The organism is Maritimibacter sp. UBA3975, assembly GCF_002384975.1.
Taxonomy (GTDB): Bacteria; Pseudomonadota; Alphaproteobacteria; order Rhodobacterales; family Rhodobacteraceae; genus Maritimibacter.
In genome coordinates, this window is sequence record NZ_DGCP01000011.1 from 278838 (window position 1) to 334835 (window position 55998).

Genomic DNA, 55998 nt, shown 5'->3' on the forward strand with positions numbered 1-55998 from the left:
GAGGGCAAGATCTACCAGCGCCCCTTCGGCGGCCACACCACCGAGTTTGGCGAAGGCCCGGCCGTGCAGCGCACCTGCGCCGCCGCCGACCGGACCGGCCACGCGATCCTGCACACGCTCTACGGCCAGTCGCTCAAGAACAACGCCGAGTTCTATATCGAATACTTCGCCATCGACCTGATCATGTCGGACGACGGCCAGTGTCAGGGTGTTGTCTGCTGGAAGCTCGACGACGGCACGATGCACGTCTTTTCCGCCAAGATGGTCGTTCTGGCCACCGGCGGCTATGGCCGTGCCTATTTCTCGGCCACCTCGGCCCACACCTGCACCGGCGACGGTGGCGGGATGGTGGCCCGCGCCGGTCTGCCGCTTCAGGACATGGAATTCGTGCAGTTCCACCCGACCGGCATCTATGGTTCCGGCTGCCTGATCACCGAGGGCGCGCGCGGCGAAGGTGGCTATCTCACCAACTCCGAAGGCGAACGGTTTATGGAGCGTTACGCGCCCCAATACAAAGACCTCGCCCCGCGCGACTACGTCTCGCGCTCGATGACGATGGAAATCCGCGAAGGGCGCGGTGTGGGGGCCGAGGGCGACCACATCCACCTGAACCTCAGCCACCTGCCCGCCGAGGCGCTGGCCGAGCGGCTTCCGGGGATCTCGGAGTCCGCCAAGATTTTCGCGGGCGTGGACGTCACGAAAGAGCCGATCCCGGTTCTGCCGACGGTCCACTACAACATGGGCGGCATCCCGACGAACTACTTCGGCGAAGTGCTCAACCCGACCTCGCGTTCGCCCAACCGCATCGTGCCCGGCCTGATGGCCGTGGGCGAGGCAGGCTGCGCATCGGTCCACGGCGCCAACCGCCTTGGCTCCAACTCGCTGATCGACCTCGTGGTCTTTGGCCGCGCCGCGGCGATCCGCGCGGGCGAAGTTGTGGACGCGAAATCGCCGGTGCCGACCCCGAACCAGAAATCCATCGACGCGGCCTTTGACCGGTTCGACGGCCTGCGCCACGCCGATGGTGCGACCCCGACCGCCGAGCTGCGCCTTGAGATGCAAAAGACGATGCAGGCCGACGCCGCCGTGTTCCGCACCGACAAGACGCTGAAGGAAGGCGTCGCCAAGATGGCCGAGATTTCGGGCAAGCTGGACGACATCAAGGTGACGGACCGTTCGCTCGTGTGGAACTCGGACCTGATGGAGACGCTGGAGCTGACCAACCTCATGCCCAACGCGCTCGCCACCATCAACGGTGCCGAGGCGCGCAAGGAAAGCCGTGGCGCCCACGCGATGGAAGACCACACCGAGCGCGACGACAAGACCTGGCGCAAGCACACCATCGCCAAGGTGAAAGGCAGCAAGGTCACGCTGTCCTATCGCCCCGTGATCCTCGATCCTCTCACGAAAGAGGATCAGGGCGGCATCGAACTCAAGAAAATCGCGCCCAAGGCGCGGACGTTCTAAGGAGAGAGACATGGTTGAATTCGCACTCCCCAAGAACTCCCGCATCCGCACCGGCAAGACCTGGCCGAAGCCGGAGGGCGCCAAGAACGTCCGCAAGTTCCTGATCTATCGCTGGTCGCCGGAAGATGGCGAGAACCCGCGCGTCGACACGTATTTCGTCGACATGGACACCTGCGGCCCGATGGTTCTGGACGCGCTCATCAAGATCAAGAACGAGATCGACCCGACGCTGACCTTCCGCCGGTCCTGCCGCGAGGGCATCTGTGGCTCCTGCGCGATGAACATCGACGGGGGCAATGAGCTTGCCTGTATCTTCGGGCTGGATGAGATCAAGGGCGACGTGAAGATCTATCCGCTGCCGCACATGCAGGTGGTCAAGGACCTGATCCCGGACCTCACGCAGTTCTATGCCCAGCACGCGTCGATCATGCCGTGGCTTGAGACCAAGACGAACCCGCCGCACAAGGAGTGGCGTCAGTCGATCGAGGACCGCAAGCAGCTCGACGGTCTGTATGAATGTGTCATGTGCGCCTGCTGCTCGGCCTCCTGCCCGAGCTACTGGTGGAACTCCGACCGCTACCTCGGCCCGGCGGCGCTCCTGCACGCCTACCGCTGGATCATCGACTCGCGCGACGAAGCGACGGGCGAGCGGCTGGACGATCTGGAAGATCCGTTCAAGCTCTATCGCTGCCACACGATCATGAACTGTGCGCAGACCTGCCCCAAGGGTCTGAACCCGGCGAAAGCCATCGCCGAGGTCAAGAAGTTGATGGTGCAGCGCACGGTCTGAGACTTTCGGTGCACCGATGTGACGAGGCCCCGCCGGACCCCCGGCGGGGCTTTTTCGTGGACGCTCTTCAAGCGCCGGGCGCTTTCATCGTGAAGAGCGGGCGGCAGTCCGGGATGAGCGGCGTTGCGCGGTGCGTGTTTCCGGCCCATGATCGCGCGAGTTGACAGGGAGGGTCGTCATGCGCCGTTCGCTCGGGTACCGGTTCATCATCGTGGGCGTTCTGACGCTGCTCATGGTCATCCCCTTGATCCTCGCCTCCGAGGTCATCAATTCGCGCAAGGACTACTCCCGCGACGCGATGCGCGAGGTGGGGCGCGAATGGGGCGGACCACAGATCATTTCCGGCCCCACGCTCGTCGTTCCGGTGCAGGAAACCGTCGACCGTGTGGTGCAGGAGCAGGTGACCGATCCGGCCACCGGCGAGGTGCGGACCGATGCGCAGGGCAACCCGGTGATGCGCAGCGTGACCCGACGCGAAACGGTCTGGCGCAACCCTATCTATGTGAATCCGGGCCGCTACGACGTGACCATCGACACCGAGACCGAGATGCGCCACCGGGGCATCTTCAACGTGCCGGTCTACCGCGCCGGGGTCGAGATGGCCTTCGACTTTCCGACCGACCAGATCGCCGAGCAGGCGCCGGGGAACGAGGTCGTCCGGTGGGACGCGTCCTATCTCACGCTCAACATTTCATCCAATGCGGCGCTGCGGGGCGAGGCGGTGCTGACCGTCGACGGGGAAGAGGTGGATATCGAGCCGCTTGCCTCGGCCGGGCGGCTCGCCGGCGTCACCGCCGATGTCGGCGACCCGCGCGAACTGGGTGACTACCGTTTCACGCTCGGCCTGAACGGGGCGCAGACGCTGAAGATCGCGCCGGTGGGGCGGCAGACAGCGGTGACGATCAACTCCGACTGGCCGCATCCCAGCTTCACCGGGGGCTTCCTGCCCGACGGCTCGACCATCACCGATGACGGGTTCGAGGCGCGCTGGACCATCCCGCACCTCGCGCGCACGCTGCCGCAGGTGTCGCGGTCGGACTACACCGAGACGATGCGCGACGACATGGCCTTTGGCGTGGAGTATTACGAGCCCAACGATTTCTATCAGAAAGCCTTTCGCGCGGCGAAATACGGCATCCTGTTCATCGCGCTCACCTTCCTGACCGTGCTGCTTATCGACCGGCATACGACGCGCCCGGCGCACCCGGTGCAATACATCCTGATCGGGTTGAGCCAGTCGATCTTCGTCCTCCTGATGGTGGCCTATGCCGAGCAGATCGGCTTCGGCCTCGCCTATGCGCTGTCGGCGGCCGCGACGATCCTGCTGATCTCCATGTTCGGCTGGTTCGGGCTGAAGCTCGGCGCGCGGACCATGGTGCTCTTCGTGATGCTCGTGGTGCTTTACGCCGTGCTCTACCTGATCCTGCAATCCACCGACTATGCGCTGATCGCCGGGTCCACGCTGGCCTTCATCGCGCTGGCGGCGACCATGTGGATGACGCGGGACGAGGATTGGTACGGGCCGGAGGAGGAGCGGCGCAAGGCCAAGCGCGACAAGGCCCCCCCGCCCGCGCCTACTCCCGCGCCCTGAGCACGCGCGCGGGGCGGGCCGACAACGGACGCCACGCGAAGGCGAGGCCCGCCAGCAGGGTGACGAGAACACCGCCCACGACGATCAGCAGGGCCGAGACCGGCTCGAACACGAAAGCCGTGTCCATGACGAAGGTGGACACGGCCCAGCCGGCCACGCCGCCCGCGAAGACCGCAACGATGCCAGCGGCCAGCCCGAGGATGGCGGAGCGCAGCGCGAATTCCGCAAGGATGCGGCGACGCGGCGCGCCCAGCGTTTTCAGAACCGCCGCCTCGTAGGTGCGCGCCCTCTCACCCGCCGCTGCCGCGCCGATCAGCACGACAGCGCCGGTGGCAAGCGTGACGAGCGCGCCGTAGGTGATCGCGGCGGCGATGGTGCCCAGAAGCTCGGTCGCCCGGCCGATGGCGTCGCGCACCGAGATCATGGTGATATTCGGGTAGCTCCGGGTGATGTCACGCATGAGCGCCGCCTCGGCCTCTTCCTCGGCATAGATCGTGGCGAGAAAGCTGTGCGGCGCGCCCGACAGCGCAGAAGGGTTCATCGTGATTGTGAAGTTCATCGCGGCGGTCGAGAAATCGACGTCGCGGAAGTTGGCCAGCGTCCCGGTGATCTCACGCCCGAGAATGTTGATGGTCATCGTGTCGCCGATCTCGAGCCCGATTTCCGCGGCCTCTTCGGCAACGAAGCTGATCAGGGGCTCGCCCGCGTAATCCTCGGCCCACCATTCGCCCGCCGTGATCCTGGTCCGCTCGGGTATGGGCGCGGAATAAGTGACGCCCCGGTCGCCTTCCACGATCCAGTGATCGCCCGCGACCTCCTTGGCCGGGCGGCCGTTGATTTGCGTGATCATGCCGCGCAGCATGGGGGCGCTGTCCATCCGTTCGATCGCCGGGTCGCTGTCGACCCGCGCGCGCACCGCGTCGATCTGGTCGGGCTGGATGTCGACCACGAAAAAGCTGGGCGCGATGTCGGGAAGCTCGCGCTGGATCGCGCCGCGCAGGTTGGTGTCCACCTGCCCCACCGCCGCCAGGACCGACAGGCCGAGGCCCAGCGACAGGACGACCGAAGCGGCCTCGTTCCCCGGTCCGCCGACAGATGAGAGCGCCATGCGCAGCATCGGGCGACCGCGCAGGGCCTTGGTGCGGGCCAGACGGCGCGACAGGCCGCGCACGAGCCGCCCCGCGCCGACCAGCAACATGAAGGCCGCGAAGATGCCGAAGGCGGACCAGAGCGCGATACGCTCCATCCCGGAGAACCATGTCGCCGCGCCAATCAGCAGGGCCAGCAGCACGGCGGTCGCGACGATGTAAAGCGGGCGGGGCCAGCCTTCGGGCGTACCGCCGTCGCGAAACAGCGCGGCGGCGCGCACGTTCTCGGTCTTGGCGAGCGGCCAGAGGGTGAAGAGCGCGGCGGCGAGGACGCCGTAAAGCGCGGCCTCCCCCAGCGGGCCCGGGCGCAGCGAAATGTCGGCCGGGATCGGCAGGGCCGCCGAGATGATCGGGCCGAAGACCACAGGGATGAGGCCGCCGAGGACAAGGCCCAGGACGATCCCGATACTCGCGAGGATGGCGATCTGGATCGCGTAGACGCCGAAGATCGTTGAGCGGCCCGCGCCCAGGGTCTTGAGCGTCGCGATTACCTCGGTCTTTTCGTCGAGGTAGCTGCGCACCGCCGCCGAGATGCCCACACCCCCGACCGCGAGCCCGGCGAGGCCCACGAGGACGAGGAACGACCCCAGCCGTTCGATGAATTCGCTCACGCCCGGAGCGCCGTTGCGGGCGTCCGACCAGCGCGGCGCGGACCCCTCCATCGCCGCCATCGTGCGCGTCTCCAGTGCGGCGAGGTCGGTGCCCGGCGGCAGGCGCAGGCGGTACTCGGAATTGAACAGCGTGCCTTCCGCGATGAGACCGGAGTTCTCGAGCGCAGCGATCCGGACGAGCGTGGGCGGGCCGAAATCGAACCCGCCGGAGCCGTCGTCAGGCGCGGAGTCCAGCGCGGCGGAAAGGCGGAATTCCTGTGCGCCGAGCATGAAGGTGTCGCCCGGTTCCAGTTGCAGACGTTCGATCAGCAGGGGTGCCATGACCGCCCCCGGCAGGCCGTCACGATCCCCCAGCGCCGCCTCCAGCGACATCGGGGGGTCGAGGACCGGCGCACCGTACAGCGGCCACGTCTCGTCCACCGCTTTCACTTGCGTGAGCGCGCTGTCCTCGACCGCAGGCAGGCGCGCCATCGAGCGGAAGTCGATGACCTCGCCCACCTCCTCGGCCACGCTGGCGAGGTAATCGAGGTCTTCGGGCGCGGCGCGGCGGTAGGTCAGTTCGACGGCGGCATCACCGCCGAGCAGAACCGCGCCCTGTTCCTCGATCCCCGCCTGAATGGCAGAGCGGACCGAGCCGACGGCGGCGATGGCCGCGACGCCAAGGGCGAGACAGGCGAGGAAGACGCGAAAGCCAGACAGGCCCCCGCGCAGCTCCCGCCGGGCGATCCGCCAGGCCACGCTCATGCGATCATCCCGTCGGCGAGGCTCACCACCCGGTCACAGCGTTCGGCCAGCTCCGGCGCATGGGTGACGAGCACCAGCGTCGCCCCATGCCGGTCACGCAGACCGAAAAGCAGGTCCATGATCGCCTGCCCGGTCGTGGTGTCGAGGTTGCCGGTGGGTTCGTCCGCAAGCAGGATCTCGGGCCGGGTCACGGCGGCGCGGGCCAATGCCACGCGCTGCTGCTCACCCCCCGACATCTGGGCCGGGTAATGACCCGTGCGATGTGCCAGCCCGACCGCCTCAAGCTCCGCCTCCGCCCGCTCGAACGCGTCGCGCACACCGGCAAGCTCAAGCGGGGTCGCGACATTTTCAATGGCCGTCATCGTCGGAATGAGGTGGAATGACTGGAAGACGACACCCATATGATCCCGACGAAACCGGGCGAGCGCGTCTTCGTCCATCGGCCCGAGGTCGCGCCCCAGTGCGGCGACCCGACCGCCGGTCGCGCGCTCAAGCCCGCCCATGAGCATGAGGAGCGACGATTTGCCCGATCCGCTAGGCCCCGTAAGCCCGATGGTTTCCCCGCGCGTCACCGACAGCGTGATGCCGCGCAGGATATCCACCGTTCCGGCATTGCCCATGAGAGACAGCCTCGCATCGTCGAGGTCGAGAACGGTATCGGTCATGAAAAGGGCCTTTTCCAAAGTGTCTTCATTCGCATATGGGCTGCGGCGTCGTATATCCAAGTCTTTGTTGATATTCCCTTTCCTTGGCCTGCCCGCCATGGCCGAACCGGTCACGATTCTGGCATTGGGCGACAGCCTGACGCAGGGTTACGGCCTGCCGGAGCAAGCGGGGCTGGTGCCGCAGCTCGAAGGATGGTTGCGGGCGCGCGGGGCGGACGTGGACGTGGTGAACGCGGGCGTGTCCGGCGATACGACCGCCGGGGGCCTCAGCCGGGTCGACTGGTCACTGACCGACGAGGTGGACGGGGTAATCGTGGCGCTTGGGGGCAACGACCTGTTGCGCGGGTTGCCGATCAACAACGTCGAGTCGAACCTTGAAAAGATCATCGCCAAGATCAAGGCGCAGAACCTGCCCATCCTGCTGGTGGGCTACCGGGCGACGGCGAATTATGGCCCCGAGTACAAGGCCGCCTTCGACGAGATGTATCCCCGGATCGCGGCCCGCCATGACCTTGTCTTCTTTCCCTATGTCTTCCGGGGCATGGCGCAGGCCGAGGCGGCCGGACAGGTCACGCGCGGTCAGGTGTTTCAACCGGACGGCATCCATCCGAACGCGACCGGCGTGAAGCTCAACGTCGCGGCGATGGGGCCTTCCGTTCTGGAACTGGTCGAGAAGGCGAAACCCTGACGTTCAGGGCATCCGGAAGGTGAGGTTCGCCCAGGCAGAATGCCAGGCCGGCCCGGCTTCGGGGTCATCGTTGCCCGTGTCCTCCATCACGACGGCATCCACCATGTATTCCGTGCCGGAGGCGACGGGGATCGTCGCCTCGCCCGCGTCGTCGGTGCGATAGAAGGACTGCGTCACTGTGCCCTCGGTATCGCGGGCGAAAACCTCAACCTGCGCGTCGATGCGCGGCGCGCCGTCGTAAAGCACACGCACGGGCAGCCCACCCGACAGGTCATCGGTGTAGGGGTTGGCGAGGGCCACGATCTCAGTCTTGAGCCCCACCGGCGCGTCCGCGCCTTCGCCGTTACCGACCGCGACGAGCGACTTGGCGTAGCGGGTGTAGGCCTCGCGAAAGTCCAGTTCGGGCAGACCCCGGTCCGCGTGACGCGCCAGAACGTCGCCCAGATCCTTGTGCGCCACGAAATCCTCGAACAGGTCGCGGGTCTTGTATTTCAGGCTGTCCCCCTTCGTCTCGTGCACGATGACGGCAAGCCCCTCGTCCGGGGCCGCGAAGGTCATCGCGGGCATGTCACCGAGCCGCCCCTCGACAGTCTGAACGGTTTCGCCCATCTTCACCTCGAACCGCGCGAAGCGGTCGGGAAAATAGGTCTGGCGCGAGCCCTCAAAGTCCTGTCCGACCCGCAGATCCGCGACGATGGGTTCGCCCGGCTCTACCTCGTAGGCCTGCGGTGAGATCCAGAATTCGTGGGCGACAGCCGCGCGGGCGAGGCAGAGGCAGGCGAGGAGGAGGGCAGTGAAGCGCATGGGATATCCGTTGATTTCGTGGACAGTCAGGGTGGCAGAGCACTTGGCCAAGTCAACCGCGCGGGCCTTGGTTGTCGCCATTGTGATGCTCACCACGACGCTTGCCGCCGCTGCCCATGAAATGTCGCCAGCGGTGGCCGATATCACGGTAAGCGAGACCCGTGTGGAACTGTCGATCATCCTTCAGGGCGAGGCGATCGTGGCGGGGATCGACCTGTCGTCCATCACGGACACCAACAACTCGCCCCGTGCCGATGCCTATGACGCCCTGCGCGACCTGCCGCCGGACGACTTTGCCGAGCGGTTCCGCGAAGACTGGCCGGAGCTGTCGGAGGGGGTTCGCCTGATGGCAGGCGATACCGCGCTCGACTCGACGCTGGACGAGGTGGGCACGGCGGAGGCGATGAGCGAGGATCTTCCCCGTGAGACGCGGATCGTGGTCTCAGCCGCCCTGCCCGATGACGGGAGCGATGTGACCTTCGGCTGGGCGTCGGACTACGGCCCCGTCATCCTGCGCCAGATCGCGCCGGACCTGCCCGAGGGCGAGGAGGCCTATTCCGCCTTTCTCGGCCCCGGTCAGACCTCGGCGCCGTTGCCGCGCGTCGGGAGCATGCAACTGGGGTGGGTCGAGAGCTTTGTCGATTACGTCGGGCTCGGCTTCACCCATATCCTGCCCAAGGGGCTGGACCATATCCTGTTCGTGCTGGGGCTTTTCTTCTTTTCGCTCCAGATGCGTCCCCTGCTCTATCAGGTCACGTCCTTCACGGTCGCCCACACGATCACGCTGGCGCTCGCGGCGCTCGGGATCGTGACGGTGCCGGTCGCCGTGGTCGAACCGCTCATCGCCCTCTCAATCGCCTATGTCGCCGTGGAGAACATCCTGCGGCCCAAACTGTCGCGCGTCCGGCTCGCCGTGGTCTTCGGCTTCGGCCTGCTGCACGGACTTGGCTTCGCGTCTGTGCTGGGGGAGATCGGGCTGAGCCCGGGTCACTTCATCTCCAGCCTGATCGCCTTCAACATCGGCGTCGAGCTGGGCCAGCTCACGGTCATCGCGGTCGCCTTCTTCGCCATCGCGTTCTGGTTCGGTCAGCGCCCGTGGTATCGGCAGCGCGTCGTCATTCCCGCCTCGCTCGCGATCGGCGCGATGGGGTTGTGGTGGACGGTCGAGCGAGTGATTCTCTGAAAAATATACTGCGGATAACCAGACGGTAAGGTTTCCCTTACCTTTTTCCATATTTGAATTGGCAAATAACTTTGCAATTTGGGAACGGTCCGAACCGAGGCAAAAAATCCGAAGTTTTTAAGGCCTTCCCACGCTGGCTGGTCGAGTATTTTTATCCTTATTGATAGGTTCCGGCCCCCTGCGTCTTGTGTAATTGCTCGTTTAATAGGGACGCGCCGTCTGATTACTTGGCGTGGCAAAAGGGGGCAGTTTGTGAAGGTTTTCGTCGCCAGTACTACGGCGAGCGTCCTGGACGCTGTTGCGGGAGCACGTTGTGGCGACGAGGTGATTTCCGTGGCCGGGGAGCCGGATCTGCACCGCGTCGAACGTCACATACGCTCCAATGGGCAGGATATCGACGCCATCCTGCTTCACGTTCCCGACACCGACTCTCCGGACTTCAAGACGGCCATGGCGATCATCGCGCGGCTTGACGCGGCGCCGGTGTGCGTCATCCTTCCGCGCCGCGCTTCGACCGGCCAGGTGCGCCGCTGCTATGTCATGGGTGCAGCGGCGACGCTGTGTGAAGAGGACCTTCCGGAGACAGTGGGGCATATCCTGTGCCTCATGACCACCGGGGCCCATGTGGCCGTGTTCGGCGACGGGCTGATCCAGCCTCCGCCGACCGATCTGGGAAAGCTCTCGGAGCGGGAGTTGCAGGTGCTGGAGGGCATCTGCCGTGGTCACCAGAACAAGGAAATCGCGCACGGCTTCGAGATCAAGGAAGTCACGGTGAAGATGCACGTCCGCGCCATCATCCGCAAACTCAACGCGAAGAACCGCACCCATGCTGCGATGATCGCGCGCGACCTCGGCCTTGTCGGCTGAGTCAGGTGCCGCGCGGCTGTGAAAGGCCCATACGGGTGGCGTGCCACGCGGCCTCGGCCCGCGATGAAATCCCCAGCTTTCGGTAGATCGTCTTGATGTAGCCGGCCACCGTGCTTTCGGCGAGGCCAAGCTCGGCGGCGACCTCGGCGTTGCGCAGCCCGCGCGAGATGAGCGCGAGGACGTCGGACTCGCGCTCCGTGAGTTTGCCCTCGTCATTGACCGCAGGCCCTGTGCGCGAGAAGTGCCCCATGATCCGGCGGGCGATGGCGGGCGACAGCGCCGGTATGCCGTGGCTGATCTGGCGCAACTGGGCGACCATCTGTTCGAGCGTCTGATCTTTCTGGAGATAGCCGTCCGCACCGGCCGACAGGGCCGACACGACCGACACGTCGTCGCCCATGATCGTGGTCACGACCGCGATGGACTGCGGCGACACGGATTTGAGCTTGCGCAGCACCTCGAGCCCCGAGCCATCGGGAAGGCCAAGGTCGATCAGGGCGAGATCGGGCACCTGCCGGTCGAGCGCCAGATTGGCGGTGGCGACCGTCGCCACCTCGGTCAACGCGATGTCAGGAAAGGCCTGCCGGGCGATGTCGCACAGCCATGCCCGCGTCTCCTGCACATCTTCGAGGATCAGGGCCTGTTTCATTGCGCCGCCTCCGGAATGTCGTCGGCCATGCCGATTTCGATCAGCGGCAGTTCGACGTGAAAGAGCGTGCCGGGCCGCTCTGCGTCGTCGCGGGCCGGTCCGATGTTCAGGCGACCGCCGAGGGCCGAGACCCGGACCTGCATGTTGCGCATCCCCTGCCCCACATCCGTCACCTCGCCCATGTCGAAGCCGCGACCGTCATCGCGCACGTCGACAAGCGCCGTGTCACCCGAAACGGTGAAATACACACCAACGGTCGAGGCATCCGAATGGCGCACGGCGTTGTTCACCGCTTCGCGCAGGACCGAACGCAGCGTATGCGCCATGCGCGGGCTGAGGCTGTAGCCGGACAGGTCGGCCCCGAGCGGCCAGTCGACCGCGATTTCCGCGCCTTCCAGCACCCCGGTCAGTTCAAGACGCAGATCGGCGATCAGGTTGCCGAGGTCCAGTCCCGGCCCGGTCTGGTTGTCGATGATCTCCCGCAGGTCGGCGAGCGTTTCGCGGATCAGAACGTCCTTGCGCCCGGCGTCCTTGGAATGCAGCGCACCGAGGAGCTGGATACCGATGTTGTCGTGAATGTCGCGCGCGATCCGCGTGCGTTCCTCGGACGCGCCCGTCTCGTATGCCTCGCGGCCCTCGATGAGCTGGGCGAGCAGACCGACCAATTCCTCGGCCCGCTGGACATCGACATCGGTGAAAAGCCGGCGCCCGCCCCGCCCCCATTTAAGGCGTCGGGACGCGATCGGTGGGATGGGGGGCAGAACAAGGTCGACGCCCTCGGCCTCGAGCGCGGCGTGTTGAACGACCTCCGGTCCGGGCTCGACCGCCAGCGGCTCGAACATGCCTTGCAGGAGGTCGTCCCAGGCGGCCTGCATCTGGGCAGCGTCCTTGGTCATCGCCACGCGCGAGACGTCGCGGAAATAGCGCTCCAGCGGTTTCTGACCCCGCCAACGGGCAAGACGGCGGGCCAGCCCGTCACGCAGCGGCAGGTAGAGGAAGGCGACGAGGAAGAGCGACACGCCCAGGGCCGGAGCCCTGTCGAGCGCCAGGCCATAGATGAGCACGGCGTCCAGCGCGATCAGCAAGAGCGCGCCGGCGGCGAAGAACAGGATGCGGAACGACCAGATTTCCAGGTTGAAGATCCGGTGGCGGCGCACGGCGAGCGCGAGGCCGATGAAGCAGATGAGGAACAGCCCGAAGGCGTAGCTCTGCGACAGCTGCGCGGGCAGACCCAGCACGGCGGGAACCGTGATGAGGCCCACGAAGCTCCCCGCGCCGATCAGGATGGACAGGCCGAAGAGGCGAAGTGCCGCGCGCGCCGGGAGGTCCTTGGAACGCCGGGCTCGCCAGAACTGGGTCAGGATGAGCCCGACGAGGACCAGCATCGCCACGGCAATGGGCAGCTGAAAGGCCGCGACATAATCCGGGATGAGCCGGGTGACGGCCCCGGCAAACCAGGCATAGATCACGCCGGCCTGAAACAGCGCGAGCCAGCGGGGGCCGATCTGCGCGGGATAGCCAAGAAACAGCCCGATCATACCCGCGCCGAAGGTCAGCGAGCCGAGCAGGTTGAGCGGCGCGAGCCACTGATAGGCGTCCAGAGGCAACGCAATCTCACGGGTCGAATAGACCGAGGCCGCGGTCGCGGAAATGGCGAGGCCCAGCCCGGTGAGCATGACGAAGGCCTGCGGACGGCCCGACGGCGCGAGCGACCAGATCCAGGCGCCCACGAACATGCCGGACAGGCCGACGAAGACTTGCAGCCAGAACACGCCAGGCAGGTCCGTCAGGGGCCGCCGCGCGTCGGGCGCCACGGTAACGTCGCGTGTCACCCCCTCCGCCCCCACAAGGGTCAGGGTCACGGGACCGGTGCGCAGCGCCGCCGCGATCATTGCCTGGTCGGCCCGGAACGCATCCAGCGTATCGAAATCGGAAAGCTGGTCCGGCTCCTCGATGATCGTGGCCGGCGTTACGGGGACACCTGCGCCCCCCGCCGCCGGGCCGATGGCGGTCAACCGCTCGCCTTCAGCAATCCCGTTGGACGGCCCCTCGCTGCGTTCGACGATGACCGCATCACCGGCATCGTTCAGGCCAAGGTCGAGCCCCAGCCACGGCTGGCTCGTGGCGAGGAGAATGGCACCCGCCGCAATGGCCAGCGCGAGCAGGCCCATCCCGAAGAAAATCTGCACCGGCGCAAATAATCGCACCATTTGTCCCAATCCCTCTGCTATCGCGATACTGTCGGGAACGCCGACCGCGAGAAACCCCTGAAACCGGGGGTCACCCCCCGGAACCGGGGGGAGACAAAACGAAACCCACACCCCCATCTACGACAAGCACTTTGAAAAGGGGGTACACCACATGACTATGATCAGAATCGGCATCGCCGTCACGCTCGCAACCACGCTGTCGGGCTGTTTCCTGACGGGGGGCGGCACCGGCATCAGCGGCACCAAGGCGGAATTCGACGCGGCCTTCCTCGACGCCGCCGGGCTTGGCCCGACGACCACGCCGCTCAGCGGCACCGCGACCTACAACGGCGAGATGCAGATCATCACCGTGGACAACGCCGGCCAGTCCGGCTCGATCCGCGGCGCGGTCGAGATGAACGCGAATTTCGCCTCGGCGACCCCGTTTTCGGCCGAAGCGACCAACTTTTCCGGTGAGGTGCGCGGGACCGAGGTGAGCTACTCCGGCACCCTGTCGTCGGGTCAGGCGACCGACAGCTCTCCGATCAACCTGCTGACCACCACCGCGCTTCCCGCCATCGCGGGCGGAGGTGAGGCGAGTGCCATGACGCTCTCCATCGGCGGCACGCTTACCAATGAGGATACGGGCGTGAAAAACACGCTCAATCCCGGCTCCACGATGAACGGCAACTTCTTCGGCAACGACGGAAAGGCCGTCGGGGGTGCCGTCGGCTGGTCTGTGGCGGTGGACGGCGGCACCTCGGCGATCACCGGGACGGGCACCGGCACCAACGGCGCCGTCGGTGGCCAGTGGTACGGCGAAAAATAAACGCCCGAACACACGGGACAAACGACAGCCGGGCGGATACCCTTCGCCCGGCTTGCTTTTTTCCGGGGGATTCCAAATGACCATTCAGTTTCGCGCGCACGTTCTCGCGTTGCCGCTGATCTGCGCTGCGCTGTCAGGCTGCGCCACGATCAAGTTCGATCCGAACACGACCACCGAGGCCCAGTTCGACACGGTCTTCGCCACCAACAACGCGCTCGCGCGTTCGGCCGCGCCGCTGTTCGGCAGCGCAAGTTACGAAGGCGAGGTTCAGGTGGATACGATGGCCGGAGGGGTCAAGACCGGCTCGATCCGCGGCGGGCTTGTCATGGATGTGAGTTTTGCGAGCACTGAGCCTTTCACCGCGACCGCCGGCGGGTTCGCAGGCGACATCAACGGCAAGCGCGTAACCTTCTCCGGGAATATCTCGAGCGAGGACGCCCCGGGGCTGATCCCGCTAAACACCCTGATCCGCACGGGCTTTGACAACACCGGAATGTGGGTCACGATGGGCGGCACGTTGACCAATGACGACACGGGCGTGCGCAATCGCCTGCGGGCCGGGTCGCGGCTGACCGGCGAATTTCGCGGCGTGAATGCCCGCGCGATCACCGGGGACACGGAGCTCGTCATCAACCCGCGCAGGGGCACCTCGGCCATCACGGGATCGGCGGACGAAGCGACGGTGACGGGCGAGTTCTACGCCATCGAGACCCCCTGACCTGTTTGACCCCCTGTTCAGGGGGTTCTCAAGTCAGGACACCGGGTCCAGCATGAACCGCAACCGGGTCAAACCCGGCACCGGGGCACTTTAGGCATGAGATCAGTCTGCACCGCGCCAACGCGCGGATGGATTTGACTGGAAGATTTTAGCACGCAAAACGGCGTCTCTGCCGGTCCGGGCGACCTTCCGAAGCCCGGGTCCGGCGGGGACGCTATTTCGTTTCAGTAGTCTTTCTCGAAGTGAATCCCGAGCGAGGTTTCCCCGTTCGTCGCCACGCTCCCGCGCGCGGTCAGGTTCCGGGTCAGGTCGAGGTTGATGTTCACCTCCGCCTCGCCGTCCGCCCCGACCTCCACGCCGGTATAGACGTTCTCGGTGATATAGGTGCCCGCACGCACCGCGACCGCCCCGCCTTCGTTCTGGCCGACATCCAGATCGGCGAGGCCGAAGCCCTCGCGCAGGTTACCGATCACACCGCCTCCGCCACCGGTCAGCGTCGCGACGCCATTGGCCATGCGCAGCGCCTGAAGCGGCGAGATTTCCGCGATGGAGCGGCCGAAGAGGAGCCGGGCGAGGATCTCGTCCTCCGGCAGGTCCGGGGTCGAGGTGAACGAGATTTCGGGGTTCGTCGCCTGACCGTCGAGCCGGATCTGGATCGTGGTGTCATCCACGGTGGTCTGCGCCGTGACGGAGATATAGGGGTCGAAGTTCCCCTCGAGCGTCGCACGCGCCTCGGTCAGGTCGATGCGATTGCCGAGGAGAGACAGCCGGCCCCGGATCAGGCTGAGCCCCCCCTGCGGCACGACATTCGCCGTGGTGCCACGCAGGAGCAGGCGGCCCCCGACCTCGGCATCCAGCCCGCGACCGCGCACGAAGACCTGGTTCGGGGCGTCGATGACGATGTCGAGCGGATAGGCGGGGCCACCGCCCCCGGACGATGTTCCGCCTAGCTTGTCGGCCCGCGCACGGGTCGCCCGGACGGCGGCGGGTTCGTTGATGTGCCGCAGACCTTCAAGGTCGCCCGCGACGCCGAAGCCGCTGGAAGGGATACGGATCTCGACCACGCCCGGGCGGATCGTCCCCGCCACGCGCGCGCCGCCGGTCAGCGGGCCGGTGACGGTCAACTGCCCGTCCACGGTCGTATCGTAGAGCGCCGGGTCGGTCAGGCCCACGCCTTGAAGCCGCACGACAAGATCGGCGTTATAGCCACCTTCGAGCGAGACTGGACCTGCGACCTCGACCCGGCCACCCGACGACACGCCCGCCCCCGCCTCGATCCGGGCGCGACCGTTCTGAAGCAGGATGTTCGCCTGAATCGGGTCGAGCGAAATGGCGGCGGCGGGCACCGACACGCGCGCATCGGACGTCGAGACTGTGCCGGACAAGGATGTAAGCGCGAGCGGGCCATTCAGGCCAAGGTCGAACCGCGCCGTCCCGTCGACACGGTTGGCACCGGTGAAACCGTTGGCGAGTTCCAGCGGGGCCACCCCGTTGATCGACAGGTTCGCGCTGTCACCGCTCCCGGCCACGGTGCCCGCGACGGACACGGTGATGCCATCCGGCCCCTGCCCGTCCACGTCGAGCCGGTAGGCGTCGTCCGTGAGCACCGCCGTCCCCTGCGCCGAGAAGGCGCCCGGCAGTTCGGGGACGAAAATGCCGACATTCGCGAGGCGGGCGTCGAAGTTCACGCGGCTTTGCCCCCCTTCGGAGGTTCCATCGGCGCTCACCGTAAGCTCGGGCGTATCCACATCGAGCTGGTCGACGAAAAGCGTGCCCGCCTCGTCGCGGCGCAGGTTGAACGTCACTTCGCTCGCACCCGCGAACAGCTGATCGGCATCCCCGGCACCGAAGGCGAGGTCCTGCCCCTGCGCGGTGCCGGAAAGGTCGATGGCCTGCGTGCGCAGGTCGCCCGAAACACTGGCCGCAAGGTCGATGGCACCCGAAAGCGACCGGCCCGCGAGGCCCGAGTAGGGCGCGATGCTGTCTGCGGCGGCGGTAAGGCTGGCCGTCACGGGGCCGACCCCGTCGTCGGTCATGGTCGCCGTCGCGGTGAAATCGACCACGACGTTGCCGGGGGCGGTCGCTTCGCCCTCGACCGTCCAGCCGTCGCCCGCCTGAACGGCATCCGCGACGAGCGAGACGTTGCCCTCCAGCCGGTCGTCAAGTCGCCCGGCATCGGGAATGTCGATCTGTGCGTCGATTGTGCTGCCCTCGGAGCGCAGCTCGCCTGTGGCGGACGCGGCAAGCCCCGGCCCGGCAATGGTGAACCGGTTGAGGGCCGTGCGTTCGACGGTCCGGTCGACATCGATCGACAGCCGGCTTTCGCCCGCAAGCAGCGCGTCCACCTGTTCGATACCGATGGAGAGGTCGCGGGTCTCGCCGTCGATCTCGAGGTCGAAGGGCCCGTCCGGGAGCGCAACCTCACCCCTGACCGACAAGGCCGCGCCCCCCGTAAGGTCCTGCCCGGACAGCGGGGCGAAACGGGCGAGCCGGTCGGCGGTCAGTTCGACGTCCATGTCGGCCACGAGGTCGAGTTGCTCCAATTCGGTCCGCAGGGTCACATCGCCGGTCAGGCCGTAATCCTCGCCGGACAGGGCGATATCGGTGAAGTTGAACGGCGTGTTGTCCCCTTTGGCGAAGGTCAGGCTTCCGCCGATCCGGTCTCCGATCGCCGCGGCGAGATCCTCGTCCCCCGGATTGATGCCCGCGAGCGAGAGCGTCACGCTTCCGTCGACGCTGGGCACCGCGTCACCACCGCCGGGCTCCAGCGTTCCGGCCCCCGAGAAGGACAGGCTGTCGAGCGAGATGTCGCCACGTTCCAGCCCGGTGAGGTCGAAGCTCCCGGTCCAGCGTTCGCCACGCAGGCTGTCATAGTCGAAATCGAGGTCGAGCGCGGAAATGCGCGTCGGCTCGCCCGAGGCCGGCAGCGTCGTGGGCGAGCCATCGGCATTGGCCACCCGGCCCGTCAGGTTCACCCGCTCGGGCCAGCCCTTGTCGTTGATCGTGGCATCCCCGCGCAAGTTGAGTGCATCGGTCCGCACGAACAGGTCCTCGACCCGGATCGTGCCGTTGGGGAACCGCGCACCTTCCAGATGGAGCAGACTCTCGCCCCCGAAGAACGGCTGATACTGTTCCTCGAACAGCGGGCGCAGGTCACCCGAGAAATCCGCGTCGACCCGCATGTCGCTCTCGCGGACCCCGTCTTCGCCGGCCTTTTCGGCCCTGATGCGAACCTGCCCCCCAAGGCGGCTTTCGCCATCGGTGCCAAGCATCACATCCGCGGTGAAGTCGTCGAGCGTGTCTTCGCCATCGACCGTCAGCGTCAGGGCCGGTTCGCCGGGAAGATTGGCCAGCTTCGCCACGATGCCGCCCGGGCCTTCATCGAGTGACAGGTCGACCGCCAGAACGTGACTTTCGTTGGAATAGGACGCCGCCAGGTTGAAAGAGCCGCGCTGTCCGTCGATGCGCTCGAGGTCGAGTTGCGCCTCGCCCTGCCCGTCGACCAGATCGCCGGACCCTTCGAGCGTCATTTCCATGCGCTCGCCCAGCACCGGCTCACCGAGGATGAGCCGTTCGGCGGCCAGCCTGTCGATATCCACCGAGACGGGAAGCTCTGGCAGGGTGAAATCCGAGGCCTCGCTCGACGGCCCGTCCCCGCCGCTTTGCGGCAGGCGGACGAGTTCGATGATCTCGGCCGACAACTCCCGCACCTCGACCCGGCGCTGGAGAATGGCGGAGCGGTCCCAGGTCAGGGTCACGCCTTCGAGGCGGAGCCAGACACCGTCGTCATCCGCAAAAGTCATTTCATCCATCGTCGCCTGCCGCGACAGCGCGCCGGAGAAGCCGTTGACAGTGACCTGCATCCCGTCGCTGGACAGGTTGTCCTGAAGGAAATTCTCGAGGACGGACTTGTCCTCTTCTTCCTGTTGCGTTTCGTCCTGCGCAAAGGCCGGCAGGGCGATCCAGGTCAGGAGGGCGAGGAGGGAAAGGAGCCGGGTCATCATCAGAAAGCGTGCCCGATACCGACGTAAAGCTGAACGTTGCGCAACGGATTTGGCGACCGCGCACCGCCCGTGACGGGATAGCCCACGTCGAGCCGGATCGGCCCGAGACCCGTATCGTACCGCAGCCCGACGCCGGCGCCGGAATGCCACGCGGTCGGGCCGCCGAAAAAGCCGTTGGCGCCGAGATAGCCCACGTCGAAGAAGCCCACGACGCCGATCTTTTCGGTCGCTTTCACGCGCAATTCGAACTGGCCGCCGACGAAGGCCTGCCCGCCGATACGGGCGCCACCCGCCGCCGGGAAGCTGAGTGAATCGTACGCCTGCCCCCGCACCGTGCCGCCACCGCCGGAATGGAAGAGAAATTCCGGCTGGGTCTGCGCAGGTGTCGGTCCGATGACCGTGCCAGCCTGCACATGGGCGGCCAGCACGAAGCGGTCATCCTCGCCAAAGCCCTGATAGACGCGGCCGTCCACCGTGCCCCAGACGCCGAAACCGTTGGTCAGCTCATAAAACGGCTCCACGTCGGCACGGACGTAGAACCCGCGCGAGGCGCGAAGGGGGTCGTTGCGCCGGTCCCACTCGATCATCGCCGGGACCTTGAACAGGTTGAAGTTGCGCGTGCCCTGGCTGTCCGTCACGCGGGAGAAGGAATAGCCCAGCCCGACCTCACCCACGAGATCTTCGGAGAAATAGCGCGTGACACCGGCCCCGACTTCGCCGGTCCATGCGGTGAAGGTCGGCTCGCGCACCATCGAGGCTTCGCCCATGACGTAGGCGTCGTTGTCGGTCCCGAAGGCTGCCGGGATGTCGAGGCGGGCGGCGAGTTCGATGTCGAGATTGGCAAGGCTCGGCGTGATGCCGTTGGCCGCCGCATCGAAACGGAACCGCTCGGCCCCGCCCAGCAGGTTGCGATGCATCCAGAAGCCCGAGAGGCCCAGCCCCTGAAGCGAGGAGATTTCCGCCCCGAAGCCAAAGCGGCGCGGCTTCATGTCCGCGACCGTCAGCAGGATGTCCATGTCGTTCGCAGCGCCAAGGGTCTCGTCCTCGCGCAGCACCACCGAGGCGAAAGCGCCGGTGCGCCGCAGGCGGTCCGCCGCGCGCTCCAGTTCGTCGGGAGAGAACACTGTGCCTGTCGGCAGGCCCGCGATGCGCCGGATGCGTTCGGTCCGCACATAGGAGGGCCGCACGACCACGAGGTCGCCGAACTTCACCAGCGGCCCGGGATCGATCCAGACCTGCGCATTGAGCAGCTTGGTGGCGTGGTTGGCCGTGATCTCCTGATCGCGCACTTCAGCCTTGGCGCGCCCGGCGCCGCGCCAGTCCGCAATCGCCGTATCGACCGCTTCGCCCACAGCGGTGGAATAGGCAGGCTCACCCGCGCGGATCTCGTCGATCTTGCGTGTGCCTTGCACGAGCGGCGTGATCTGGGTGCGGCCAAAGTGAAATTGCTGTCCGGGCCGCACGTCGACGGTGATGCGGCGCACGTTGTCAGGGATGTTGAAGTTGGGGATCGCCGCCGCCTCGACCCCGTCGACGCGGATATTGATGACAGCGCCGTAATGCCCTTCGGAATAGAGCGTGTTCAGCAGGCGTTCGTACTCGGCAAGTGACGTGGCCAGAAGGTCACGGGGATCGGTGCGCCCCTCGGCCTCCGCTGCGAGCAGAAGCGACGCGCCGCGTAGCTCGTCGCCGAGCGCTTCTTCGCCCTCGACGTTGAATTGAATATCGTCCAGCGCAACCGCAGGCGACAGGGCCACCAAGGTCGCAGCCAAGACATACGGCATCTGCCGTTTAAGGAAGGATTTCGGCCCCATGACTTTCGCGACCCCCAGGTTCGCGTTGCGCTCGACTTTTTTTGAATCGTAACCGCTCAATCGCGATTGGGCCAGCGCCTTTGACAAACATGTGAGAGTGTGATCGGCCTGCCGCCGATCGGGCGCGCTTCAGGTTCGCCAGGGCTGCCGACACTGAACGGCGTCACCCGTGCTCCGTCTCGCAGGCGTCGTGATCGCCGAACGCCTCGAGGATGTTGCATGTATGCGCCTCCGCCCCGTCGCAGGCCGCCACGATCCGCACCAACTCCGCTTCGAGCCGTCGCAGCCGCGCGACGCGCGCTCGCACGTCGGCGAGGTGCGCTTCGGCAATCGCGTGGGATTTCCCGTGGTCCGCCGGGTCGAGGTCCAGCAAGGCGCGGATCGCGTCGAGGGACAGCCCAAGGTCCCGCCCGTGCCGGATGAACGTCAGGCGGTCGAGTCCCGCGCGTCCATAGCGGCGCTGATTGCCGCCCGTGCGCCCTTCGGCCTCAAGCAGACCGATCCCCTCATAGTACCGGATCGTCGGGACCTTGACCCCGGTGGCCTGAGACAATTCACCGATCGAATACATGAAAAACCCCCTTGAACCTCTAGCGACTAGAGGAATTATGTAGTCGTGGCAGAAGGAGAATGCCATGCCTCACGATCACGCCAAGGGCCACCATCACCACGTCGATCCGGACAGCGGAGACCGCGCCGTCGCCGCAGCGGTCGGCGTCAATGTCGCCCTTACCGTGGCCGAGATCGTCGGCGGTATCCTGTCGGGCTCGGTCGCGTTGATTGCAGATGCGGTGCACAACCTGTCCGACGCCGTGTCGCTCGCCATCGCGTGGGCGGCCCGCCGGATCGGGCGGCGTCCGACGGACGAGACCATGACCTTCGGCTACAAGCGGGCCGAGCTGGTGGCGGCGCTCATCAATCTGACCACCCTCATCATCATCGGTCTTTACCTCGTCTACGAGGCGATCCAGCGGTTCTTCGCACCGGTCGAGATCATCGGTTGGCTGATGATCTGGGTGTCGGTCTTCGCGCTGGTGGTGGACGCGGTCACGGCATGGCTGACCTACCGGCTGTCGAAGGAAAGCGTGAATATTCGCGCGGCTTTTCTGCATAACGTGGCCGATGCGCTCGGCTCGGTCGCGGTCATCATCACGGGCGTGCTGATCGTGCAGTTCGGGTGGAGCTGGGCCGATCCACTGGCGACCCTGCTCATCGCGGGCTACATCCTGTGGATGGCGGTGGGCGAGATCCGGGGCGTCATCAACACGCTCATGCTCGGCACGCCGCCGGGGATCGAACCGGACGCGGTGCTTGAAGCGATGGAAGCGGTGGACGGAGTCGAGAGCGTTCACCACCTGCATGTCTGGCAGATCAGCGAACAGGTGACATCCCTCGAAGCGCATCTGGTCACGCCTGCGACCAGCCTGCCTGAGATCACGCGCATCAAATCCGCGATCCGCGCAATGCTGTCCGACCAGTTCGGCATCGGCCATGTCACGCTCGACACCGAAACGCCGGACCTCGCCTGCGACCATCCCTCCCGGATCGGCGGCTGACCGACGCGTCAGCGCAGCGGGCGGCGGCTTTGAACGGCGAGGAAGGCGGCGAGGTCACGGGTCCGGTCCGGCGCGAACCGGTCCCCGAGGTCGAGCTCCCATATCCGGTCGACACGGAAATTCCGGAAATCCTGTCGCGTTTCGCACCACGCGGCCAGGGTCCAGACCTTGCCCCAGTAAAGCAGCGCGAGGGGGCGCACGGTCCGCTCTGTCCGCGCGCCCGTTTCGTCTTCGTAGGTGATCCGCACCCGCGTCCGGCTTTCGGCGGCGCTCTCTAGTGTGTCGAGCCGCGCCCGGTCCACGGGATCGGCCGCGAGGAACTCCATCGCCTGGATCGGGACCTGGGCCGCGCGCGTCTTGAGGCTGTCGGGCAGGACCGCCTCGATCTTGATCAATGCCTCCTCCGCCGCGCGCGCCATTTCGAGCCCGCCCCACACCCGCGCCATCCGGGCGCCTGCGACCAGCGCCGTCACCTCTTCGCGCGTGAACATGAGGGGCGGCACGTCGTAGCCCGCACGCATGACGTAACCGACCCCGGCCTCGCCCTCGATGGGCACGCCGGAGCCGATCAGGTCCGCCACGTCGCGATAGATCGTCCGCTCGCTGACCTCCAGCCGTTCGGCCAGGCTGCGGGCCGTGGTGAGCCGACCGCCGCGCAGATACTGCACGATCTGAAACAGGCGGTCGGCGCGCCGCATCAGGCGTCCCTGGCCTGAAACAGACCGATCTGATTCCCGTCCGGGTCCAGCGCCATGACGAAACGCCCCGGCGGAATCTCGATCGGGGGGCTCAGAACTTTGCCGCCGGCGGTGCTGACGCGGTCCGCCGCTGCCTCGCAACTGTCGGGCACGGCGAAATGGATGATGTTGCCCGTCGCACTTTCGCCTTCGAAAAGGTTGGCGCCGACGGTGTCGCCCGCCCCGTTCAAAAGCACCATCGGCTGCGGGCCGCTCCTGTCAACGGCGCTCGTCCAGCCGAAGACGGTGTCATAGAACGCGGCAGAGGCTTCGAGGTTCTTAACGGGGATTTCGCCCCAGACGACAATGGGTTGGGTGGTCATGTCAGGTCTCCTTGGGTTGATGACAGAGCCTGTCTAGCACCCCCCAACTGACAGCATCCTGTCAGGAGCCTTTTGCGCTGTCCAGCCAGCCCAGCGTCTTGCGCGTGTCGCCATCGGGCATGTATTCGGCCGAGACCCAGCCCTTGTAGCCGCTCTCATCCAGCATCTCGAAGAAGGCGGGATAGTCGATCTCGCCCGCGTCCGGCGCAGTGCGTCCGGGGGTCTGCGCCACCTGGATGTGGGCCGCGCGTTTGCCGTGCGCTTCCCACACGGCCATGCCGTCGCCGGTAAGCATCTGGGCGTGATACATGTCGAATTGCAGGTTCACGTTCTTCGCCCCGACCTCGTCGAGGATTTCGGCCGCCTGATCGTAATCGTTGAGGAAATATCCCGGCATGTCCTGCGTGTTCAGCGGTTCGATCGTCAGGCTGCGATTCGGTGCCTCGGCGGCGGCCCAGCGCAGGTTCTCGACGAACGTGGTGCGCGCGACGAGGCCCGTGGCCTTGCCCGCCATGACGTGCAGATGCTGAGCACCCAGCGCGTCGGCGAAACGCACGGCCCGCTTGAAGTCATGGCGGAACCGCTCGGTCATACCCGGCACGGCGGCGAAGCCCCGCTCGCCCCCCGCCCAGTTCGGCGGCGGGCAGTTGATGAGCACCATCTTCAGCCCGCCCATCGCCAGCCGCCGGGTCATCTGCGGCACCGCGTCGTCATAGGGAAACAGCGCCTCGACTCCCGTGAAGCCGTGATCCGCCGCCGCCTGAAACCGGTCGAGGAAGGGCAGTTCACGAAAGAGGAGCGAGATATTGGCGGCGAACTTCGGCATGGTCCCTCCCTACCGGCGCGGTGCGCGCGCGCCTAGAGCGAATGGGTCAATGGCATGGAAAAGGGCCGGACGCTGGCCCGGCCCTTTTCGGTCATTTCAAACCCGATCAATTCGGGATGATGAGCACTTCCACCCGGCGGTTCTGCTGACGACCCTCGGCAGAGAGGTTCGAGGCGACAGGTTCGCTGTCGCCCTTGCCGACGGCCTGAAGCCGCGCCGCACCCACGCCATTGGATTGCAGAAGGCCGACGACGGCCTGCGCGCGGCGTTGCGACAGTTGCAGGTTATAGCTCGCCTGCCCGGTGTTGTCCGTGTGGCCAAGCACCTGAACCGTCGAGTTCGGATATTCGCGCAGGTTCTGGGCGAGGGCCGCGAGGTCCGGATAGATCGCCGGAGACACGTCGGAGCTGTCGGTGGCAAACAGGATACCCTGCGGCATCACGACCTTGAGGAAGGAGCCGTTGTTGATGACCTGAATGTTCGAGTTCGAGAAGCTCGAGCGCAGATCGCCCGCCTGCTTGTCCAGCTGGCTGCCGATCAGGCCGCCAACCACGGCGCCGCCAAGCGCACCGACGGCCGCGCTGGCCGCCCGGTTACCCGGGATCGCAGCCCCGGCGAGACCCCCGATGGCCGCCCCTGCGGCAACGCCCGTGCGTTCGCGCTGTCCCATCGTGTCGCAGGCGCTGAGCGCGAGGACCGAGACGAGCGGCAGAACGAGAGCTGGTTTCAAGGATTTCATGTTTGGACCTTTCCCTTGGAATCCGATCTTCGCGCGCACCATAAGCGCCTGTCCTGCGGGGGGAAAGCGGCCCTTTTGGCGGTTCGGCCCGATGGCGGCAAACCGCCGCTCAGACTCCGGCCTCCTCGCGCGCGGATTCCCAGGCCAGGAGCGCCCGCTTGACCGGAAGGCCCCAGTGGTAACCGCCAAGCCCGCCCGATTTCCTCAGTGCGCGGTGACAGGGGATAAGCCAGCTCACCGGGTTGCGCCCGACCGCCGTGCCCACCGCGCGCACCGCCTTTGGGCTACCGATGGCCCCGGCGATCTCGGAATAGGTGGTGACGTGGCCCGTGGGGATCGTAATGAGCGCCTCCCAGACCTTCACCTGAAAGGGCGCGCCGATCATGTGGAGACGCGCCTCGCCAGACTGGTCGAACACGGCCGTCACCTCGGGTGCGAGGGCGGTCGGGTCCTCCACGAACCGCGCCTTGGGCCAGCGCGACAGCATATCGGTCATCGCGGCCTCGGCCCCGGTTTCGGCAGCGAAGGCCAGCCCGCAGATGCCACGGTCGGTCGCCATCACCAGCGCGAGGTCGAAGGGCGAGTCGAACCAGCCCCAGCGGATCGTCAGCCCCTCGCCTCCCTTCGCGAACTCGCCGGGGCTCATCGCCTCCCACGTCAGGAACAGGTCGTGAAGACGTCCGGTGCCGGACAGGCCCAGCGAATGGGCGGTCTCGAGCGTCGTGAACTTGTCACGCAGCAGCCGGCGGGCGTGATCGAGGGTGAGGTATTGCTGATAGCGCTTGGGGCTGACGCCCACCCATTTCGAGAAGAGTCGCTGGAAATGCGCGGGGCTCATGTTCACTTCGGCGGCCAGCGCCTCCAGCGTCATGGGCGCGCCACCCGCCCCGTCGATCGCCTCGATGGCCCGGCGCATGACGTGGTAGTGATAGGCACCCTCGGCCTCGGACGTGGGGGTGGTCATTTCAAGCGCAGTCATGGCTTTCTCCTTCAAAGCCAATCTAGGCGCACGGCGCTTTCGCCGCGACCCGTTTCCTGCGCTTTGACGAGGTCGCCATGAAAGGAACGGGTTGATACGCCGTCAGGGGGGGTGTCAGGCGACGTGCCTGATGATGTCGCGAACGGCATCGGTCTGCCGACCGCGCATGGCCCGCACCTCCCACGCCCGCAGGCAAAGCCGCGCAGCCCGGTCGTGACCGAGGCGAAGCGAGGGTTGCCGCAGGAGGTGCGCCGGGAGGTCGCGCCCGATCGCGCGCAGGGTCGCAGCGTCGAGCAGCAGGGTTTCGGCCCAGAGCCCGTTGGCCTGCACCATGTCATGAACCGGCAGGAGGATATGGGTGTAATGCGCCGCCCCTCCCGCCGCGCCGGTGACATGCACTCCATCGCGCAGATCGCGGATTTCGGCCAAAGCCTCCCCAACCCCCGCGTGCAGTTCCACCATGGCGCCGGACAGAAGCACGCGGTGGGCGGGTGACAACCACGTTGCATGGGTGGGGCATCCATCGCCCAAGGCCCCCTCGGCAATCTCGACCGGCCGCAAGTCGGCGTCCAGGACAACCCCAACCCGGATGCGCCCAAGCCACAGGATCGGCTGGACCCCGTGATCGCGCGTGATGACCCGGTCGCCCGTCGCCAGCCACTCCACCGGCATTTCGCCCTCCGGCGTCATGAGATGCACCCCCGGCCCGAATCCGGGAAGGGCAGCGATCTGTGGGGTGCGGTCCATGTGGCTCTCCTTGGGCCTTTTCGCACCACCGTTCCAGAAATTGTCGAACACGAGGTTAAGACCACGCCCCAATCTTGCACCCCTGCGCGAAACCCCCGATACCTCCGCCATGGCGAAGCAAATGGACTACAACACGATCCGCGAGGTTTTCCGCCGCTTTCACGAAGCGGAACCGGAACCGAAGGGCGAACTCGAACACGTCAACGCCTACACGCTGGTCGTCGCGGTGGCGCTCTCGGCGCAGGCGACGGATGCCGGCGTGAACAAGGCGACGCGCAGCCTGTTCAAGGTCGCCGACACGCCGGAAAAGATGCTCGAGCTCGGTGAAGAGGGCCTGACCGAGCATATCAAGACCATCGGGCTGTTTCGCCAGAAGGCCAAGAATGTCATCAAGCTGAGCCGCATTCTCGTCGACCAGTACGGCGGCGAGGTGCCCAACAGCCGCGCGGCGCTCCAGTCCCTGCCGGGCGTGGGGCGCAAGACCGCGAATGTCGTTCTGAACATGTGGTGGCGCTATCCGGCGCAAGCCGTGGACACCCATATCTTCCGCGTCGGAAACCGCACCGGGATCTGCCCGGGCAAGGACGTGGTCGCAGTCGAACGCGCGATCGAGGACAACGTGCCGGCGGACTACCAGATGCACGCCCACCACTGGCTCATCCTGCATGGGCGCTATACCTGCAAGGCGCGCAAACCGCTCTGCGCCTCCTGTCTCATCCGGGACATCTGCCAATTCGAGGAGAAGAACCTTTGACCAAACGCTTCCAGGTCGTCGGCATCGGCAACGCCATTGTCGACGTCATCACGCAGAACACCGACGATTTCCTCGAACATATGGGGATCGAGAAGGGCATCATGCAGCTTGTCGAAAAGGAACGCGGCGAGACCCTGTATGGCGCGATGGAAGAGCGGGTGCAGGCGCCGGGCGGATCGGTCGCGAACACGCTGGCGGGTCTGGGCAACCTCGGCCTGTCGACCGGGTTCATCGGGCGCGTGCGCGACGACTCGCTGGGTCGGTTCTACGCGCATGAGATGGCCGAAGACGGCACCGCCTTCGTCAACGCACCCGTGGCGGATGGCGAGCTGCCGACCTCGCGCTGCATGATCTTCGTGACGCCGGACGGCGAGCGGTCGATGAACACCTACCTCGGCATCTCCTCGGAAATCTCCGAAGTGGACGTGCCGGAAGAGGCCGCGCGCGATACCGAGGTGATGTTCCTCGAGGGCTACCTCTACGACAAGGACAAGGGCAAGGCGGCCTTCAACCGTGCCGCCGAACTCACCCACGCGGCCGGCGGCAAGGTCGGCATCTCGCTCTCCGACCCGTTCTGCGTCGAGCGCCACCGCGACGACTTCCGCCGGTTCGTGAAGGAAATGGACTTCGTGATTGGCAACGAACACGAGTGGCAGTCACTTTATGAAACCGACCTCTCCGCCGCCCTGGAACAGGCCGCGCAGGAATGCGGGCTTGCGGTCTGCACCCGCTCCGGCTCGGACGTGGTGCTGATGCAGGGAGACCGGGAGGCGACGGTGCCGGTCACGCGGGTCGACCCCGTGGACACGACCGGCGCGGGCGACCAGTTCGCCGCCGGCTTCCTCTACGGCTACGCCACGGGCCGGGATCTCGAAACCTGTGGGCGCATGGGCGTCATCGCGGCGGGCGAGGTGATCAGCCATATCGGCCCGCGCCCCGAGGCCGACCTGAAAGAGCTGTTCCGCAAGAACGGCGTCGCGCTTTAGGTATTTCGCGGCGGGCTGGCGCCCGCCACGACCGACTGGGGGAGGCGCTGCCTCCCCCAGCCCCCCTCCGAGGTTTCTTGAAACGAAGAAGAGGGGCGCGCGTCCTGCTTCTCTGTTTCAGGAAACCTTCAGGGGGTGAGCGCGCAGCGCGAGGGGGGCCGAGGCCCCCCTGCCCGGTCTCAAGACTTGAAAAGGCGGGGCATGGGCGGCCACCGCGACGGGCGAAGCCCGGCGCAAAACCTCACTCGCCGTAGGGCACCCAGACTGTCTTGACCTCGGTCGCCTGTGCGAGGAACTCCCGCCCCTCGCCCTCCGCGCCCATCCAGTCACACCCACGGGCATTGTTCACCCAAGTCCGTTTCAGGTTTCCGGCGCTCTCGTATTCGACGAGCGAGGACAGGTCGGCCCCCGATCCGCTCCAGACCGCATCGACGTTCAGATGCCCTGCAAGCGGCGCGGCCAGCTCCGCATGCGACCCGGTAAGGATATTCACCACCCCGCCTGGCAGATCCGATGTCTCGAGCACCTGATAGAAATCCGTGGCCGCCAGCGGGAAGGGTTCCGAGGCGACGGCGACCACGCGGTTGCCCATCGCGATGGCGGGGGCGACGAGGCTCACGAGGCCGAGGAGCGGGTGTTCGTCGGGGCAGAACTGGCCGATCACGCCGACCGGCTCGTTCATCGCCAGCGCGACGCCACGCAAGGGCACGGGTTTGGCCGCGCCATCGTATTTGTCAGCCCAGGCGGCGTAGGTGAACAGCCGGTCGATGGCGCGCTCCACTTCGGCCTTGCCGCCCTTCGCGCTGGTGAGCGCGTTGATCCGGCCTGCGAATTCATCGGCGCGGGCCGAGAGGTTCTCGCCGATGTAATACAGGATCTGCGCACGGGTATGCCCCGTGGTCTTGCCCCAGCCGGACGCACCGGCCGCCGCCTCGACGGCGTTGCGCACGTCCTTGCGGTTGGCGAGGCTCGCGTGACCCAGAAGGTCGCCGCCCTTCGACCAGACGGGGCGGGAATAGCCGCCGTCGGGCCGGGCCTGCTTGCCACCGATGTAGAGCTTCGCCGTCCGGTCGAGTGCATCGACCTTGGCCCCCTTGGGCGCCGGGAAAGCCGGGACGGGTTTCAGCGTGGCGCTTTTTCCTTTGGGCTTGGTATAGGCCAACAGCCCTTCCCAGCCGCCTTCACGCCCGAACCCGCTTTCGCGGACACCGCCAAAACCGGCTGCCGCGTCGAACATGTTGGTGCCGTTCACCCAGACGACGCCGGCGGCCAGCTTGGGCGCCACGTCGAGCGCAAGGTTCACGTTCTCGGACCACAGCGTCGCGGCGAGCCCGTAGCGGGTGTTGTTGGCAAGTGCCACCGCCTCCTCCGGTGTCCGGAAGGTGGTGGAGACGAGGACCGGGCCGAAGATCTCCTCCTGCATCAGCCGCGCGGCGGGCGACATGCCGGTGATGAGCGTGGGCGGGTAGTAGCACCCGGTCGCAGGCATCTCGGTTGGGGCCTGAAAGACCTCGCCTTCGCCCGCGCCTTCGTTCACCAGCTTCGTCACCCGCGCGTGCTGCACGGGATCGACCAGCGCGCCCACATCGATGCTCTTGTCGAGCGGATCGCCCACGCGCAGCTTGGCCATGCGCGCCTTGAGCTTGGCATAGAACCGCTCCGCCACCGGTTCATGCACCAACAGCCGCGAGCCTGCGCAGCACACCTGCCCTTGGTTGAACCAGATCGCATCGACCAGCCCTTCGACCGCCGAGTCGAGGTCCGCGTCGTCGAAGACGATGTAGGGCGACTTGCCCCCCAGTTCGAGCGTCAGCGACTTGCCGGTCCCGGCGGTCGCCTGCCGGATGATCCGGCCCACATCGGTCGAGCCGGTGAAGGCGATCTTGTCGATGCCTTCATGGGTCACGATGGCCTCGCCCGTCACACCATCGCCGGTCACGATGTTCACGACGCCCTTCGGCACGCCCGCCTCCTCGCAGATCTCGGCAAAGAGAAGTGCGGTGAGCGAGGTGTATTCGGCAGGCTTCAGGACCACCGTGTTGCCCATCGCGATGGCCGGCGCGATTTTCCACGCGAGCATCAGGAGGGGGAAGTTCCACGGGATGATCTGGCCCGCGACGCCCAGTGCCTCACGGTCGGGCAGCTCCGCATCCTGAAGCTGGGCCATGCCGGCGTGGTAGTAGAAGTGGCGCGCGACAAGCGGAATGTCGATGTCGCGGCTTTCGCGGATCGGCTTGCCGTTGTCGAGCGTTTCGAGCACGGAAAACAGGCGGGCGTGTTTCTGAACGAGGCGAGCGAGGGCATAGAGGATGCGCGCGCGCTGGTGGCCCGACAGCTTGGCCCAGCCCGGTTGCGCTTTTCGCGCAGCCTGAACGGCGCGGTCGACGTCGTCGGCCCCCGCCTGGGTGACCTTGGCCAGAACGTCGCCCGTCGCCGGGTTCTTCGTGTCGAAGGTCTGGCCCGGTTTGGTCCACGCCCCGTCGATGAACAGGCCGAAGGCGCCGTCATGCGCGTCGATCCACGCTCGCGCCTCGGCGGCGCTCTCGGGGGCGGTCCCATAATCCATGGTGTCGAAGATTTCCTTGATGGTCATGCCTTACCCCATCGCATGGCGGTAGCCCGCCGAATAATGGCCCGTGACGTGGTGCTCCAGCTGCCGCTCGATATCGCCCAGAAGCGACGAGGCCCCGAAGCGGAACAGGTGCGGGTCGAGCCAGTCGTCGCCCAGTTCCTCTTTCACCAGTGCGAGATAGGTGAGCGAGTCCTTGGCCTTGGAGATGCCGCCTGCGGGCTTATAGCCGACCTTGATGCCGGTGCGTTCGTAATAGTCCCGGATCGCGCGCATCATGACGAGGCTCACGGGCAAGGTCGCGTTCACGCCTTCCTTGCCGGTCGAGGTCTTGATGAAGTCCGCCCCCGCCATCATGCAGACGAGCGAGGCGCGCGCCACGTTGCGCAGGGTGCCAAGCTCGCCGGTAGCGAGGATCGCCTTGACGTGGGCATCTCCGCAGGCCTCGCGGAAGGTGCGCATCTCATCATAAAGCGCCTGCCAGTCGCCTTCGAGGACGTGACGGCGCGAGATGACGATGTCGATTTCGTCGGCCCCGGCCTTCACGCTTTCGCCGATCTCGGCCACGCGAAGCTTGAAGGGCGACAGGCCCGCCGGGAACCCGGTGGACACGGCCGCGACAGGGATGTTCGTGCCTTCGAGCGCATCGACCGCGGCCCCGATCATGTCGTGATACACGCAGACCGCGCCGGTCGTGATCGCGTCGATCCCGAGCGCATCGAGGATGTCGTGGCGCACCGGATGCGCGGCCTTCGCGCACAAGCGGCGCACCCGGTTCTTAGTGTCGTCGCCCGACAGCGTCGTGAGGTCGATCAGCGTGATCGCCTTGAGCAGCCAGGCCGCCTGATAATCCTTTTTCACCGACCGGCGCGCGCCGATGGTGCCTGCGCGCCGCTCGACAGCCGAGGTGTTTACCTGAACCGCGCGGACCCAGTCCATGTCCAGCGGCATGCCCGGATTGCGCTTCTCGACCACGTCGGGAAGCTGCGCGGCCCCGAGCTGGGCCTTCGCTGTGTCTCGTTCGGTTTGCACGTCGATCTCCGGATGTGTCGTGGTGAGCCTCGCACCTGCGGGGTCACAAGGCAATATTTTCCGTTTGGTCAAATTTACAAGGTCTGGCGGCGAAAGCCTTACCGCGACCGATAGCGGAAAACGCCCGTTCCGGTCGCGACCAGACCGCCGGTATCGTCGCGGATCGTCGCTTCGCCGAAGAAACTCTTGCGCCCGCCCCCTGTCCTGCGCCCCTCGGCGATCAGGACAGTGCCAGACGGCACGCTGAGGTAATTCATGTTCAACGACAGCGTCATGGCCAGGCGCCTGTCCTCGGTCGACCCCGTGTAGCAGCCCGCAAAGCCCATCACCGTATCGGCCAGAACGGCATAGACCCCGCCATGCGGGATGCCGTAGCGATTGGTGAGCTTGACGGCGAGCGGCAGGTCGAAGCGGGCATAATCCTCGGACCAGTCCACAATCTCGAACCCGAGGAGTTTCTGGAGTTCATAGGGGTCTTCGACGAGAGCGGGGTCGAGCGTCATGCCGCGGGCTTCCCGGGTGCCCCCGAAGACAGGTTCGTGGCGGCGCGTTTCACACGCTCGGCGTAATGTTCGAGCAGTTCGTCCGGCTCGACGAAGAAAGACGGCCCGCCGACGTTCAGCCCGTGAATACGGTCGCCGTTGAGCGAAAAGACCGGCACGGCAAGGCCGTTCACATCCTTGCGCCACTCGCCGAAGCCGGTGCAAAGCCCGTGCTCCTCGTAGTCGCGCAACCCGTTCTCGACCGCCTTCATGATCCGTGCGCGTTGATCGGGCAGCTCGCGCAGGCCCTGATCGACAAGCGCCGTGCGCTGTTTCTCGGTCATCCCGACAAGGATCGCCCGTCCGATAGCGGAATAGAACAGGGGCAGCCGCGCGCCCACGTTGATGGTCAGCGCGATGGCCTCTTTCGAGCGGTGAACGGTGGTATAGACGGCGCGCAGGCGGTGCTGCTCGGCCAGTGCCGACGTGATGTGCGGGTTCGGCCCCTCGTCGCAGAGCGCGGCGAGCTCATCGCGGGCCCGGTCGGTCATCTCGATGGATGACAACACGCCGAACCCCAGCGCCAGAACACCCGCGCCAAGGCGATAGGTGCCGGTCCGCTCGGAATACACGAGATAGTCGAGTTTGCGCAGCGTGTGCGTCAGGCGCGAGATGGTCGGTTTCGGCAGCCCGGTGCGCTGCGCGATTTCCTGATTGGTGAGGTTGGTTTCGTAGGGCTTGAAGCAGCGAAGAACGTCGAGGCCCCGCGCCAGCGCGGTCACGAACTTGCGGTCGCCGTCGGTATCGACGTCTTCGATCAGGTCATCCTTGCCCATGCGTTAACCTCTTATACAGCGGTCAGGCCCCCATCAATTGAAATGGCCTGTCCCGTCATGAAACTGTTGGCGTCCGAAACGATCCAGAGCATCGCCTGAACGACCTCCATCGGATCGGCGACCCGGCGCATCGGCACGCGGGAGGCAATGGCGTTGTAGGCCTCTTCCCGGCTGATCCCGTGACGCTCGCCCATGATGTCGCCCATCGCCTCGACCATCGGGGTGGAGGCGAAGCTGGGGCAGATCGCATTGACGCGGATGCCCTTGCGCGCGACCTCGTCGGCCGCCGCCTTGGTCATGCCGATGACCGCATGCTTCGACGCGGCATAGGCCGCGAGCTGGCCGGACCCCACGAGGCCAGCCGCCGACGCGGTATTCAGGATCGACCCGCCGCCCTGGGCGAGCATGGCGGGAATCTGATGGCGCATCCCGATGAAGACGCCCTTGGCGTTGATCTCCATGATCTGATCGTATGTTTCCAGCGGGATGTCCGGCAGGCGGCACAGCCCGCCGCCGATACCGGCGTTGTTGAGCGCGATGTCGAGCCGGCCGAACCGGTCGATGCCTTTCGCGACATGCGCCTCCATCGCGGCGTCGTCGGCGACCGAGAAGGCGTCGGTCAAAACCTCGGCCCCGAGGCTTTCGAGGTTGCGCGCAACCTCATCCAGCCCGTCACCGTTCACGTCGGAGAGCAGAAGCTTCGCCCCGCCCCGCGCAAACTCCGCCGCCGCCATCGCACCGAAGCCCGAAGCCGCGCCGGTGATCTGCACCACTTTTCCGTTGAAATCAGCCATGCGCCGCCTTCAGCCCCCCTGCCGCGAAATTCGGAACCGCCTTGCCCAGCCGCATCGCCCGTTCGGGGTTCGACGCATTGCCGTCCAGCGCACGTTTGTAGACACCCTGAATGATCGCCCCCATGCGGAAGAAGGCGAAGGCGACGTAGAAATTCATGCCGGGGATGCCCGAAAGCCCGCGGGCCCTGCAGTACATGCCGACGAATTCCTCGTCCGTCGGAATGCCGAGCGCGGCGCGGTCCACACCGCCCAGCCCGCGCCCTTCGGCCCCCGGCGGCATCTGCCACTGCATCAGGAGCGAGGCGAGGTCCGCATAGGGGTGGCCGATGGTCGACAACTCCCAATCGAGCACGGCGGCGCAGCGCGGCCCGTCAGTCTGAAACAGCATGTTGTCGATACGGTAATCGCCATGCACCAACCGCCGCTGGTCGTCGTCGGGAATATTGTCCGGCAGCCAGTCGATCAGCGCGTCCATGTCCGCGATGCTCTCGGTTTCCGACGCGCGGTATTGCTTGGTCCAGCGCCCGATCTGGCGCTCGAAATAGTTGCCCGGCGGGCCGTAGTCCGCCAGCCCGACCGCCTCGATGTCGACCTCGTGGATCGCGGCGAGAACCCGGCACATCTCGGCATAGATCGCCGCGCGTTCCTCGTTTGACACGTCCGGGATGCGCGGGTCGTCGATATTGCGGCCCGCGACAGCCTCCATCACATAGAAGTCGGAGCCGATGACGTCCGGGTCCTCGCAAAGCACATGCATCTTGGCCACCGGCACGTCCGTGTCCGCCAGCGCCGATTGCACCCGGAATTCCCGGTCGACCGCGTGTGCGGACTTGAGCAACTGCCCCGGCGGCTTGCGGCGCAGAACATACGGACCTGTAGGGGTGTCGAGCCGGAAGGTCGGGTTCGACTGTCCGACGTCGAATTTCTCGGCCGTGATCGGCCCGGTGAAGCCGTCCATATTGGCCTCAAGCCACCTGGCGACGGCCTCGGTGTCGAGCTGTTGGGTGTCTGACATGGCTCCCTCAGCTATAGGTCAGCATCTCGTCCGCGTTGGCGGCGTCGATATGCGGGGTTTCGTTGAAGCCGTGCAGATAGGCGCCGTTGCGCCCCTGCACGATCTTGTTCACGGCGCAGTTCTTCATCTGGAGTTGAAGCAGGATCTGCTGCTCGGCGGGCGCGTCCATCACCAGCCGGATCATCTGGCTGATCGCACCGCCGGACGAAACCATCAGCGTATCGCCCTCCGCCGCCGCCATCGCATCGCGCACCCGGCCCACGAAGGCCCCGAAGGTCTCCGGCGGGGTGTCGATGGCATCTGCCTGCCACGCAAGAACCGTCGCCTTGAGTTGCCGGAAATGCGCGGCACGGTCGCCCTTGGTATGCTCGGGCAACGCGTCGGTCTGCTTGTGCGCCTCCAGCAGCGCGGAAAAATCGAACTCGTTCAGACCGGGATGCACCACAGGGTCCGCGTCCACGCCATAGCCCTTGGCGATCCCCTCCAGCGTCTCGCGGTGGCGGACCTGCGAGCCGACCATGACCTTGTCCGGCCATGTCCAGCCCTGCGCCTTCAGCGCCACGCCCAGCGCCTCGGATTGGCGATGACCCAGCTCGGAAAGCTTGTCGTAATTCGCCGCCCCGAAAGAGGCCTGGGCGTGACGGATGATGGTGAGAAGACCCATTCAGATCTTCTCATTGGTGTATTTGCGCAGCTCCGCCCGCGCGACCTGACGGCGGTGGACCGCGTCGGGACCATCCGCGAAGCGCAGGGTGCGCAGGTTGGTATACATCCGCGCGAGCGGCTGATCCTGGCTGATCCCTTCGCCGCCATGCATCTGCATCGCCTCGTCGACCACCTTGGTCGCCATGAGCGGGGCCACCACCTTGATCTGCGAAATCCACGGCTGCGCTTCCTTCACGCCGACCGTGTCCATCATGTATGCGGCCTTGAGGCAGAGGAGACGCGCCATCTCGATCTCCATGCGCGCGTTGGCGATGATGTCGAAGTTGGCGCCCAGTGTGGCGATCTTCTTGCCGAAGGCTTCGCGGGCAAGGCCACGCTTGCACATCAGGGTCAGCGCCCGCTCGGCCTGACCGATGGCCCGCATGCAGTGGTGGATGCGGCCCGGTCCAAGCCGCCCTTGCGCCACTTCAAAGCCGCGTCCTTCACCGAGGATCACGGCATCCGCGGGAAGGCGGACGTCGTTGAATTTCATGTGCATGTGGCCGTGCGGCGCGTCGTCGTTGCCGAAGACCTGCATCGGGCGCAGAATCTCGACGCCCGGCGTGTCGGCATCCATCACGAACATCGTATGCCGCGCATGTTTGGCGGCCTCGGGGTCGGTCTGGGCCAGCACGATATAGACGCCGCAACGCGGGTCGCCCGCGCCGGAAATCCACCACTTCTCACCGTTCAGGACCCACTCGTCCCCGTCCTTCTTCGCCTCGAAGGACAGTTGAACGGCGTCCGACGACGCCACGCCCGGCTCGGTCATGACATAGGCCGAGCGGATCTCTCCATCCAGCAGCGGTTTCAGCCAGCGGTCCTTGTGGGCCTGCGTGCCGTAGCGCTCCAGCACCTCCATGTTTCCGGTGTCGGGCGCGGAACAGTTGAACGTCTCGGCCCCCAGCGGGGCCTTGCCCATCTCTTCGGCCAGATAGGCGTATTCGACGGTAGTCAGGCCATAGCCCGCCTCGCTGTCGGTGAGCCAGAAGTTCCACAGCCCGCGCTTCTTGGCCTCGGATTTCAGCTCGTCGAGGATTTCCTTCTGACGGTCGTTCAGGACGAAGCGGTCGTTCTGGGGATTGTTCCCGATCTCTTCTTCATACTCCTCGCCGAGGGGAACGATCTTTTCCTCCATCAGCTTGCCGATGGCTTCGATCAGCGGCTTGACCTTTTCGGTGACACCCAGGTCCATATTCTCTGTCCTCCTTGTCCGGCCTGTCGCCGGTCCCGTCACTGAACACATGTGTTCAATTATTTGCAATGGGGTTTGGCGCTTACAGCACCTCGAACAACCCTGCCGCGCCCATGCCGCCGCCGACGCACATGGTGCAGACGACGTATTTCGCGCCGCGGCGTTTGCCTTCGATCAGCGCATGCCCGACCATCCGCGCGCCCGACATGCCATAGGGGTGGCCGACGGAAATCGCCCCGCCGTTCACGTTCAGGATCTCGTTCGGGATGCCCAGTACACGGGCCGAGTGAAGCACCTGACAGGCGAACGCCTCGTTCAGCTCCCACAGCCCGATATCGTCCATCTTGAGCCCGTGGGCTTCCAGCAGCTTCGGCACGGCATAGATCGGGCCGATGCCCATCTCGTCCGGGTCCAGACCCGCGGCCATCACGCCGACATAGCGCCCGAGCGGCTGAAGCCCGCGCTTTTCGGCCTCCTTGGCTTCCATGATCACGCTCGCGCTGCCGCCGTCCGACAGCTGGCTCGCGTTACCGGCGGTGACGAACTTGCCCTCCTGCACGACCTGCCCGTCCTTGAACACGGGGCTCAGGCTTTGCAGGTTTTCGAGCGTGGTCGAGGGCCGGTTCCCCTCGTCCTTCTCCAGCGTCACCTCGGCGTAAGAGACCTCTTTCGTCTCGCGGTCGATGATCGCCTGCGTCGAGGTCAGCGGAACGATCTCGTCATCGAACTTGCCCGCCTCCTGCGCCGCGGCCGTGCGCTGCTGGCTTTGCAGCGCATATGCGTCCTGATCCTCGCGGGTGACGCCATAGCGTTCCGCCACGATCTCAGCGGTTTCCAGCATCGACATGTAAAGCGACGGCATATGTTCCATCACCCACGGGTCGCGCAGGTGGTCGGTGCGCATGTTCTGGTTCTGCACGAGGCTGATCGACTCGACACCGCCGCCGATGGCGACCTGCATCCCGTCATGGACGACCTGCTTGGCCGCCGTGGCGATGGCCATCATGCCGGACGCGCACTGGCGATCCATCGACATGCCCGCCACGCTCGTCGGAAGACCCGCGCGAATGGCCGCCTGGCGCCCAATGTTGCCACCTGTGGACCCCTGCTGGATCGCCGTGCCGATCACGCAGTCCTGCACTTCAGAGCCGTCCACCCCCGCGCGGCTGACCGCGTGTTTCACGGCATGACCGATCAATTCCTGCGCATGGGTGTTGTTGAACGCCCCGCGATAAGCCTTGCCGATCGGGGTGCGTGCGGTCGAAACGATGACGGCGTCGCGCATGATGTATCCTTTCCTATTCGTCCCAGGGGAGCGGGAGGCCACGGGCCGCCGCACCCATCCGGGCGTATTTGCGTGTCTGTGAAAAAGCGTTGTCCATGACGGCTGCGCCCTCGGGGTCGCGGATGCGGCCCATCGCGGCGACCACGCCATCGACGTTCAGGTCGTCACCGACGAGGGCCACGCCCTGCGTTTCGGTGATGCGGATTTCTGCGAAACAGCCGCCGCCCGCGCCCAGCACCATCTTGGTCGGCGCGTCCTCGGCCACCAGAGCCAGCAGACCCGGCGTAATCGTCTCGGGCTGGAGCAACTCCAGCGTCTCGGGCGTAAGCAGCGCCTCGGTCATCCGCGTGGCCGCCGTGGGGGCCAGCGTGTTGACCTTGATGTTCTTGCGCGCGCCTTCGATGGCCAGCGTGTTCATCAGGCCCACGACACCCGCTTTGGCTGCACCGTAGTTCGCCTGACCAAAGTTGCCGTACATGCCGGAACAGGACGTGGTGACGACGATCCGCCCGTATTCGCGCGCGACCATGTGGTTCCAAACCGCCTTGCAGCAATTCGCGGTACCCATGAGATGCACGTCGAGCACCTTGGCAAAGTCGCCCAGATCCATCTTGGCGAAGCTCTTGTCGCGCAGGATGCCCGCGTTGTTGACGAGGACGTCGACATGGCCGAATTCCGCGATGGCCTCCTCGACCATCGTCAGCGTGTCCTCGGCATTGGTCACGTCCGCGCCATTGGCGATGGCATGACCACCCGCCGCGCGAATCTCGTCCACCACCGCCTTGGCGGCGTCCGACCCTTCGGAGGTGCCATCGGTCGCAACGCCCAGATCGTTGACCACGACCTTGGCCCCGCGCTCGGCCAGCCCCAGTGCATGACACCGGCCCAGTCCGGCCCCGGCGCCGGTGACGATGGCCACACGCCCTTCGAATGAAACGCTCATGTCGTGCTCTCCAGATACCGCCGCCCGATCCACTCGGCCACGAGCGCGGGCTTGTCTTCGTTCTCGATTTCGACGGACACGTCGGTGATCGTCGTGAATTCGTTCGGACGCGACGTATCCACCTCTTTCAGGGTGAAGCGACCGCGCACCCGGCTGCCGACCTTGACCGGCGACAGGAACCGCATCCGGTTCATGCCGTAGTTCACGCCCATCACCGTCCCGTCCACTTTCGGCACCCCGTCATAGGTCATGGCCGAGAGCAACGAGAGGGTCAGGAACCCATGCGCAATGGTGCCACCAAAGGGTGTCTTGGCCGCGGCCTCCGGGTCCGTATGGATATACTGGTGGTCCTCGGTCGCATCGGCGAAGGCGTCGATCCGGTCCTGCGTGATCTCGAACCAGCGCGAAACGCCGATTTCCTGCCCCGTGAGGGCGATGAAGTCATCGAGAGTCATCCTTCACTCCTCCGCGAACAGCGAACCGGGAGAATGGACGTTCGTCCCCCCCGACAGCGGCAGGATCGCCCCGGTGACATAGGCCCCGCCCGGACCGCACAGGTATTGCAGCGCCGCCGCGATGTCGGACGGCTCGCCCAGACGGCCCAGCGGCACACGCTCGGCGGTGCGCCCGGCCTGACCCTCATCCGCCAGCGCAAAGGCGGTCATCTTGGACTTGAACGGCCCCGGCGCGATAGCGTTCACCGTGATCCGGCGTTCGGCCAGTTCGTTGGCAAGGATCGCGGTCATGTGGTGCACCGCGCCCTTGGACACGGCATAGGAATAGGCCCCGCCGCCCTTGGGCACCGTCCCCATGACCGAGCCGGTGTTGACCACGCGGGCCGGGTCTGCGTCACTCGCGCCCGCCTCCAGCAGGGGCAGGAGGGCCTGGGTCAACTGGAACATGCCCGTCACGTTCAGCGCATTGATCTTGTCCCAGCCTGTCCAGGGAAACTCGCCCAGCGGCGCGCCCCAGGTGCGGCCCGCGTTGTTCATCAGGATGTGGAGCGTATCGGTGCGCGTGCCGACCTCGGCCACCAGCGCATCGACGCCCTCTTGCGAGGCGACGTCGCCCGCGAACCCTTCGACCGAGCCGGGGTAACCCATCGCGTTCAGCTCTTGCGCCACCGCTTTGCAGGCGTCGCCCTTGCGGCTCGCGATCAGGACGCGCGCGCCGGCGGCGATCAACCCCTCGGTCGCCATCGTTCCGATGCCGGACGATCCGCCGGTCACAAGCGCCACCTTGCCGGACAGGTCGAACAGGTTTGCAGGGGTCATCTTCATGCTGCCATCCCCCGCGCCTTTGCCACGACCGCCGCGTGATAGCCGTAATCGCCCAGCCATTCGGCGGCGACCCGCGCCCGTTTCATGTAAAAGCCCATGTCGAATTCGTCGGTCATGCCGATCCCCCCATGCATCTGCACCCCCTCGCGCACGGCGAGGTTGGCGGTTTCCGTCGCCCGCGCCTTGGCGAGCGAAACGGCAAGGTCGGCTTCATCGGGGGTGGCGTCAAGCACGCGGCCGGCGTTGATGATGGTCGACGCCGTGACTTCGATCTCGCTCCACAGATGCGCTGCGCGATGCTGGAGCGCCTGAAAGCTGCCGATGTGACGCCCGAACTGCTTGCGCTCCTTGAGGTAGCCAGCGGTCATCTCGAACGCCCCGGCGGAAAGCCCGGTCAGCTCGGCGGCCAGCGCGGCCTGCCCGGCCCGCAGCGCAGGGGCCAGCGCGGCAAGGCCGCCGCCCACGTCGCCGACCACGTCCTCGCCCGTCGCCTCGACACCGTCGAAGGTGATCGCGGCATGGTCGCGGCTGTCGACGAGGTCGAGCTTGTCACGGCTGACCCCAGTGCGCCCGGCCTCGATGTCGAACAGGGTCAACCCGGCCTGGGCCCGCGCCAGCACGAGGATGCGTGACGCGCTTGCCCCGTCTCCGACGAAGGTCTTGGCACCGGTGAGGCGAAAGCCGTTGCCGGAGGTCGCGGCCTCCATGCTGGTGGCGTCGGGCGCGAACTTCGGCCCCTCGTCGATGGCGAGGGCATAGGTCGCCTCACCAGCCGCGATTGCTGACAGCGCCGCCGTCCGGCCCGCGCGTCGCAGCGCCGTGGCCGCGATGACCGCGGTGGAGAGGAAGGGCGACGCGACGAGCGACCGACCCATTTCCTCGGACAGGATATTGGCCGCGGCGAACCCCATGTCGGAACCGCCCTGTTCCTCGGACACCAGCACACCGGCCCAGCCCATCCTGACCATCTCGCCCCAGAGGTCCGGGTCATAGGCGCGTCCGGCCTCGCGGTTGGCCCGCAGGTTGCCGACGGGCGCAGCCCCGTCGAGGAAACCGCGCGCGGCGTCCTGAAGCATCGTTTCGTCGTCGGTCAGTATCAAAGTCGCCATGTATCCCTCACTGGCCCGGAAGTTCGAGGACGCGCTTGGCGAGGATGTCGAGCATCACTTCGGAGGTGCCGCCCTCGATCGAGTTCGCCTTGGTGCGCAGCCATTCGGGGGCGAGCGTGCCGTGCTCGCCGTCCCATGCCAAAGCATCGGAGCCGCCCGCGCTCATCAGAAGCTCGAAGCGGGCCTTGTTCAACTCGGTCCCATAATACTTGAGCATGGCCGATGCGTTGCCGACCCCGCCCTGCTTGGCCATGTCCTTGTAGCGTTCCAGCGTCAGGTTCATGGCCAGTTCGTCGACGCCCAGCTTCATCGCGCGCGACAGGATCACGGGGTCCGTCGTGCCCTCGTCCGCCAACACGCTCGCCACCGAGCGCCCGCCGGTGAGGCCGGAGCCGCCGCCGCCGATCATTTCGCGTTCATGGGTAAGCAGGTGCTTGGCCACGTCCCAGCCACGGTTCTCCTCGCCCACGATGGCGGGGAGCCCCTCGCCATAGGACTTCGGCACCCGCACGTTGTCGAAGAACGTCTCGCAGAACGGCGATTTGCCCGAGATCAGCCGGATCGGCTTGGTCGAGACGCCCTCGCTTTCCATGTCGATCAGCATGAAGCTGATGCCCTTGTGCTTGGGCGCGTCGCGGTCCGTGCGTATGAGGGCGAAGATCCAGTCGGCTTGATCTGCGTAGGAGGTCCAGATCTTCGATCCGTTGACGATCCAGTGGTCGCCCTTGTCCTCGGCCCAGGTCTGAACGCTGGCGAGGTCAGACCCCGCACCCGGTTCCGAATACCCCTGGCACCAGCGAATCTCGCCCCGCGTGATCTGCGGCAGGAAGTGACGTTTCTGTTCTTCCGTCCCGAACGCCAGGAGCGCCGGGCCGAGCATCCACAGGCCGAAGCTGTCGAGCGGCTTCTTGACCTGCAGGCGGTCGAGCTCTTCGCGGAACGCCTTGTCCTGCGCGCGGTCGAACCCTGCGCCACCGTATGCTTCGGGCCATGTCGGGGCCGTCAGGCCCTTGGCCGCACAAGCCTCCAGCCAGGTTTTCTGATCCTCGGACCTGAAGACCCAGCGCTTGCCACCCCAGCAAATGTCATCTTCACTGAACGACCGATTCCGCAGCGAAGCTGGCGCGTTCTCGTCGATCCACGCGGCGATTTCCGCCCGGAAATCGGCATGCCTGTCCTGTCCCATATCCGGCATGAGCGATTCTCCTCCCGTTTTCGCCATAGGGACACAATGGTCGTTAGTTTTGCAATGCAAAATTCAGTTTCACAAAATTCTTGACATGAAGGGCCACCCGTTTTTGACTGCCACGCAGGGAAAGACCGGGAAGACAGTCCGGCTTTTACTCAAGGGAGGAATATTATGACATTCAGGAAAACCGCCATTCTGGCGGCGGCAACGTCCGTAATCGCGATGTCGGCGGCCAGCGCCGACACCATCAAATTCGCCTTCATCGACCCGCTTTCGGGCCCCTTTGGCCCGTCGGGTGAAGCCGCGTACACGAGCTACCAGCTCGCGGCCGAGCACATCAACGAAAACGGCGGCGTCAACGGCGACATGATCGAGGTCATGGGCTACGACAACAAGGTGAACCCCAAAGAATCGCTCGTGCAGTTCCAGAAGGCGATCGACGACGGGGCCCGCTACATCGTGCAGGGCAACGGCTCGTCCGTGGCCGCCGCGCTGATCGAAGCGGTCAACAAGCACAATGCGCGCAACCCGGGCGACGAGGTGGTGTTCTTCAACTATGCCGCCGTCACGCCCGCCTTCACCAACGAGCTGTGCAGCTTCTGGCATTTCCGTTTCGACGCCCATGCCGACATGAAGATGGCCGCCATCACCGACTGGATCGCCGAGCGTGACGACATCAAGTCGGTCTACCTGATCGGTCAGGACTACGTCTTCGGTCAGGCCGTGGCCTCCGCCGCGGAAGGCCAGTTGACCGAAAAGCGCCCGGACATCGAGATCGTGGGCAACGAGCTTCACCCGCTCGGCAAGGTCAAGGACTTCACCCCCTACATCCAGAAGATCATCTCGTCCGGCGCGGATGCGGTCATCACCGGCAACTGGGGCGCGGACATGCAGCTCCTGATGAAGGCCGCTGCGGAAACCGGGTCGGACGTGCCGTACCTGACCTTCTATGGCGGGTCGAAAGGCGCCGTCTCCTCGCTCGGTGACAAAGGCGTCGGCCTTCTCCACCAGGTGAGCGAAGGCCTGACCAACCTCGAAGCCTCCGACGAGCAATACGCGCTCATCGAGGAATACAAGGAGCGGTTCCCGGACTACGACTACTACTACCACCGCATCTGGAACGTGATGGACATGTTCAAGAAGGCGGCGGAAGAGGCCGGTACTGCCGACCCGATCCCGGTGGCCAAGGCGCTCGAGGGCATGACCATCGAACATGCCTACGGCACCGCGACCATGCGCGCCGAGGATCACCAACTCCAGCAGCCGCTCTACATCTCGGTGGTGTCGGATGACGTGAAATACGGCGTCGACAACATCGACCTCGGCTGGAAGCTGGTGGACGCCGGCACCATCTCGATGGAAGCCGCCGAGCAGCCGACCACCTGTGAAATGGAACGTCCGGAGTAATCCGGCCCCTTTCGCACGGGTCTGAACCGGGGCGCCGCGCCGCTGGGCTGCGGCGCCCCTCTTCCATCGGAACGAGGTCCTCATGGAAACGATCGTCTTCGGACTGCTGAACGGTGTGAGCTATGGTCTGCTCCTGTTCATGCTCTCCTCCGGGCTCACGCTCATCTTCTCGATGATGGGTGTTCTCAACTTCGCCCACGCCGCATTCTATATGCTGGGCGCCTACTTCGCCTTCACCATCACCGGCTCGACGAGCTTCTGGATCGCGCTGTTCATCGCGCCCGTGCTCGTGGGCCTGATCGGGGCGGTGGTCGAACGCTTCGGCCTGCGTCGCGTTCACCCGAACGGGCATGTGGCCGAGCTGTTGTTCACATTCGGCCTCGCCTACCTGATCGAAGAGATCGTGAAGATCGTCTACGGCAAGACGGCGGTGGATTACCGCGTTCCGGACCTCCTCAATTTCGCGGCGTTCGAGCTTTATGGCGCCAGCTTCCCGGCCTACCGGATCTTCGTGATCTTCATCGCGGTGGCGATGCTCGTGGGCCTGTGGTTCCTGCTCAAACGCACCCGCGCGGGCCTCATTATCCAGGCCGCTCTGACCCATCCGCACATGGTCGGCCACCTTGGCCACAACGTGCCCTTCATCTTCATGATGGTCTTCGGCATCGGCTGTGCGCTTGCGGGTCTCGCAGGGGTCATGGCGGGCAACATCTTCGTCACCGACCCGGCGATGGCGGTCCAGATGGGACCGATCGTCTTCGTGGTCGTCGTGGTCGGCGGAATCGGCTCGCTCGAAGGGGCTTTCCTTGCCTCGCTCCTGATCGGGCTGCTCCAGAATTTCGCGGTCGGCATCAACCTCAAGTTCGCCGAGATCTTCGGCTTCCTCGGGATGACCGACCTGTCTGAAGTCGGGCGCATCTCGGTCTCCAGCCTTGCGCCGGTGCTTCCGTTCCTGCTGCTCGTGCTGATCCTGATCTTCCGCCCGCAGGGCCTCATGGGGGAGAAAGAGCTATGAGCGATACGACGAGAGGTTTCGCGGATCTCGCCCCTTCGACGGGGGCCAAGTTCCGCCAGCGCACGCTGCCCATCCTGATCTTCGCGGCGATCCTGTTCGCGATCCCGATGGCCGGCCCGTCGCGCACCTTCTACACGCTGGCTCACCAGATGGGCATCAACATCGTGTTCGCGCTGTCTTACAACATGATCCTGGGCAAGGGCGGGCTTCTGTCCTTCGGCCACGCGGTCTACTTCGGGCTGGGCGGCTATCTCGCCATGCACGCGATGAACTGGATCGAGGATGGCGTCGGCATCTGGGGCGCGATTCCCATGTTCTTTCTCCCCCTCGTCGGCTTTGCCGGCGGGGCCCTCGCCGGCGCGATCATCGGCTGGCCGTCCTGCCGCAAGGCGGGCACGACCTTTGCCATGATCTCGCTCGGCGTTGCGGAATTGATCTTCGCGGCGGCCTTCATGTTCGACAGCTTCTTCGGCGGCGAACAGGGCATCTCGGGCGACCGGATGAACGGGATCGAGCTGTTCGGCCTGTCGATGGGACCGATCGACGAGGTCTATTGGTTCATCGCCTTCTGGACCGTCGTGGGCGTCATCGGCATGTGGGCCTTCACCCGCACGCCGCTCGGCAAACTGTCCGAGGCGACGCGCGACAACGCCCAGCGGGTGCAGTTCATCGGCTACAACCCGCAGCGCGTGCGCTACCTCGTGTTCATCTTCGCGGGCGGCTTCGCGGGTCTCGCGGGCGGCATGGCGGCGGTGAACTACGAGATCTTCACGCCGGACGCGCTGAGCCTCGTGCCCTCGGGCTTCGTGCTCATCATGGCTTATGTGGGGGGCATCACCTACTTCGTCGGGCCGATCTTCGGGGCGATCCTGCTCACCTACATGCAGTCGATGCTGTCGGACTTCACCGAAGCGTGGCTGCTGTATCTCGGCGTGCTGTTCATCGCCATCGTGATGTTCGCGCCGCGCGGCATCGCCGGGGTTGTCTTCGGCTTCCTCGACGGTGTGCGTGGCGAGAACCCGGGGCGCTACTTCGGCCGCTGGATCATGCGCCTCGTGGGGATCCTGCTGATGCTCATGGGCCTGATCGTGCTGGTCGAAGTCTCGGTCCGCTGGTCCAACGGCTATGGCGAAGTCTACGAACCCTTCGGCCTGCATCTGGGCCACGGTAATGTCCTGAGCTGGCTCCTCGTGATCCTGCCCGCCGTGGCAGGCGTCTGGCTCACGCGGTTCGCATCGAAAGAGGAGGAGGGCCAATGAGCACCCCAGCCTTGTCACTCAAGGGCCTGAACAAAAGCTTCGGCCCGGCCAAGATCATCAATGAAGTCTCCCTCGACATCGCGCCGGGGGAGCGTCACGCGATCATCGGGCCGAACGGGGCGGGCAAGTCCACGCTCTTCAACCTGATCTCGGGCCTCTACACGCCCACATCCGGCACGGTGGAGCTGAACGGGGAAGCGATCTCCGGGATGCCCGCGCACGAGATCAACAAGAAGGGCCTGTCGCGCTCGTTCCAGGTGTCCAACATCTTCACCAACATGACGGTGCGAGAGAACGTGCGGTGCGGCGTGCTTCACTCGATGGGTCAGGGCTATGCCTGGTGGCGCAACATCGGATCGAACAAGGCCGTGCAGCAAAAGACGTGGGAGGTGCTGGAGCACTGCGCGCTGACCGACAAGGCCAACGTGCCGGCGGCGCTATTGCCTTATGCTGATCAACGGGCGCTCGAGATCGCGATCACCATCGCGGGCGGGGCGGATGTGATCCTGCTGGACGAACCCACGGCGGGGATGAGCCATTCGGAAACCGAGCGGGCGGTGAACCTGATTCGCCGGGCGAGCGAAGGCAAAACACTGGTGATCGTGGAACACGACATGGGCGTGATCTTCGACCTCGCCGACCGGATCAGCGTGCTGGTCTATGGCGAGATCATCGCCTCGGCCCCGCCGAGTGAAATCAGGGGCGACCCGGCCGTGCGCGAGGCGTATCTGGGTGACGAAGAACTGCCGGAGGAAGTGGCATGAGCGAGGCAATGCTCCAGGTCCGGGACCTGCACGCGTATTACGGCAAATCCCACGTCCTGCGCGGCGTGAACATGGAGATCATGCCGGGCGAGGTCGTGGCGCTTCTGGGCCGCAACGGCGTGGGTCGTTCGACGACGGCCAAGGCCATCATGGGCGAGGTGGCACCGAAGGGTGACATCCTGTTCAAGGGCCAGCCCATAGCGGGGCTCGAAAGCCACAAGATCGCCCTGATGGGGCTGGGCTATGTGCCTGAAAGCCGGGATATTTTCCCGGCGATGACGGTGCGCCAGAACCTTGTTCTGGGCGTCAAGGACATGCGGCGGCCCGGGAAATACTCCATCGACCAGATGCTCGACATGTTCCCCAACCTGCGCGAACGGGCCGACAATCAGGCGGGCGTTCTGTCGGGTGGCGAGAAGCAGATGCTCACGATGTGCCGGACGCTCATGGGTGACCCGGAGCTTATCATCATCGATGAGCCGACCGAGGGGCTTGCCCCCAAGATCGTGCAGCAGATCGGCGACATGATCGCCGAAATCGCGGCGACGGGCGTGGCGATTCTGCTGGTCGAACAGAAGCTCTCCATCGCGCTGCGCATCGCCCATCGGGTCTATGTGATGGGCCATGGCGAGATCGTCTATGGCGGCACGCCGGCGGAGTTTGCCGAGCGTGACGACGTGCGGGCCGAGTGGCTCGAAGTGTGACCGATCGGGGGTCCGGCGCCCGTGCGCGCCGGGCTCTCACAACCGCCTGGAACGCCATGCACCGGGCGTACACATCCTGTGCACACACTGTACATACGATCGTGCATCCGTCGGGTGTCAGAGCACCGCCGACACCAGCCACATACCGGGGTGCGTCGCCATGTGGGCGACCATCCTGGCCTCCAGCCCGCGACGCCAGTAGAGCCAGCCGTAAACGAGGCCGAGGGCCGCGTTGAGCAGGATTGTGCGCGCGATCAGGGCGGCATCCAGCGGGCCGAGCGTCATCATGGCCGGGAGATGGCCCAGTCCGAACAGCACGGCGACGACGGCAATCAGGACCCATGCGACCACGGGCCGTAGCGTCTGTCGGCCAATCTTCCAGGCCGCCCAGAAGAGGGCGGTCAAGAGGCCGTAGCGCAGCATGAGTTCTTCGACGATCCCGCCATAGGTCAGCGCGGCCAGGGCGCCCGGCACGGTGGGGATCGTCAGGCCGCCGTCCGCGCCGCGCAGCCAGAAGAAAAGCCAATCGGCAAGCGCGATCAACACGCCTCCGCCCAGCCCGAGACAGATCGGCAGCCAGACCGCCGGGAACACCGCCGCCTCGCCGCGCATCCGCGCGGTGAGCCACGAGTGCAGACCGACGCGCCCGGACAGTCCGACACCGAGCGCGACGCCCAGACCCATGAGGATCGCGGGCTGAAACATGAGAAGAAACCGCAAGCCCGCGTCCGGAACCTCCGGCGCTTCCGGCATGGCGCGTATCCCCGAAATGTCGATTGTCACCCCGAGGGCGATGAGACCGACAAGGCCGACCGCCATCCAGGCGAGGAAAGGACGCAGGAAATTCATGGCGCGACCCTGCACCGGTCCGCGGAAAGCTGCAACTCAAAGGGGCGGCGCGAACGCCGCCCCGCGGTGGTCGGCCCCCTCCAAGGGAAGGAGAAGGTGGGCCTAACCGCCGATCTGCTGGATGAAGCAGGTGGAGGTGCCCAGCGCGATCACCTTGCCGTCGCGGGTCTCCACCCTGCCCTCCACATTCGCGACCCGGCGCCCGCGCGTCTGCACCGTGGCGACGGCGCGCACCTGTCCGCCGCCGGGCATCAGGGGCCGCACGAACTTGACCGAGGTATCCATCGACACGAACCCCTCGCCCGGGGCGCAGGTCGTGTGGACCGCGCAGCCCAGAACGCTGTCGAGAAGCGCCATCGCCCAGCCGCCGTGAACCGTGCCCAGCGGGTTCATGTGGGCGGGCGTGGGTTCGCCGCGAAATTCCGCCTCGCCTTCGTCCGCCCGATGAATCCAGAAGTTCATCGTCTCGGCGATGGTCGGCGCGGGAAGGTCGCCCGACATCGTGGCGCGCATGATGTCCAGCCCGGACATCGCGATGAGCTTGCCGATATCCGCCGGGCCGGCGTTGATCTCGGGTCTTGGCACTTCGTCGAACATGGCCTAGTCTCCATTTGAATGCATATGCATCGGATCACATGCATATGCATCGAGTCAAGGGAGACGTAGCGGCATGAGCGCAGAGCTGTCGGAAGACATGACACCGGAACTGGCGGAATTGCTCACCGGCAGTTGCTATTGCCTCGCCGTGCGCCGCGCCTCGCGCCGGATGGTCCGGCTCTACGATGCGGCACTGGCGGAGCGGGGCCTGACGATCTCGCAACTCGCCATGCTGGCTTGGGTGAAGGGGCTCAGGACGCCGACGGTTCAGAAGATCGCGGATTGCATGGAGATGGACCAGTCCGCCGCGTCGCGCGGCATCCGCCCGCTGGAGCGCGAGGGACTCGTCACCAGCGCGCCGCACCCCCGCGACAAGCGCAAGTCGGTGCTGGCGTTGACGGAGGAGGGCGTGGCGCGGCTGACCGACGGTGCCGCCGCATGGTCCACGGCGCAACGCCAGGTGGAGGCGGAGATGTCGCCCGACACGGGCCTCGCGCAGCTTTTCACCGAGATCAACGCGCTGGCGCAGACCGCCGACGACGCGGGCTGACGGGGCGGCGGGCGGCCCCGGTCAGGCCGCGTGCCGATGCTTGAGGTCGAGCCGCATGGTCGCCATGCCGTGACGGCGCGACATCTCCTCATACCCGGCCGAGAGATAGGCGTTGTGGGCCGGGGCGTTGTCGACCTCGACCTTGAGCGTGAGGGTCAGGGCGCCAAGGTCCACCGCCGCCTGCTCCACCCGTTCGGTCAGTTCCGCCGCCGCCCCGCCGCGCGCCTCTTCGGCGAGGTAGACGTAAGTGAGGTGGCGCACTTCCGGCCCGATCCCTTCGCGCAGCGCAAAGAACCCCACGTCCCGGCCCGCGTCATCCTGGAGGTAGAAGGAGACATCCTGACCCTCGCCCAGCCATTTGCGCTGCCATTCCATCTCGTCGAACGGGACTTTCGCATTGGGGTTCAGGAGCGGGATATCCGCGTCGGGCAGCATCTCGGCCAAGGGGGCCAGATCGCGTTCGCGGTTGCGGCGCAGGGTCAGGGGCATGTGTCCTTCCTTCGGCTTGGCCCGGCGCACGCCGGGGGCTTGGTGAAAGGGGCGTGGGTGGCATAGGGGGGTGGGCTGGGTCAACCGGGGGGGTGGGGGCCAAAGCCGATTTTGTTGCGCGGCGAAGAGAACGGCAGCTTCGAGCCCGGAGCCGGCATTGCAGCGTTCGGGCCGGGTGGGTTTCCGTTGTCGACTCGGAACGGCTAGTACGGACCGTAGATCGGCGATCACGTCACGGGCCGCATTCAAAAGACCGCCTCTCCCGAGCCCCGGCAACGGCTGCCGCGCAGGGGCTCGGATGGCCGATCACTTTCCGGAGCCGGCGTGCATGCTGTCGATTTCAGCGGTGAAGTCCGCGTAGTCGTAGTTCATCCCGTTGAGCACAGTGCTCCACATGCGGACCGCAGCGGCCGCGGCGACAGCCTCCCTGATCTGCGCCTCCGTCGCGCCCGCGGCGCGTGCGTTCTTGGTATGGGCGTAGACACAATAGTCGCAGGGAACCTGGGCGGCCACGCCGAGCATGACGAGCTCCCGGGTCGCGGCGTCGAGCTCCGCGTCTTCTCCTCCGAGGCTTCCGTACCATTGCATCGCCGGTCCAAGCGAATGCGACGGGTAAGTCTCCGAGAAGAAGCGCGGCGCATCCTGACCGATCGAGACCGTGGCGGTCAGACCCAGGGCGGCTGCGAGAAATGCTGTCTTCATGATCATCCTCCTTTTTCATGGGATTGCACTGGCATGTTGCGTCGCCGGCGGCGCGGCGGAGATGAAATTTTTCTGAGAACTTGCTAGTGTCCCCTCTATGGCGAGCACGGTAAGCATAGACCTCGCGGAACGTCGCGTCCTGATCGACGGCGTGCGGGTTCGCTTGCGGCCAAAGACATTCGAGTTGCTGGCACTCCTGGCAAGCCGCCCACAGCACCTGTTTTCGAAGGAAGACCTCATCGACCGGGTCTGGTCCGGGCGCAGTGTATCGCCGGATGTGCTGCCCGGCTGCATACGCGAGATCCGCCGGGCGTTCGGCGACTCCGCGCGCACGCCTGAATGGATCGAAACGGTCTCGGGCACCGGATACCGACTTATCAGTGCTCTTGCTCTTCCGGCGGAACGCGGCATCCGTGCGCGCGCGACGGTCAGCACCCCAGCGCCCGACGCAGAGTGCCGACCGGGTGGCGCGACGGTGGGCGTCTTGCCGCTCGCTGCCCGGGCAGCCGAAACCGAACCGATCGCGCGAGCCTTGGCCCGGGACATCGCCGTGGGTCTCGCCCGCACGCGTTGGCTGACCGTGGCGGGAAGCGCCAGTGCAGAAGCCCTCTGCCGCGAAAGCAGTCGACAGACGGCCGCGAAGACGCTCGATGTCGCCTATCTCCTCGACGGAGACCTGCAGCAGGCCGGCGACCTGCTGACCCTCCAGATCGCCCTGGTCCACGCGCCGAAGGGGCGGATTCTGTGGGCCGACCGGATAGCGCGGCGCAGCGGATCCGTCGCCGAATTGATGGAAGAGGTGTGCAGTCTGGTCGTCTCGTCCGTCGAACGAGAGATCCAGCTTCGCGAACAGAAACAGGCGATGATTGCGCCCGTCCGCGGCGTGGCGCCCTGGATCGGGTTGCACCGCGGCATGAACCTTTTGCAACGGCAGGATCGGACGACCCTCGCCTCGGTAGACGAAACGTTGCGGGCGGCAGCGCGCGCCGATCCTTCTTGCGCCCGGATCGCCGCGGCGCGGTCCTGGCATGCCTGGCAGGAGCTGTTTTTCGGTCTCGCGCGGGATCGCAGGACGGGTCTGCGGAAAGCTCGGGATCTGGCAATGGAGAGCATCGACCTCGACTCTCGGGAGCCGCTCGGACACTGGTCCCTCGGTCGGGCCCGTTGGCTCTCGGGCGATCTGGAGGCGGCGGCCGAGAATCTGGAGCGTGCGGTCTCGCTCAATCCGAGCTTTCCAATCGGGCACTATTCGCTGGGTTACACGCTGTATCTCACCGGAAGGGAAACCGAGGCCATTCGGTGTTGCGAGACCGCGATCCGGCTCAGCCCGCTCGACCCCATGGCCTTCGCGTTCCACTGCATCCTGGCGCACCTTCGGTGCTTCGAAGGCGAAACGGATCGGGCGCTGCACCATGCCCGGCGCATTGCCGATCACCCCAACGTCCACGCCTTCGCCCTGGCGGTGGCGGCTTGGGTCAACGAGCTCTGTGGCGACCGCCATGCTGCCTTGGAATGTCTTGCGCGGATTCGTCAGGGCTGGCCCGACTATTCGCGCCTCGACTACATGGCGGCGCTGTTCCACAACAGCCCTTGGTATCCGACCAAACGGAAACGCGCCATCGAGCGTGCGTTCGATAGCCTCGGCTTCTGATCTGCGCTTCCGGCGGTTTTCGCCGCAAAGATGGGAAAAATCCGAGAACACGCAGTTGGGCAGAACTGGCACGCAAGCAGTTCCAGAGTTGATCGCCAGCGCCGATACGACGCTGTCGAGGGCGCGCGAAGCGAAGGGCCGGAATGTCCGGCACACCGGCCATCCGCGACACCGAAACTGCCCCCGCAGTTCCCTGCGAGGGCATCCCCCGACCCTCAGGCCACTTCGGGGTGTTTGTAGTCCGACAACTGCTGACGCAGGTTCAGCTTGGACACCTTGCCGGTCGCGGTGAGGGGCAGGTCGTCGACCCAGATCACGTCATCGGGGAGCTGCCACTTTGCGAAATGCTCCGCCATCGTCTCGCGGATCTCGTCGAGTGAGGGCTTGTCCTCCCCCGCCGCGACGGCGACCAGAACGGGGCGTTCGTCCCACTTCGGATGCGCCACGCCGATGGCTGCGCAGTTGGCGATGCCCGGATGGGCGAGTGCGGCGCTTTCGAGGTCGATGGAGGAAATCCATTCGCCGCCCGACTTGATGAGGTCCTTGGAGCGGTCCTGGATGGTGAGGTAACCGTCCGGGTCGATGCTCGCCACGTCGCCGGTGCCGAACCAGCCCTCGGCGTCGATGGCCTTGGCGCTCGCCTCCTCGTTCTTGTAGTAGCCCGAGACGATGGCGTTGCCGCGCACGAAAAGCTCGCCGATGGCCTTGCCGTCATGCGGTTGCCGGTTCCCGTCGTCGTCGACGATCTTGAGGTCGACGCCGAAGACCCGGCGGCCCTGCTTGGCCTTCACATCGATCTTCTTGTCGAACGGCAGGTCATCGACCGCCGGCGGGCTGACACCGTGGGTGCCGATGGGCGACATCTCGGTCATGCCCCAGGCGTGGTTCACGTTGATGCCCATCTTCTCGAAGGCTTCGATCATCGTGCGCGGTGCGGCGGAGCCGCCGATCACCACGTCACCGAAGCCCTTGGGCGGCTTGCCCTGCTTCTCGATCTCGCCGAGCAGACCCATCCAGACGGTCGGGACGCCCCAGGCCGAGTAGACGTTTTCGCTGTCCATCAGCTTGTAGACGCTCGGCCCGTCGAGCGCGGGGCCCGGCATGACGAGGTTGATGCCGAGGATCGGACCCGCATAGGGCAGACCCCAGGCGTTGACGTGGAAGAGCGGGACGACCGGGAGGACATTGACCCCCTGCCCCAGAGCCCCGCCCATCACGGCCGCGACCATCAGCGCATGGAGCACGGTCGAGCGGTGGGAATAGAGCGCGCCCTTGGGGTTGCCCGTGGTGCCCGAGGTATAGCACAGGCCGGCGGCGGTATTCTCATCAAGGTCCGGCCAGTCGTAGGTCTCCGGCTCACCGTCGAGCAGATCCTCGTAAACCAGCACGTCGAGCTTGGTGTCCGGGAGGTGGTCGCGATCCGTCATCACCACGATCCTGAGGTCGGCGGGCAGATGGTCGCGCAGCGCCTCGAGGATCGGCAGGAACGTCGTGTCGACGAAGATCACCTTATCCTCGGCGTGGCCGACGATGTAGATCATCTGCTCGGCCGACAGGCGCGGGTTGATCGTGTGGCAGACCGCGCCCATGCCCGAGATGGCGTAGTAGAGCTCAAAATGCCGGTAGCCGTTCCAGGCGAGGGTCGCGACCCGGTCTCCGGGCTTCACGCCCAGCTTTTCGAGCGCATGTGCGAGCTTGCCGACCCGCTTGTAGGTGTCTCGATATGTGGTGCGGTGCGTGTCGCCCTCGGTGCGCACGCTGACGATCCCGGAGTCCGGGTGCGCCTCTGCCGCGTAGTCCAGAATTGAAATGATCGACAGCGGTCGATTCATCATCATGCCTTGCATGATCTCCTCCCTTTGCTGCCGCGTCCGACACTCGTCCGGTGTCTTGGATTACGCGGCGTTTTGCCTTGCGAAACTCAGTTTCAAGCATGAGTATCAGCGCGACTCGGGAGGAAGGAAAGCACAAATGTCGACAGCTGCAAAACGGATCGTTCTGGCCAAGCGGCCTGAAGGCGAAGTGACGCCGGAGAATTTCCGCCTTGAGGATTACGAGGTGCCGGACCCGAAAGAGGGTGAAGTCGTGGTGCGCGTTACCGCCCTGTCTCTCGACCCCTACATGCGGGGCCGGATGGACGACGCCAAGAGCTATGCCGCGCCGGTCGAGGTCGATGCGGTCATGGAAGGCGGCACGGTGGGTGAGGTTATCGTGTCCAACGCCGAAGGCTTTGCCGAGGGCGACGTGGTTTTCGGCATGACCGGCTGGTGCGACCATGCCGTGATGAACGCCAAGGCGCTGACCAAGGTGCCGGGGGGCGTTCCTCCCACCGCCGCGCTTGGCGTGCTCGGGATGCCCGGTTTCACGGGCTGGCACGGGCTGACCGACATCGGCAAACCGAAGAAGGGTGAGACGGTCGTGGTCGCGGCCGCCACCGGCCCCGTCGGCTCGATGGTCGGGCAATATGCCAAGCACCTTGGCCTGCGCGCCGTGGGCATCGCGGGCGGACCCGAGAAGTGCAAGCACGCGGTCGAGCATTTCGGGTTCGACGAATGCCTCGACCACCGCGCCTATGCGGACGGAAAAGAGATGCGCAATGCCATCGCCGGGGCCTGCCCGGATGGCGTGGACATCTATTTCGAGAACGTGGGCGGCAAGGTGCTCGAGGGCGTTCTGCCGAACATGAACACCTTCGGGCGCATCCCGGTCTGCGGCATGATCGCGTGGTACGATCTGGGCGGGCTTGGCTTGGGCGACGGGCCGGGCAAGGACCAGCTCCCGCGCGCGTGGCGCACCATTTTGGTGAACCGGCTCAAGGTCGAGGGCTTCATCATCACCGACGGCTGGCACCGGCTGAACGATTTCCTCGGCGAGGTCGCACCGCTGGTCGCCAACGGCACGATCAAGTTCACCGAGGACGTGGCGGACGGGCTTGAGAACGCGCCCGACGCCTTCATGTCGATGCTGAAGGGCGGCAACTTCGGCAAACAGATCGTGAAGGTCGGCTGATGCATTCGCTGTTCGATCTGAGCGGCCAGACCGCACTCGTCACCGGGTCCACAAAGGGGATCGGCAAGGCCATCGCCTTTGCGCTGGCCGAGGCCGGGGCGAATGTCGTGATCTCGTCGCGCAAGGGCGACGTGTGCGAGGCGGTCGCGGCGGAGATCAA

53 protein-coding genes (2 of these 53 running past the window's edge) are annotated in these 55998 nt (G+C 65.8%); 20 read left to right on the plus strand and 33 right to left on the minus strand.

Features of this window, described 5'->3' with window-relative positions:
- The 3 genes from sdhA to creD form a co-directional block, all read left to right on the plus strand.
- On the plus strand, window positions 1-1467 hold the 3' portion of the coding sequence (sdhA, locus tag B2585_RS12120) for a succinate dehydrogenase flavoprotein subunit (protein ID WP_292023398.1). Its footprint begins 339 nt before the window's first position; only the last 1467 of its 1806 coding nucleotides appear in the window; its start codon lies off the left edge, out of view; the stop codon is at window positions 1465-1467.
- 10 nt (window positions 1468-1477) lie between these two features.
- A complete protein-coding gene (locus B2585_RS12125) occupies window positions 1478-2257 on the plus strand; it encodes a succinate dehydrogenase iron-sulfur subunit (RefSeq protein WP_292023400.1) in 780 nt (259 codons plus the stop codon).
- 178 nt (window positions 2258-2435) lie between these two features.
- Entirely contained in the window at window positions 2436-3848 is a 1413-nt protein-coding gene (gene creD / locus B2585_RS12130) for a cell envelope integrity protein CreD (RefSeq protein ID WP_292023402.1), read from the plus strand.
- Here creD and B2585_RS12135 read toward each other — a convergent pair.
- Entirely contained in the window at window positions 3832-6351 is a 2520-nt protein-coding gene (locus tag B2585_RS12135; protein ID WP_292023405.1) for an ABC transporter permease, read from the minus strand. The two genes, creD and B2585_RS12135, sit on opposite strands and share 17 nt — an antisense overlap.
- Window positions 6348-7016 carry an ABC transporter ATP-binding protein gene (locus B2585_RS12140; protein ID WP_292023408.1) on the minus strand — a complete coding sequence of 223 codons (669 nt, stop codon included), beginning with the start codon at window positions 7014-7016 and terminating at the stop codon, window positions 6348-6350. Before B2585_RS12140 ends, B2585_RS12135 begins: the two co-directional genes overlap by 4 nt.
- 97 nt (window positions 7017-7113) lie before the next feature.
- Between B2585_RS12140 and B2585_RS12145 the strand changes: the two genes are divergently transcribed.
- Window positions 7114-7704: an arylesterase gene (locus B2585_RS12145; RefSeq protein WP_339717759.1), complete on the plus strand. Its 591-nt coding sequence runs from the start codon at window positions 7114-7116 to the stop codon at window positions 7702-7704.
- A 3-nt stretch (window positions 7705-7707) separates the two neighbouring features.
- Here the strand turns inward: B2585_RS12145 and B2585_RS12150 are convergent, their stop codons facing one another.
- Window positions 7708-8508, minus strand: coding sequence for a DUF4198 domain-containing protein (locus B2585_RS12150; protein ID WP_292023410.1), 801 nt, complete (start codon window positions 8506-8508; stop codon window positions 7708-7710).
- Window positions 8509-8551: 43 nt separating this feature from the next.
- Here B2585_RS12150 and B2585_RS12155 point away from each other — a divergent pair, with 43 nt between their 5' ends.
- Together B2585_RS12155 and B2585_RS12160 are read left to right on the plus strand one after the other, a co-directional pair.
- Window positions 8552-9691 carry a HupE/UreJ family protein gene (locus B2585_RS12155; RefSeq protein ID WP_292023411.1) on the plus strand — a complete coding sequence of 380 codons (1140 nt, stop codon included), beginning with the start codon at window positions 8552-8554 and terminating at the stop codon, window positions 9689-9691.
- Window positions 9692-9943: 252 nt separating this feature from the next.
- Window positions 9944-10558, plus strand: coding sequence for a helix-turn-helix transcriptional regulator (locus B2585_RS12160; protein ID WP_292023413.1), 615 nt, complete (start codon window positions 9944-9946; stop codon window positions 10556-10558).
- A 1-nt stretch (window position 10559) separates the two neighbouring features.
- Here the strand turns inward: B2585_RS12160 and B2585_RS12165 are convergent, their stop codons facing one another.
- Window positions 10560-11207: a response regulator transcription factor gene (locus B2585_RS12165; protein WP_292023415.1), complete on the minus strand. Its 648-nt coding sequence runs from the start codon at window positions 11205-11207 to the stop codon at window positions 10560-10562.
- On the minus strand, window positions 11204-13417 hold the full coding sequence (locus B2585_RS12170; protein WP_292023417.1) for a sensor histidine kinase: 2214 nt from the start codon (window positions 13415-13417) through the stop codon (window positions 11204-11206). The genes B2585_RS12165 and B2585_RS12170 overlap by 4 nt, the downstream gene beginning before the upstream one ends.
- A gap of 151 nt (window positions 13418-13568) precedes the next feature.
- Here B2585_RS12170 and B2585_RS12175 point away from each other — a divergent pair, with 151 nt between their 5' ends.
- Window positions 13569-14225 carry a hypothetical protein gene (locus tag B2585_RS12175; RefSeq protein WP_292023419.1) on the plus strand — a complete coding sequence of 219 codons (657 nt, stop codon included), beginning with the start codon at window positions 13569-13571 and terminating at the stop codon, window positions 14223-14225.
- A gap of 76 nt (window positions 14226-14301) precedes the next feature.
- Window positions 14302-14943 carry a hypothetical protein gene (locus B2585_RS12180; protein WP_292023421.1) on the plus strand — a complete coding sequence of 214 codons (642 nt, stop codon included), beginning with the start codon at window positions 14302-14304 and terminating at the stop codon, window positions 14941-14943.
- Between the two features lie 224 nt (window positions 14944-15167).
- On the opposite strand, the gene B2585_RS12185 is transcribed toward B2585_RS12180, so the two are convergent.
- From B2585_RS12185 to B2585_RS12195, 3 genes are all read right to left on the minus strand, one after another.
- Window positions 15168-18944 (minus strand): translocation/assembly module TamB domain-containing protein, encoded by a 3777-nt coding sequence (locus tag B2585_RS12185; protein ID WP_292023424.1) that lies wholly within the window; start codon window positions 18942-18944, stop codon window positions 15168-15170.
- Between the two features lie 2 nt (window positions 18945-18946).
- Window positions 18947-20731: an autotransporter assembly complex protein TamA gene (locus B2585_RS12190; RefSeq protein WP_292023426.1), complete on the minus strand. Its 1785-nt coding sequence runs from the start codon at window positions 20729-20731 to the stop codon at window positions 18947-18949.
- Window positions 20732-20924: 193 nt separating this feature from the next.
- Window positions 20925-21332, minus strand: coding sequence for a MerR family transcriptional regulator (locus tag B2585_RS12195; protein WP_292023428.1), 408 nt, complete (start codon window positions 21330-21332; stop codon window positions 20925-20927).
- A 64-nt stretch (window positions 21333-21396) separates the two neighbouring features.
- Between B2585_RS12195 and B2585_RS12200 the strand changes: the two genes are divergently transcribed.
- The gene (locus B2585_RS12200; RefSeq protein ID WP_292023430.1) at window positions 21397-22317 is read left to right on the plus strand and encodes a cation diffusion facilitator family transporter; all 921 of its coding nucleotides are present in this window, start codon (window positions 21397-21399) and stop codon (window positions 22315-22317) included.
- A gap of 8 nt (window positions 22318-22325) precedes the next feature.
- On the opposite strand, the gene B2585_RS12205 is transcribed toward B2585_RS12200, so the two are convergent.
- From B2585_RS12205 to B2585_RS12230, 6 genes are all read right to left on the minus strand, one after another.
- Window positions 22326-23015, minus strand: a complete 690-nt coding sequence (locus tag B2585_RS12205) for a helix-turn-helix transcriptional regulator (RefSeq protein WP_292023432.1) — start codon at window positions 23013-23015, stop codon at window positions 22326-22328.
- Window positions 23015-23377 carry a VOC family protein gene (locus B2585_RS12210; RefSeq protein WP_292023434.1) on the minus strand — a complete coding sequence of 121 codons (363 nt, stop codon included), beginning with the start codon at window positions 23375-23377 and terminating at the stop codon, window positions 23015-23017. Before B2585_RS12210 ends, B2585_RS12205 begins: the two co-directional genes overlap by 1 nt.
- Window positions 23378-23438: 61 nt before the next feature.
- Entirely contained in the window at window positions 23439-24203 is a 765-nt protein-coding gene (locus tag B2585_RS12215; protein WP_292023436.1) for a hydroxypyruvate isomerase family protein, read from the minus strand.
- 106 nt (window positions 24204-24309) lie between these two features.
- Window positions 24310-24942, minus strand: coding sequence for an OmpA family protein (locus B2585_RS12220; RefSeq protein ID WP_292023438.1), 633 nt, complete (start codon window positions 24940-24942; stop codon window positions 24310-24312).
- A gap of 109 nt (window positions 24943-25051) precedes the next feature.
- Window positions 25052-25921: a methylated-DNA--[protein]-cysteine S-methyltransferase gene (locus B2585_RS12225; RefSeq protein WP_292023440.1), complete on the minus strand. Its 870-nt coding sequence runs from the start codon at window positions 25919-25921 to the stop codon at window positions 25052-25054.
- Between the two features lie 114 nt (window positions 25922-26035).
- The gene (locus B2585_RS12230; protein ID WP_292023443.1) at window positions 26036-26668 is read right to left on the minus strand and encodes a Hint domain-containing protein; all 633 of its coding nucleotides are present in this window, start codon (window positions 26666-26668) and stop codon (window positions 26036-26038) included.
- A 109-nt stretch (window positions 26669-26777) separates the two neighbouring features.
- Here B2585_RS12230 and nth point away from each other — a divergent pair, with 109 nt between their 5' ends.
- Window positions 26778-27422, plus strand: a complete 645-nt coding sequence (gene nth, locus B2585_RS12235) for an endonuclease III (RefSeq protein WP_292023445.1) — start codon at window positions 26778-26780, stop codon at window positions 27420-27422.
- A complete protein-coding gene (locus B2585_RS12240) occupies window positions 27419-28408 on the plus strand; it encodes an adenosine kinase (protein ID WP_292023447.1) in 990 nt (329 codons plus the stop codon). The genes nth and B2585_RS12240 overlap by 4 nt, the downstream gene beginning before the upstream one ends.
- A gap of 241 nt (window positions 28409-28649) precedes the next feature.
- On the opposite strand, the gene B2585_RS12245 is transcribed toward B2585_RS12240, so the two are convergent.
- The 14 genes from B2585_RS12245 to B2585_RS12310 form a co-directional block, all read right to left on the minus strand.
- Window positions 28650-31001 carry an aldehyde dehydrogenase family protein gene (locus B2585_RS12245; protein ID WP_292023449.1) on the minus strand — a complete coding sequence of 784 codons (2352 nt, stop codon included), beginning with the start codon at window positions 30999-31001 and terminating at the stop codon, window positions 28650-28652.
- Between the two features lie 3 nt (window positions 31002-31004).
- Window positions 31005-32009 carry a deoxyribose-phosphate aldolase gene (deoC, locus tag B2585_RS12250; protein WP_292023450.1) on the minus strand — a complete coding sequence of 335 codons (1005 nt, stop codon included), beginning with the start codon at window positions 32007-32009 and terminating at the stop codon, window positions 31005-31007.
- 98 nt (window positions 32010-32107) lie between these two features.
- Entirely contained in the window at window positions 32108-32512 is a 405-nt protein-coding gene (locus tag B2585_RS12255) for a PaaI family thioesterase (RefSeq protein WP_292023452.1), read from the minus strand.
- Window positions 32509-33327 (minus strand): IclR family transcriptional regulator, encoded by an 819-nt coding sequence (locus tag B2585_RS12260; RefSeq protein WP_292023454.1) that lies wholly within the window; start codon window positions 33325-33327, stop codon window positions 32509-32511. The genes B2585_RS12255 and B2585_RS12260 overlap by 4 nt, the downstream gene beginning before the upstream one ends.
- Window positions 33328-33338: 11 nt before the next feature.
- Window positions 33339-34121 (minus strand): SDR family NAD(P)-dependent oxidoreductase, encoded by a 783-nt coding sequence (locus B2585_RS12265; protein WP_292023456.1) that lies wholly within the window; start codon window positions 34119-34121, stop codon window positions 33339-33341.
- Window positions 34114-35136: a phosphotransferase family protein gene (locus tag B2585_RS12270; RefSeq protein ID WP_292023458.1), complete on the minus strand. Its 1023-nt coding sequence runs from the start codon at window positions 35134-35136 to the stop codon at window positions 34114-34116. The genes B2585_RS12265 and B2585_RS12270 overlap by 8 nt, the downstream gene beginning before the upstream one ends.
- 7 nt (window positions 35137-35143) lie before the next feature.
- Entirely contained in the window at window positions 35144-35800 is a 657-nt protein-coding gene (locus tag B2585_RS12275; protein WP_292023460.1) for a histidine phosphatase family protein, read from the minus strand.
- A complete protein-coding gene (locus tag B2585_RS12280) occupies window positions 35801-37036 on the minus strand; it encodes an acyl-CoA dehydrogenase family protein (protein WP_292023463.1) in 1236 nt (411 codons plus the stop codon). It lies immediately after the preceding gene.
- 82 nt (window positions 37037-37118) lie between these two features.
- Window positions 37119-38321, minus strand: a complete 1203-nt coding sequence (locus B2585_RS12285; protein WP_292023465.1) for an acetyl-CoA C-acyltransferase — start codon at window positions 38319-38321, stop codon at window positions 37119-37121.
- A gap of 13 nt (window positions 38322-38334) precedes the next feature.
- On the minus strand, window positions 38335-39264 hold the full coding sequence (locus B2585_RS12290) for an SDR family NAD(P)-dependent oxidoreductase (RefSeq protein ID WP_292023467.1): 930 nt from the start codon (window positions 39262-39264) through the stop codon (window positions 38335-38337).
- Entirely contained in the window at window positions 39261-39719 is a 459-nt protein-coding gene (locus tag B2585_RS12295) for a MaoC family dehydratase (protein WP_292023468.1), read from the minus strand. Before B2585_RS12295 ends, B2585_RS12290 begins: the two co-directional genes overlap by 4 nt.
- A gap of 3 nt (window positions 39720-39722) precedes the next feature.
- On the minus strand, window positions 39723-40544 hold the full coding sequence (locus tag B2585_RS12300; protein ID WP_292023470.1) for an SDR family NAD(P)-dependent oxidoreductase: 822 nt from the start codon (window positions 40542-40544) through the stop codon (window positions 39723-39725).
- Window positions 40541-41653: an acyl-CoA dehydrogenase family protein gene (locus tag B2585_RS12305; RefSeq protein WP_292023472.1), complete on the minus strand. Its 1113-nt coding sequence runs from the start codon at window positions 41651-41653 to the stop codon at window positions 40541-40543. The genes B2585_RS12300 and B2585_RS12305 overlap by 4 nt, the downstream gene beginning before the upstream one ends.
- Before the next feature lie 7 nt (window positions 41654-41660).
- Window positions 41661-42848 (minus strand): acyl-CoA dehydrogenase family protein, encoded by a 1188-nt coding sequence (locus B2585_RS12310; RefSeq protein ID WP_414674051.1) that lies wholly within the window; start codon window positions 42846-42848, stop codon window positions 41661-41663.
- 165 nt (window positions 42849-43013) lie between these two features.
- Between B2585_RS12310 and B2585_RS12315 the strand changes: the two genes are divergently transcribed.
- The 5 genes from B2585_RS12315 (at window position 43014) to B2585_RS12335 (ending at window position 47991) form a co-directional block, all read left to right on the plus strand.
- Complete coding sequence (locus tag B2585_RS12315) at window positions 43014-44249, plus strand: branched-chain amino acid ABC transporter substrate-binding protein (RefSeq protein WP_292023474.1); 1236 nt, start codon at window positions 43014-43016, stop codon at window positions 44247-44249.
- A gap of 82 nt (window positions 44250-44331) precedes the next feature.
- On the plus strand, window positions 44332-45264 hold the full coding sequence (locus tag B2585_RS12320; RefSeq protein WP_292023476.1) for a branched-chain amino acid ABC transporter permease: 933 nt from the start codon (window positions 44332-44334) through the stop codon (window positions 45262-45264).
- Window positions 45261-46523, plus strand: a complete 1263-nt coding sequence (locus B2585_RS12325) for a branched-chain amino acid ABC transporter permease (RefSeq protein WP_292023478.1) — start codon at window positions 45261-45263, stop codon at window positions 46521-46523. Before B2585_RS12320 ends, B2585_RS12325 begins: the two co-directional genes overlap by 4 nt.
- Window positions 46520-47287 (plus strand): ABC transporter ATP-binding protein, encoded by a 768-nt coding sequence (locus B2585_RS12330; RefSeq protein WP_292023481.1) that lies wholly within the window; start codon window positions 46520-46522, stop codon window positions 47285-47287. Before B2585_RS12325 ends, B2585_RS12330 begins: the two co-directional genes overlap by 4 nt.
- Window positions 47284-47991, plus strand: a complete 708-nt coding sequence (locus tag B2585_RS12335) for an ABC transporter ATP-binding protein (protein ID WP_292023482.1) — start codon at window positions 47284-47286, stop codon at window positions 47989-47991. The genes B2585_RS12330 and B2585_RS12335 overlap by 4 nt, the downstream gene beginning before the upstream one ends.
- A 117-nt stretch (window positions 47992-48108) precedes the next feature.
- On the opposite strand, the gene B2585_RS12340 is transcribed toward B2585_RS12335, so the two are convergent.
- Window positions 48109-48840: a type II CAAX prenyl endopeptidase Rce1 family protein gene (locus B2585_RS12340; protein WP_292023484.1), complete on the minus strand. Its 732-nt coding sequence runs from the start codon at window positions 48838-48840 to the stop codon at window positions 48109-48111.
- Between the two features lie 102 nt (window positions 48841-48942).
- Window positions 48943-49437, minus strand: coding sequence for a PaaI family thioesterase (locus tag B2585_RS12345; RefSeq protein WP_292023486.1), 495 nt, complete (start codon window positions 49435-49437; stop codon window positions 48943-48945).
- A 73-nt stretch (window positions 49438-49510) separates the two neighbouring features.
- Here B2585_RS12345 and B2585_RS12350 point away from each other — a divergent pair, with 73 nt between their 5' ends.
- The gene (locus tag B2585_RS12350; protein ID WP_292023488.1) at window positions 49511-49987 is read left to right on the plus strand and encodes a MarR family winged helix-turn-helix transcriptional regulator; all 477 of its coding nucleotides are present in this window, start codon (window positions 49511-49513) and stop codon (window positions 49985-49987) included.
- A 21-nt stretch (window positions 49988-50008) separates the two neighbouring features.
- Here the strand turns inward: B2585_RS12350 and B2585_RS12355 are convergent, their stop codons facing one another.
- The gene (locus B2585_RS12355; RefSeq protein ID WP_292023490.1) at window positions 50009-50476 is read right to left on the minus strand and encodes a GNAT family N-acetyltransferase; all 468 of its coding nucleotides are present in this window, start codon (window positions 50474-50476) and stop codon (window positions 50009-50011) included.
- Window positions 50477-50782: 306 nt separating this feature from the next.
- Window positions 50783-51178 carry a carboxymuconolactone decarboxylase family protein gene (locus B2585_RS12360; RefSeq protein WP_292023492.1) on the minus strand — a complete coding sequence of 132 codons (396 nt, stop codon included), beginning with the start codon at window positions 51176-51178 and terminating at the stop codon, window positions 50783-50785.
- Between the two features lie 97 nt (window positions 51179-51275).
- On the opposite strand from B2585_RS12360, the gene B2585_RS12365 reads away from it, so the two are divergent.
- On the plus strand, window positions 51276-52829 hold the full coding sequence (locus B2585_RS12365) for a winged helix-turn-helix domain-containing tetratricopeptide repeat protein (RefSeq protein ID WP_292023494.1): 1554 nt from the start codon (window positions 51276-51278) through the stop codon (window positions 52827-52829).
- Window positions 52830-53044: 215 nt separating this feature from the next.
- Here B2585_RS12365 and B2585_RS12370 read toward each other — a convergent pair whose 3' ends face one another.
- Window positions 53045-54676 (minus strand): long-chain fatty acid--CoA ligase, encoded by a 1632-nt coding sequence (locus tag B2585_RS12370; RefSeq protein WP_292023495.1) that lies wholly within the window; start codon window positions 54674-54676, stop codon window positions 53045-53047.
- Between the two features lie 124 nt (window positions 54677-54800).
- On the opposite strand from B2585_RS12370, the gene B2585_RS12375 reads away from it, so the two are divergent.
- Window positions 54801-55838 (plus strand): NADP-dependent oxidoreductase, encoded by a 1038-nt coding sequence (locus B2585_RS12375; protein ID WP_292023497.1) that lies wholly within the window; start codon window positions 54801-54803, stop codon window positions 55836-55838.
- Window positions 55838-55998: the 5' portion of an SDR family NAD(P)-dependent oxidoreductase gene (locus tag B2585_RS12380; RefSeq protein ID WP_292023499.1), read on the plus strand. It continues 613 nt past the right edge of the window; only the first 161 of its 774 coding nucleotides appear in the window; its start codon is at window positions 55838-55840; the stop codon falls past the right edge of the window. The genes B2585_RS12375 and B2585_RS12380 overlap by 1 nt, the downstream gene beginning before the upstream one ends.

Bases quoted from the DNA above. Each gene is read 5' to 3' on its own strand.
- B2585_RS12125 (WP_292023400.1), top strand. From the start codon at position 1,478: ATGGTTGAATTCGCACTCCCCAAGAACTCCCGCATCCGCACCGGCAAG.
- creD (WP_292023402.1), top strand. From the start codon at position 2,436: ATGCGCCGTTCGCTCGGGTACCGGTTCATCATCGTGGGCGTTCTGACG.
- B2585_RS12135 (WP_292023405.1), bottom strand. From the start codon at position 6,351: ATGAGCGTGGCCTGGCGGATCGCCCGGCGGGAGCTGCGCGGGGGCCTG.
- B2585_RS12140 (WP_292023408.1), bottom strand. From the start codon at position 7,016: ATGACCGATACCGTTCTCGACCTCGACGATGCGAGGCTGTCTCTCATG.
- B2585_RS12145 (WP_339717759.1), top strand. From the start codon at position 7,114: ATGGCCGAACCGGTCACGATTCTGGCATTGGGCGACAGCCTGACGCAG.
- B2585_RS12150 (WP_292023410.1), bottom strand. From the start codon at position 8,508: ATGCGCTTCACTGCCCTCCTCCTCGCCTGCCTCTGCCTCGCCCGCGCG.
- B2585_RS12165 (WP_292023415.1), bottom strand. From the start codon at position 11,207: ATGAAACAGGCCCTGATCCTCGAAGATGTGCAGGAGACGCGGGCATGG.
- B2585_RS12170 (WP_292023417.1), bottom strand. From the start codon at position 13,417: ATGGTGCGATTATTTGCGCCGGTGCAGATTTTCTTCGGGATGGGCCTG.
- B2585_RS12175 (WP_292023419.1), top strand. From the start codon at position 13,569: ATGACTATGATCAGAATCGGCATCGCCGTCACGCTCGCAACCACGCTG.
- B2585_RS12180 (WP_292023421.1), top strand. From the start codon at position 14,302: ATGACCATTCAGTTTCGCGCGCACGTTCTCGCGTTGCCGCTGATCTGC.
- B2585_RS12185 (WP_292023424.1), bottom strand. From the start codon at position 18,944: ATGACCCGGCTCCTTTCCCTCCTCGCCCTCCTGACCTGGATCGCCCTG.
- B2585_RS12190 (WP_292023426.1), bottom strand. From the start codon at position 20,731: ATGCCGTATGTCTTGGCTGCGACCTTGGTGGCCCTGTCGCCTGCGGTT.
- B2585_RS12195 (WP_292023428.1), bottom strand. From the start codon at position 21,332: ATGTATTCGATCGGTGAATTGTCTCAGGCCACCGGGGTCAAGGTCCCG.
- B2585_RS12200 (WP_292023430.1), top strand. From the start codon at position 21,397: ATGCCTCACGATCACGCCAAGGGCCACCATCACCACGTCGATCCGGAC.
- B2585_RS12205 (WP_292023432.1), bottom strand. From the start codon at position 23,015: ATGCGGCGCGCCGACCGCCTGTTTCAGATCGTGCAGTATCTGCGCGGC.
- B2585_RS12210 (WP_292023434.1), bottom strand. From the start codon at position 23,377: ATGACCACCCAACCCATTGTCGTCTGGGGCGAAATCCCCGTTAAGAAC.
- B2585_RS12215 (WP_292023436.1), bottom strand. From the start codon at position 24,203: ATGCCGAAGTTCGCCGCCAATATCTCGCTCCTCTTTCGTGAACTGCCC.
- B2585_RS12220 (WP_292023438.1), bottom strand. From the start codon at position 24,942: ATGAAATCCTTGAAACCAGCTCTCGTTCTGCCGCTCGTCTCGGTCCTC.
- B2585_RS12225 (WP_292023440.1), bottom strand. From the start codon at position 25,921: ATGACTGCGCTTGAAATGACCACCCCCACGTCCGAGGCCGAGGGTGCC.
- B2585_RS12230 (WP_292023443.1), bottom strand. From the start codon at position 26,668: ATGGACCGCACCCCACAGATCGCTGCCCTTCCCGGATTCGGGCCGGGG.
- nth (WP_292023445.1), top strand. From the start codon at position 26,778: ATGGCGAAGCAAATGGACTACAACACGATCCGCGAGGTTTTCCGCCGC.
- B2585_RS12245 (WP_292023449.1), bottom strand. From the start codon at position 31,001: ATGACCATCAAGGAAATCTTCGACACCATGGATTATGGGACCGCCCCC.
- B2585_RS12255 (WP_292023452.1), bottom strand. From the start codon at position 32,512: ATGACGCTCGACCCCGCTCTCGTCGAAGACCCCTATGAACTCCAGAAA.
- B2585_RS12260 (WP_292023454.1), bottom strand. From the start codon at position 33,327: ATGGGCAAGGATGACCTGATCGAAGACGTCGATACCGACGGCGACCGC.
- B2585_RS12265 (WP_292023456.1), bottom strand. From the start codon at position 34,121: ATGGCTGATTTCAACGGAAAAGTGGTGCAGATCACCGGCGCGGCTTCG.
- B2585_RS12270 (WP_292023458.1), bottom strand. From the start codon at position 35,136: ATGTCAGACACCCAACAGCTCGACACCGAGGCCGTCGCCAGGTGGCTT.
- B2585_RS12275 (WP_292023460.1), bottom strand. From the start codon at position 35,800: ATGGGTCTTCTCACCATCATCCGTCACGCCCAGGCCTCTTTCGGGGCG.
- B2585_RS12280 (WP_292023463.1), bottom strand. From the start codon at position 37,036: ATGGACCTGGGTGTCACCGAAAAGGTCAAGCCGCTGATCGAAGCCATC.
- B2585_RS12285 (WP_292023465.1), bottom strand. From the start codon at position 38,321: ATGCGCGACGCCGTCATCGTTTCGACCGCACGCACCCCGATCGGCAAG.
- B2585_RS12290 (WP_292023467.1), bottom strand. From the start codon at position 39,264: ATGAGCGTTTCATTCGAAGGGCGTGTGGCCATCGTCACCGGCGCCGGG.
- B2585_RS12295 (WP_292023468.1), bottom strand. From the start codon at position 39,719: ATGACTCTCGATGACTTCATCGCCCTCACGGGGCAGGAAATCGGCGTT.
- B2585_RS12300 (WP_292023470.1), bottom strand. From the start codon at position 40,544: ATGAAGATGACCCCTGCAAACCTGTTCGACCTGTCCGGCAAGGTGGCG.
- B2585_RS12305 (WP_292023472.1), bottom strand. From the start codon at position 41,653: ATGGCGACTTTGATACTGACCGACGACGAAACGATGCTTCAGGACGCC.
- B2585_RS12310 (WP_414674051.1), bottom strand. From the start codon at position 42,848: ATGCCGGATATGGGACAGGACAGGCATGCCGATTTCCGGGCGGAAATC.
- B2585_RS12315 (WP_292023474.1), top strand. From the start codon at position 43,014: ATGACATTCAGGAAAACCGCCATTCTGGCGGCGGCAACGTCCGTAATC.
- B2585_RS12320 (WP_292023476.1), top strand. From the start codon at position 44,332: ATGGAAACGATCGTCTTCGGACTGCTGAACGGTGTGAGCTATGGTCTG.
- B2585_RS12325 (WP_292023478.1), top strand. From the start codon at position 45,261: ATGAGCGATACGACGAGAGGTTTCGCGGATCTCGCCCCTTCGACGGGG.
- B2585_RS12330 (WP_292023481.1), top strand. From the start codon at position 46,520: ATGAGCACCCCAGCCTTGTCACTCAAGGGCCTGAACAAAAGCTTCGGC.
- B2585_RS12335 (WP_292023482.1), top strand. From the start codon at position 47,284: ATGAGCGAGGCAATGCTCCAGGTCCGGGACCTGCACGCGTATTACGGC.
- B2585_RS12340 (WP_292023484.1), bottom strand. From the start codon at position 48,840: ATGAATTTCCTGCGTCCTTTCCTCGCCTGGATGGCGGTCGGCCTTGTC.
- B2585_RS12345 (WP_292023486.1), bottom strand. From the start codon at position 49,437: ATGTTCGACGAAGTGCCAAGACCCGAGATCAACGCCGGCCCGGCGGAT.
- B2585_RS12350 (WP_292023488.1), top strand. From the start codon at position 49,511: ATGAGCGCAGAGCTGTCGGAAGACATGACACCGGAACTGGCGGAATTG.
- B2585_RS12355 (WP_292023490.1), bottom strand. From the start codon at position 50,476: ATGCCCCTGACCCTGCGCCGCAACCGCGAACGCGATCTGGCCCCCTTG.
- B2585_RS12360 (WP_292023492.1), bottom strand. From the start codon at position 51,178: ATGAAGACAGCATTTCTCGCAGCCGCCCTGGGTCTGACCGCCACGGTC.
- B2585_RS12365 (WP_292023494.1), top strand. From the start codon at position 51,276: ATGGCGAGCACGGTAAGCATAGACCTCGCGGAACGTCGCGTCCTGATC.
- B2585_RS12370 (WP_292023495.1), bottom strand. From the start codon at position 54,676: ATGCAAGGCATGATGATGAATCGACCGCTGTCGATCATTTCAATTCTG.
- B2585_RS12375 (WP_292023497.1), top strand. From the start codon at position 54,801: ATGTCGACAGCTGCAAAACGGATCGTTCTGGCCAAGCGGCCTGAAGGC.